At 21.2% G+C, this 57,671-nt stretch carries 64 protein-coding genes and 2 pseudogenes (2 of these 66 cut by a window edge); 7 read left to right on the top strand and 59 right to left on the bottom strand.

Going from position 1 to position 57,671, the window contains the following annotated elements; genetic code table 4:
- Nucleotides 1–1,561, top strand: partial view of a lipoprotein gene (locus AACK92_RS03155; protein ID WP_339020171.1) — the 3' portion only. The gene continues 308 nt to the left of window position 1, outside the view; 1,561 of the gene's 1,869 nt are visible here — the last part of the coding sequence; its start codon lies off the left edge, out of view; its stop codon occupies nt 1,559–1,561.
- A 242-nt stretch (nt 1,562–1,803) separates the two neighbouring features.
- On the opposite strand, the gene AACK92_RS03150 is transcribed toward AACK92_RS03155, so the two are convergent.
- From AACK92_RS03150 to AACK92_RS03055, 20 genes and pseudogenes are all read right to left on the bottom strand, one after another.
- Nucleotides 1,804–2,055, bottom strand: a complete 252-nt coding sequence (locus AACK92_RS03150; RefSeq protein ID WP_339020170.1) for a hypothetical protein — start codon at nt 2,053–2,055, stop codon at nt 1,804–1,806.
- A 6-nt stretch (nt 2,056–2,061) separates the two neighbouring features.
- Nucleotides 2,062–2,541, bottom strand: coding sequence for a hypothetical protein (locus AACK92_RS03145; RefSeq protein ID WP_339020169.1), 480 nt, complete (start codon nt 2,539–2,541; stop codon nt 2,062–2,064).
- Nucleotides 2,542–3,281: 740 nt separating this feature from the next.
- Nucleotides 3,282–4,136: a relaxase MobL gene (gene mobL, locus AACK92_RS03140; RefSeq protein WP_422397886.1), complete on the bottom strand. Its 855-nt coding sequence runs from the start codon at nt 4,134–4,136 to the stop codon at nt 3,282–3,284.
- Between the two features lie 45 nt (nt 4,137–4,181).
- Nucleotides 4,182–4,364, bottom strand: a complete 183-nt coding sequence (locus AACK92_RS03135; protein ID WP_339020167.1) for a hypothetical protein — start codon at nt 4,362–4,364, stop codon at nt 4,182–4,184.
- 129 nt (nt 4,365–4,493) lie between these two features.
- Nucleotides 4,494–5,360 carry a hypothetical protein gene (locus AACK92_RS03130; RefSeq protein WP_339020166.1) on the bottom strand — a complete coding sequence of 289 codons (867 nt, stop codon included), beginning with the start codon at nt 5,358–5,360 and terminating at the stop codon, nt 4,494–4,496.
- A gap of 56 nt (nt 5,361–5,416) precedes the next feature.
- On the bottom strand, nt 5,417–5,641 hold the full coding sequence (locus AACK92_RS03125; RefSeq protein WP_339021756.1) for a topoisomerase DNA-binding C4 zinc finger domain-containing protein: 225 nt from the start codon (nt 5,639–5,641) through the stop codon (nt 5,417–5,419).
- Nucleotides 5,615–6,826 (bottom strand): annotated as a pseudogene (locus AACK92_RS03120) (DNA topoisomerase); the annotation flags it as partial. The pseudogene AACK92_RS03120 and the gene AACK92_RS03125, both read right to left, overlap by 27 nt.
- 15 nt (nt 6,827–6,841) lie before the next feature.
- Entirely contained in the window at nt 6,842–7,114 is a 273-nt protein-coding gene (locus AACK92_RS03115; RefSeq protein ID WP_339021755.1) for a toprim domain-containing protein, read from the bottom strand.
- Nucleotides 7,115–7,459: 345 nt separating this feature from the next.
- Complete coding sequence (locus AACK92_RS03110; RefSeq protein ID WP_339020165.1) at nt 7,460–7,741, bottom strand: hypothetical protein; 282 nt, start codon at nt 7,739–7,741, stop codon at nt 7,460–7,462.
- Nucleotides 7,742–7,763: 22 nt separating this feature from the next.
- Nucleotides 7,764–7,895, bottom strand: a complete 132-nt coding sequence (locus AACK92_RS03105) for a hypothetical protein (protein WP_339020164.1) — start codon at nt 7,893–7,895, stop codon at nt 7,764–7,766.
- Between the two features lie 4 nt (nt 7,896–7,899).
- Nucleotides 7,900–8,928, bottom strand: coding sequence for a hypothetical protein (locus tag AACK92_RS03100; RefSeq protein WP_339020163.1), 1,029 nt, complete (start codon nt 8,926–8,928; stop codon nt 7,900–7,902).
- 336 nt (nt 8,929–9,264) lie between these two features.
- Nucleotides 9,265–9,627 (bottom strand): hypothetical protein, encoded by a 363-nt coding sequence (locus AACK92_RS03095; protein ID WP_339020162.1) that lies wholly within the window; start codon nt 9,625–9,627, stop codon nt 9,265–9,267.
- A gap of 140 nt (nt 9,628–9,767) precedes the next feature.
- Nucleotides 9,768–10,016, bottom strand: a complete 249-nt coding sequence (locus AACK92_RS03090) for a hypothetical protein (protein ID WP_339020161.1) — start codon at nt 10,014–10,016, stop codon at nt 9,768–9,770.
- Nucleotides 10,017–10,026: 10 nt separating this feature from the next.
- Nucleotides 10,027–10,779: a ParB/RepB/Spo0J family partition protein gene (locus AACK92_RS03085; protein WP_339020160.1), complete on the bottom strand. Its 753-nt coding sequence runs from the start codon at nt 10,777–10,779 to the stop codon at nt 10,027–10,029.
- A gap of 5 nt (nt 10,780–10,784) precedes the next feature.
- Complete coding sequence (locus AACK92_RS03080; protein ID WP_339020159.1) at nt 10,785–11,075, bottom strand: hypothetical protein; 291 nt, start codon at nt 11,073–11,075, stop codon at nt 10,785–10,787.
- 150 nt (nt 11,076–11,225) lie between these two features.
- Nucleotides 11,226–11,885: a hypothetical protein gene (locus tag AACK92_RS03075; RefSeq protein ID WP_339020158.1), complete on the bottom strand. Its 660-nt coding sequence runs from the start codon at nt 11,883–11,885 to the stop codon at nt 11,226–11,228.
- Nucleotides 11,869–12,291: a hypothetical protein gene (locus tag AACK92_RS03070; protein WP_339020157.1), complete on the bottom strand. Its 423-nt coding sequence runs from the start codon at nt 12,289–12,291 to the stop codon at nt 11,869–11,871. The genes AACK92_RS03075 and AACK92_RS03070 overlap by 17 nt, the downstream gene beginning before the upstream one ends.
- 163 nt (nt 12,292–12,454) lie before the next feature.
- Nucleotides 12,455–13,429 carry a ThiF family adenylyltransferase gene (locus tag AACK92_RS03065; RefSeq protein WP_339020156.1) on the bottom strand — a complete coding sequence of 325 codons (975 nt, stop codon included), beginning with the start codon at nt 13,427–13,429 and terminating at the stop codon, nt 12,455–12,457.
- A 224-nt stretch (nt 13,430–13,653) separates the two neighbouring features.
- The gene (locus AACK92_RS03060) at nt 13,654–14,037 is read right to left on the bottom strand and encodes an ATP-binding protein (protein ID WP_339020155.1); all 384 of its coding nucleotides are present in this window, start codon (nt 14,035–14,037) and stop codon (nt 13,654–13,656) included.
- Between the two features lie 115 nt (nt 14,038–14,152).
- Complete coding sequence (locus AACK92_RS03055; protein WP_339020154.1) at nt 14,153–14,389, bottom strand: hypothetical protein; 237 nt, start codon at nt 14,387–14,389, stop codon at nt 14,153–14,155.
- A 741-nt stretch (nt 14,390–15,130) separates the two neighbouring features.
- Here AACK92_RS03055 and AACK92_RS03050 point away from each other — a divergent pair.
- Entirely contained in the window at nt 15,131–15,430 is a 300-nt protein-coding gene (locus tag AACK92_RS03050; protein WP_339020153.1) for a hypothetical protein, read from the top strand.
- 363 nt (nt 15,431–15,793) lie between these two features.
- Here AACK92_RS03050 and AACK92_RS03045 read toward each other — a convergent pair whose 3' ends face one another.
- The 8 genes from AACK92_RS03045 to AACK92_RS03010 all read right to left on the bottom strand — a co-directional run bounded on the left by AACK92_RS03045 (nt 15,794) and on the right by AACK92_RS03010 (nt 24,262).
- On the bottom strand, nt 15,794–16,687 hold the full coding sequence (locus tag AACK92_RS03045; RefSeq protein WP_339020152.1) for a hypothetical protein: 894 nt from the start codon (nt 16,685–16,687) through the stop codon (nt 15,794–15,796).
- The gene (locus tag AACK92_RS03040) at nt 16,681–17,379 is read right to left on the bottom strand and encodes an ABC transporter ATP-binding protein (RefSeq protein ID WP_339020151.1); all 699 of its coding nucleotides are present in this window, start codon (nt 17,377–17,379) and stop codon (nt 16,681–16,683) included. The genes AACK92_RS03045 and AACK92_RS03040 overlap by 7 nt, the downstream gene beginning before the upstream one ends.
- 11 nt (nt 17,380–17,390) lie before the next feature.
- Nucleotides 17,391–19,955, bottom strand: coding sequence for an endo-beta-N-acetylglucosaminidase (locus AACK92_RS03035; RefSeq protein ID WP_339020150.1), 2,565 nt, complete (start codon nt 19,953–19,955; stop codon nt 17,391–17,393).
- Between the two features lie 111 nt (nt 19,956–20,066).
- Nucleotides 20,067–20,267 carry a DUF896 domain-containing protein gene (locus tag AACK92_RS03030; protein ID WP_339020149.1) on the bottom strand — a complete coding sequence of 67 codons (201 nt, stop codon included), beginning with the start codon at nt 20,265–20,267 and terminating at the stop codon, nt 20,067–20,069.
- A gap of 34 nt (nt 20,268–20,301) precedes the next feature.
- Complete coding sequence (locus AACK92_RS03025) at nt 20,302–21,264, bottom strand: ROK family protein (RefSeq protein ID WP_339020148.1); 963 nt, start codon at nt 21,262–21,264, stop codon at nt 20,302–20,304.
- Nucleotides 21,265–21,418: 154 nt separating this feature from the next.
- On the bottom strand, nt 21,419–22,693 hold the full coding sequence (yqeH, locus tag AACK92_RS03020; RefSeq protein WP_339020147.1) for a ribosome biogenesis GTPase YqeH: 1,275 nt from the start codon (nt 22,691–22,693) through the stop codon (nt 21,419–21,421).
- Nucleotides 22,680–23,264, bottom strand: coding sequence for a YqeG family HAD IIIA-type phosphatase (locus AACK92_RS03015; protein ID WP_339020146.1), 585 nt, complete (start codon nt 23,262–23,264; stop codon nt 22,680–22,682). The genes yqeH and AACK92_RS03015 overlap by 14 nt, the downstream gene beginning before the upstream one ends.
- Nucleotides 23,265–23,326: 62 nt before the next feature.
- Nucleotides 23,327–24,262: a hypothetical protein gene (locus tag AACK92_RS03010; protein WP_339020145.1), complete on the bottom strand. Its 936-nt coding sequence runs from the start codon at nt 24,260–24,262 to the stop codon at nt 23,327–23,329.
- 89 nt (nt 24,263–24,351) lie between these two features.
- Between AACK92_RS03010 and AACK92_RS03005 the strand changes: the two genes are divergently transcribed.
- A complete protein-coding gene (locus tag AACK92_RS03005; protein WP_339020144.1) occupies nt 24,352–25,176 on the top strand; it encodes a hypothetical protein in 825 nt (274 codons plus the stop codon).
- Here the strand turns inward: AACK92_RS03005 and AACK92_RS03000 are convergent.
- From AACK92_RS03000 to AACK92_RS02980, 5 genes are all read right to left on the bottom strand, one after another.
- Nucleotides 25,173–25,979, bottom strand: coding sequence for a hypothetical protein (locus AACK92_RS03000; RefSeq protein WP_339020143.1), 807 nt, complete (start codon nt 25,977–25,979; stop codon nt 25,173–25,175). The two genes, AACK92_RS03005 and AACK92_RS03000, sit on opposite strands and share 4 nt — an antisense overlap.
- A 3-nt stretch (nt 25,980–25,982) precedes the next feature.
- Nucleotides 25,983–26,969, bottom strand: coding sequence for a hypothetical protein (locus AACK92_RS02995; protein WP_339020142.1), 987 nt, complete (start codon nt 26,967–26,969; stop codon nt 25,983–25,985).
- Between the two features lie 178 nt (nt 26,970–27,147).
- Nucleotides 27,148–27,660 carry a hypothetical protein gene (locus tag AACK92_RS02990; protein ID WP_339020141.1) on the bottom strand — a complete coding sequence of 171 codons (513 nt, stop codon included), beginning with the start codon at nt 27,658–27,660 and terminating at the stop codon, nt 27,148–27,150.
- A 69-nt stretch (nt 27,661–27,729) separates the two neighbouring features.
- Nucleotides 27,730–28,152, bottom strand: coding sequence for a hypothetical protein (locus AACK92_RS02985; protein WP_339020140.1), 423 nt, complete (start codon nt 28,150–28,152; stop codon nt 27,730–27,732).
- A 4-nt stretch (nt 28,153–28,156) separates the two neighbouring features.
- A complete protein-coding gene (locus AACK92_RS02980) occupies nt 28,157–28,525 on the bottom strand; it encodes a hypothetical protein (RefSeq protein ID WP_339020139.1) in 369 nt (122 codons plus the stop codon).
- A 152-nt stretch (nt 28,526–28,677) separates the two neighbouring features.
- Between AACK92_RS02980 and AACK92_RS02975 the strand changes: the two genes are divergently transcribed.
- Together AACK92_RS02975 and AACK92_RS02970 are read left to right on the top strand one after the other, a co-directional pair.
- Nucleotides 28,678–29,007, top strand: coding sequence for a helix-turn-helix domain-containing protein (locus tag AACK92_RS02975; RefSeq protein ID WP_339020138.1), 330 nt, complete (start codon nt 28,678–28,680; stop codon nt 29,005–29,007).
- A gap of 98 nt (nt 29,008–29,105) precedes the next feature.
- Nucleotides 29,106–29,828 (top strand): DDE-type integrase/transposase/recombinase, encoded by a 723-nt coding sequence (locus AACK92_RS02970; RefSeq protein ID WP_339020137.1) that lies wholly within the window; start codon nt 29,106–29,108, stop codon nt 29,826–29,828.
- Between the two features lie 218 nt (nt 29,829–30,046).
- Here the strand turns inward: AACK92_RS02970 and AACK92_RS02965 are convergent, their stop codons facing one another.
- The 7 genes and pseudogenes from AACK92_RS02965 to rpsU all read right to left on the bottom strand — a co-directional run bounded on the left by AACK92_RS02965 (nt 30,047) and on the right by rpsU (nt 33,400).
- Entirely contained in the window at nt 30,047–30,898 is an 852-nt protein-coding gene (locus tag AACK92_RS02965) for a hypothetical protein (RefSeq protein ID WP_339020136.1), read from the bottom strand.
- Nucleotides 30,899–31,174: 276 nt separating this feature from the next.
- The gene (locus AACK92_RS02960; RefSeq protein ID WP_339020135.1) at nt 31,175–31,384 is read right to left on the bottom strand and encodes a Holliday junction DNA helicase RuvB C-terminal domain-containing protein; all 210 of its coding nucleotides are present in this window, start codon (nt 31,382–31,384) and stop codon (nt 31,175–31,177) included.
- 3 nt (nt 31,385–31,387) lie between these two features.
- A pseudogene (locus tag AACK92_RS05820) lies at nt 31,388–31,510 on the bottom strand (Holliday junction branch migration DNA helicase RuvB); the annotation flags it as partial.
- 12 nt (nt 31,511–31,522) lie between these two features.
- Nucleotides 31,523–32,092: an AAA family ATPase gene (locus tag AACK92_RS02955; RefSeq protein WP_339020134.1), complete on the bottom strand. Its 570-nt coding sequence runs from the start codon at nt 32,090–32,092 to the stop codon at nt 31,523–31,525.
- Nucleotides 32,082–32,222, bottom strand: coding sequence for a hypothetical protein (locus tag AACK92_RS02950; RefSeq protein WP_339020133.1), 141 nt, complete (start codon nt 32,220–32,222; stop codon nt 32,082–32,084). Before AACK92_RS02950 ends, AACK92_RS02955 begins: the two co-directional genes overlap by 11 nt.
- Before the next feature lie 481 nt (nt 32,223–32,703).
- Complete coding sequence (locus AACK92_RS02945; RefSeq protein ID WP_339020132.1) at nt 32,704–33,144, bottom strand: hypothetical protein; 441 nt, start codon at nt 33,142–33,144, stop codon at nt 32,704–32,706.
- A gap of 91 nt (nt 33,145–33,235) precedes the next feature.
- On the bottom strand, nt 33,236–33,400 hold the full coding sequence (rpsU, locus tag AACK92_RS02940) for a 30S ribosomal protein S21 (protein ID WP_100916524.1): 165 nt from the start codon (nt 33,398–33,400) through the stop codon (nt 33,236–33,238).
- A gap of 122 nt (nt 33,401–33,522) precedes the next feature.
- On the opposite strand from rpsU, the gene coaBC reads away from it, so the two are divergent.
- Nucleotides 33,523–34,710 (top strand): bifunctional phosphopantothenoylcysteine decarboxylase/phosphopantothenate--cysteine ligase CoaBC, encoded by a 1,188-nt coding sequence (coaBC, locus tag AACK92_RS02935; protein ID WP_339020131.1) that lies wholly within the window; start codon nt 33,523–33,525, stop codon nt 34,708–34,710.
- Here the strand turns inward: coaBC and AACK92_RS02930 are convergent.
- The 14 genes from AACK92_RS02930 to AACK92_RS02865 form a co-directional block, all read right to left on the bottom strand.
- Complete coding sequence (locus AACK92_RS02930; RefSeq protein ID WP_339020130.1) at nt 34,694–36,475, bottom strand: PTS transporter subunit EIIC; 1,782 nt, start codon at nt 36,473–36,475, stop codon at nt 34,694–34,696. The genes coaBC and AACK92_RS02930 overlap by 17 nt on opposite strands.
- Nucleotides 36,476–36,526: 51 nt before the next feature.
- The gene (locus AACK92_RS02925) at nt 36,527–37,057 is read right to left on the bottom strand and encodes a GNAT family N-acetyltransferase (protein ID WP_339020129.1); all 531 of its coding nucleotides are present in this window, start codon (nt 37,055–37,057) and stop codon (nt 36,527–36,529) included.
- Nucleotides 37,058–37,133: 76 nt separating this feature from the next.
- Entirely contained in the window at nt 37,134–38,777 is a 1,644-nt protein-coding gene (locus tag AACK92_RS02920) for a hypothetical protein (protein ID WP_339020128.1), read from the bottom strand.
- A 455-nt stretch (nt 38,778–39,232) separates the two neighbouring features.
- Nucleotides 39,233–40,825, bottom strand: a complete 1,593-nt coding sequence (locus AACK92_RS02915; protein ID WP_339021739.1) for a hypothetical protein — start codon at nt 40,823–40,825, stop codon at nt 39,233–39,235.
- A 36-nt stretch (nt 40,826–40,861) separates the two neighbouring features.
- The gene (locus AACK92_RS02910) at nt 40,862–41,041 is read right to left on the bottom strand and encodes a lipoprotein (protein ID WP_339021737.1); all 180 of its coding nucleotides are present in this window, start codon (nt 41,039–41,041) and stop codon (nt 40,862–40,864) included.
- 57 nt (nt 41,042–41,098) lie between these two features.
- The gene (locus tag AACK92_RS02905) at nt 41,099–41,434 is read right to left on the bottom strand and encodes an integrase core domain-containing protein (protein ID WP_339021753.1); all 336 of its coding nucleotides are present in this window, start codon (nt 41,432–41,434) and stop codon (nt 41,099–41,101) included.
- 29 nt (nt 41,435–41,463) lie between these two features.
- Nucleotides 41,464–41,886 (bottom strand): hypothetical protein, encoded by a 423-nt coding sequence (locus AACK92_RS02900; RefSeq protein ID WP_339021735.1) that lies wholly within the window; start codon nt 41,884–41,886, stop codon nt 41,464–41,466.
- A gap of 305 nt (nt 41,887–42,191) precedes the next feature.
- Nucleotides 42,192–43,124: a carbamate kinase gene (gene arcC, locus AACK92_RS02895; protein ID WP_339021733.1), complete on the bottom strand. Its 933-nt coding sequence runs from the start codon at nt 43,122–43,124 to the stop codon at nt 42,192–42,194.
- Between the two features lie 17 nt (nt 43,125–43,141).
- Complete coding sequence (locus tag AACK92_RS02890) at nt 43,142–44,614, bottom strand: YfcC family protein (protein ID WP_339021731.1); 1,473 nt, start codon at nt 44,612–44,614, stop codon at nt 43,142–43,144.
- Nucleotides 44,615–44,657: 43 nt separating this feature from the next.
- Nucleotides 44,658–45,653, bottom strand: coding sequence for an ornithine carbamoyltransferase (gene argF / locus AACK92_RS02885; protein WP_339021752.1), 996 nt, complete (start codon nt 45,651–45,653; stop codon nt 44,658–44,660).
- A 28-nt stretch (nt 45,654–45,681) separates the two neighbouring features.
- Nucleotides 45,682–46,860 (bottom strand): arginine deiminase, encoded by a 1,179-nt coding sequence (locus AACK92_RS02880; protein ID WP_339021729.1) that lies wholly within the window; start codon nt 46,858–46,860, stop codon nt 45,682–45,684.
- Between the two features lie 648 nt (nt 46,861–47,508).
- Nucleotides 47,509–49,368, bottom strand: coding sequence for a hypothetical protein (locus AACK92_RS02875; RefSeq protein ID WP_339021727.1), 1,860 nt, complete (start codon nt 49,366–49,368; stop codon nt 47,509–47,511).
- A gap of 803 nt (nt 49,369–50,171) precedes the next feature.
- The gene (locus AACK92_RS02870) at nt 50,172–50,339 is read right to left on the bottom strand and encodes a hypothetical protein (protein WP_339021725.1); all 168 of its coding nucleotides are present in this window, start codon (nt 50,337–50,339) and stop codon (nt 50,172–50,174) included.
- Nucleotides 50,340–51,007: 668 nt separating this feature from the next.
- On the bottom strand, nt 51,008–51,460 hold the full coding sequence (locus tag AACK92_RS02865; RefSeq protein ID WP_339021723.1) for a dual specificity protein phosphatase family protein: 453 nt from the start codon (nt 51,458–51,460) through the stop codon (nt 51,008–51,010).
- Between the two features lie 814 nt (nt 51,461–52,274).
- Here AACK92_RS02865 and AACK92_RS02860 point away from each other — a divergent pair.
- Nucleotides 52,275–53,282, top strand: a complete 1,008-nt coding sequence (locus AACK92_RS02860; protein WP_339021721.1) for an alpha/beta hydrolase — start codon at nt 52,275–52,277, stop codon at nt 53,280–53,282.
- 102 nt (nt 53,283–53,384) lie between these two features.
- On the opposite strand, the gene AACK92_RS02855 is transcribed toward AACK92_RS02860, so the two are convergent.
- The 5 genes from AACK92_RS02855 to AACK92_RS02835 form a co-directional block, all read right to left on the bottom strand.
- Nucleotides 53,385–54,443, bottom strand: coding sequence for a hypothetical protein (locus AACK92_RS02855; RefSeq protein WP_339021720.1), 1,059 nt, complete (start codon nt 54,441–54,443; stop codon nt 53,385–53,387).
- Nucleotides 54,444–54,721: 278 nt separating this feature from the next.
- Nucleotides 54,722–54,958, bottom strand: coding sequence for a S1 RNA-binding domain-containing protein (locus AACK92_RS02850; protein ID WP_339021719.1), 237 nt, complete (start codon nt 54,956–54,958; stop codon nt 54,722–54,724).
- A gap of 268 nt (nt 54,959–55,226) precedes the next feature.
- On the bottom strand, nt 55,227–56,756 hold the full coding sequence (locus tag AACK92_RS02845; RefSeq protein WP_339021718.1) for a hypothetical protein: 1,530 nt from the start codon (nt 56,754–56,756) through the stop codon (nt 55,227–55,229).
- A 159-nt stretch (nt 56,757–56,915) separates the two neighbouring features.
- Nucleotides 56,916–57,287 (bottom strand): hypothetical protein, encoded by a 372-nt coding sequence (locus tag AACK92_RS02840; protein ID WP_339021716.1) that lies wholly within the window; start codon nt 57,285–57,287, stop codon nt 56,916–56,918.
- Nucleotides 57,288–57,302: 15 nt separating this feature from the next.
- Nucleotides 57,303–57,671: the 3' portion of an ABC transporter permease gene (locus tag AACK92_RS02835; protein ID WP_339021714.1), read on the bottom strand. It continues 4,194 nt past the right edge of the window; the window shows 369 of its 4,563 coding nt (coding positions 4,195–4,563); its start codon lies beyond the right edge, outside the window; the stop codon is at nt 57,303–57,305.

The following is a 57,671-nucleotide window of genomic DNA, read 5'->3' as shown; positions in this document are numbered from 1 at the left end:
TCATGATGAAAATATAATCCTAAGTTCAAAAATATTGGCAGAAAAATTAAATGAGTTAAAAAAAATAAATAAATATAAAATTATTTTAGATGATATTGATTCACTTTTTGATGGAGTTGAAATTATTTATAATGATAATTTTGAAATAAAATCTGGAGAGTTGTCTGAAGGAGTTTATATAGGAAATTTTATAAATGAATATAAAATAAACATAAAATATAAAGGCAAATATTCTTTTGAAAAATTTGAACTTAAAGATATTTTAAAATATACTTCAACAGATAGTGAAGCTTTTAAAAAAGATGGAGAAGAAATACAAGAAAAAATTGCAAAAAATTTTTTCCTATCTAATGAAGTAAAAGATTTTTCAAATTTTAATTGAAGTGAAATAAAAGATAGTAAACAAGATTGAGAAAGTTTTGGAGATTATAGTGAAAATATAAAAAAATATGTAAATTCTAATAATAACTATTCTCAAAGTTTAATAAATTTTATTAAAAAAAATTATTTTAAAAAATTTCAAAATCTAAATATAAATTTTAATAAAAAAAGTATCTACAAGGAAGGAACTTTTAAAAATAATTTCTTAACAGCTTTTGAAAATAAAAATCCAAAGGATTTTAATAATTTTTCAAATTCAAAAGAAGAATCTAAAAAAATGTTTGAATTAATTTTTAGAAAAGATATTAATAGTCAAGAAAGCAAACAAATATTAAACAATATTTATTTAACTTCTTCTAATAAACAGGAATGATTAAAAGAATGAGATCAACTTAAAGATAATTATTTTAAAGAAATGAAATTTAATAACGAAGAAATAAATGCTATTAAAAAACTTGATAGTTATAAAAGTTCAATTGCTAATTTTAAATTAAAAATAACAGGACTATCAATTAAATTTGGAGATAATGAAAATGCATATATTCATGAACTACCCGACTTTAATCTTATAAGTTCTTATTCATATAATTCAAAACAAACAGATATTAATTGAGATCTATTAAATGAATTAATATTAAAAAATATAGTAAAAAATATTCAAGACTTTTATGGAATAGATACAAGCTTTAAATACCCTGATTTTTATTCAAATGATAATTATTTATTTAATTTAAAAAATAAGGAACTTGTCAATATTTTTAAAAATGAAACAACTTCTAATAATGATAAATACAGTATTTCAGTTTTAAATATGATATTGAGTGGAAATTCAACTGGAAGTTGATACTTAGAAAGATCAAAATCTCTAAAAGATTTAATGGACAAACTAAATTTCTCTCATTTTATTAATAAAGAATATTATGAAAAAAGAGAATATTATTTCAATTTAAATAGTCTAGTAACAATTTATAACACAAAAACTACAGGAACAAGTTCAGCTCTTTATGAAAAAAATAATGATATTATTAATTTCAATAGAAATTCTATATCTTTGAAAAAAAATGACTTACTTAAATATCTTACATTTGCTATGGGATATTTAAAATTTTCTATAGACATTGGAAATTTATTAATAAATAAAAATGGTGATATAAAAGAAATTATTAAATTTATAGAATAATATATTATAAAGTTTTATATTATAATTTAAAAGAATCTTTTTATTTTATTATTATAGAATTTTTTATTTCTATTAAATAAAGATTATATTAATAATAATTTATATAAAATTTCTAGTTAATTAAAAGGAGAATATTTAAAATATTCTCCTTTTAAAATTAATGTAAAACTTTTTTATTGGATTCTATTTCAAATAATATTTTTTGAATTGCTGAATCTATATCATCATTGTAAAAAATAACACTATACTTTTTTTGTAAAAGAATCTGTATATGTATACATATATTTTTTAAAAGACATTTTATTTACATCCCCATTTATTCTAGCATTTGAAAGTGCTGCTTTTAAAGCCATTTCTTGAGAAGAATAATAAATATAATTATTTGTTTTTGAATCTTTTACTTTATATACTAAATATCTTCCATCGCTTATAATAGAGTTATAAGTTTTTTTTATATTTCAATTTCAATTTTCAGCTTCTTTTTTATGAACCATTTTTGATTATAAAAGAATATTATTTTGCAATTCTCTTATTGCTTCTTGTTCAGAATTACCACTTTCAATTGCATTTCCAAACACATCATAGGCAATATATTTCTTTTTAAGACTTAAATTTGCATTCACAAATTGTTTTTCTCTTGCCTCTTCATATGTATTTGCCAACATTTTACCATTTAAACTATATACTTCTTTTACTAAACTCTTAGATCTAACCTTTCCTTTAATATGAGCAAATGAAATAATAAATATTATATGAATTAGACTTAAAAAAGCAAACAAATAAATAATTAAATTCTTTTCATTTTTAAAGTTAAAATATTTAAATTTCTCTATTGTGATAATAAAATTAAATTTTGTTTTAAATAAAACTACTAAAAATAATAAAAGCATAGTAAAAATAAATACTGTAAAAATAGAAATTATAAATAAAGCAATTAAAATGAATTTTCTATATCCATTTAATCATTTATTTTTTTGCATAAACTAAAATATAAGTAATTGCTGTAAAAATTAAAAATAAAGTTAAAAAAGTTAATCACAATATTAACGCATTTCTTTTTATTTTTTTTTGTTTTATTTTAAATTCATTATCAATTACTTGCTCCTTATTAATTTTTTTTAATTTAATTATTAAGCGAATATACTTATAAAAATAATAAATAGAAAATACAAAAAATAGTGCATATATACATGACATTATTTTAATAATCAATTCCATTATAATTCCTTCTTTCTTTAATTAATCTATTTTTTTCTTTTGCTTCATCTTTTATAATGCTCATAGCAGATTGTCTTGCTTTTCTTTTTTCTTTTTGAATCATTTGAAATAAGTTTTTTGGCATATACAAAAGAGAAGAAAAGTATTTTTTATTGCTGCTTATTCCATTAGGATTAAATAAATTGGCTCCTACATAACTTCTTTTAGATTTATATTTTTCTTTTTTTCAATTTCAAATAATTTTTTTTAATACTTTATTTCCAAAAGCAGGTAAAATTCCCTGGAAATAACCTTGAGCATTTAATGACTTTATATGTTCATTTCTATATTTAAGTTTTTTGTATTTAATTTTTTCAATTGGATCTTCTAAATTTCAATCTTTTTCATCTTTTAATAAGTCTTGGGTAGTTAAAATAAAACTTTTTTCTTCTAGTTTTAAATCAACATTTTCTAATTCATAACTAGAATAAATTTGACAAAACTCTTCTGCTTTTTTATTATTTTATTCAACAAAAATATCGTATTCTTTTTTTAAGTTAACATCACTTTTAATAAAATCTAAAGTAATTTCATCTAGCTTTTTTCGATCTAAATCACTTATAAATTTATATCCATAAGTAATTTTTTTTAAGGGAATATCTTTAAAACTTCCAAAATTTAACTTTAATTTTTGTTGCAATTGATTAGAAAATAATTCAATTTTATCAATTAGATTTACTTTACTTTTATTAATATCTACATAAATTTGTTTTGCATCTTTTCATGATGTATTTACATTACTAGAAAATTGATCTCATGATATTTCAAATTTTTCCCTTAAATTACGTTGACTTTCTAAAAATCTAGAATTATCTTTTTGTTGATTTCTAATATTTATATCTAATCCAGCTCTAAATTCAGTTTTTGAATAAAGCTTACCATTTTTTTTTCAAACTTTTCTTCTTTTTGGCTTTCCATATTTATTTAAAACTTTATTTTTATTACTATCTAAAACATATTCATAACTAGTAGGTTCTTTTTCAAAAAAACCCAAGTGAATATGATTATTATCTGTATTTGTATGCATTGAAAAAAATCAATTTACTTTTTCATAATCCATACCATTATCACTAAAAAAGCTTTTAAGTTCAATATTTAATGCTTTTTGAACTTTTTCAGGAGTATAAAGATTATTTTCTTTGATAAAATCATCAGAAAAAGAAACAATAGTGTCTCAAAAAATTTGATTATCATCTAAATTTTTCATATCTTTTCTTAATTCTTTAACTTCTTCTATACTCATTAGTCCATTTTTTGAATAAATTCCAGTACTTTTAAAGTTTTTATTTATTTCTTCAAGCATTTTATTATATTTAATTTTTTCCTCTCTTGATCCAGTTCTTAAAGTATTTAATAGTTTTACTTATTCATCATCTATATCTAGATTAAAAACAGCATCTGGTCTAGAAATATAGTTTAAATAGTCACCAGAATTATAATAATTATCTCTAGATTTTTTACTCTTATTTCTTACTTCCTTTGTTACTGGATCAATTGGTTGATTAAAATTTAAAGTTTTAAAAATAACTCCAGGAGCTTTTTTCATATTTTCTTCCTTTCTATTTTCCCCAAGGAAAATTTAATAGTGATAAATAAAAAACTAGCAGCTGCTAGTAACAAAATATTAATTTAAACAAAAAAATAGAGTCCTAGCGCTGCTAGTGCTCTATTTACCTTATAAATATAATAACATATCTGAATATTCATAATGAATACAAATTTTAAAATTTTTTTTCTTTTGTAAAATTCCTAAAATTGATTTAATTTCATAATTAATTTTTTTTATTTCTAGTTGAGATAAGTGAATTTCACTATCATATTCATTAATATCAAAAAATAATTCTAATTTTATTTCATTTTTTTGTCCATATTTATTTTTTATTTTATTATAGTAAGAATCAATTTTTTCTTGTTTTATGTGTTTTTTAAAAGATTCTAAATTTGGTTTTGTATAAATATTACTAATATAAGTAAAAATATTACTTTTATTTACATTTTTTAATAATTTTATTTCATTTTTTTGTGCAAAATCATTAATTTTTTCTATTGGCAATAGCAAATTAGTTTTATATTCTTTTAATTCTTCTTCTGTATTTTGATAATAAATACTACTTATTTCTAATCCTAATATTTTATTTCTATATTGAATAATAAAATCAGGACTATCAAGATAAAAAATGTCTTTAATATAATTTAATTCATTTTTATTTTTAATTCATTTAACTAAACTTCTTAACTCATTAAGTTTTAAAAAAAATCTTTCATATTTTTTAAAACTATTTATTCCCTTTCTAGATAAATATTTACAAATACAATAAAAATCAATAAAACTGAAATTATCTTCATTAAATTTAAGATTATCATAATCGGTTTTATAATTTTCTTTTATTAAAATCTCAAATATATTTGGATACATAAGTTCTATGTTATTTTCAATAACATATTTTATTGTTTTAAAAAGTGACTTTCCAAAAATCAAATCTAACTTTTTTAAAATTTGTTCAAAATTATATTTTTCTAAAATTTTTAATGCCGCTTCCATTTTTTTCCTTTAAATACTATTTAAATTAATAATATCAAAAAAACCTTTAAAGGTGTTTAAAATTCTGCATTTTTACAACTTGGATAGTTTGAACAACCTTTAAATTTTGTTCCTTTTTTGCTAACTCTTTCTAGAATATAGCCTATTTGGCATTTTGAGCACTTTAATCCATCAAAATTGTAATTAGTAGATAAATTATCTAATTTTAAATAAAAATCTTTTAAGTATTGTTTATGATCAACTATTTTGTTATTAGCTATTAAATCTAAATCTTTTTCCATATTTTTAGTAAAATCTAAATTTATAATACTTTTAAAGTTTTTTTCTAAAAAGTCATTAACTTTTAAACCTAATTCATTAACTATCATTGATTCAGCTTTTGATTTTTCTAATTCAACATAACCTCTTAAAACATTTACCTCTATTGCTGTTTTATAAGTACTAGGTCGACCAATTTCTAACTTCTGTAATTGCTCAATTAAACTAATTTCATTTAGTTTACTAGGAGCTTTATCACAATCTTCAATAATTTCTAAATTATTTACATTTAATTTACTATCTTTAAAGCAATTAAAATCAATATTTTTAGGCAATTCTAAACTTTTATCAATTTCATAATAACCTTTATTAATAAATTTCTTTAAATTTGTATAAAAAATACTTCCATTATTTTATAAGAAAACTTTTTTCTTAATACCTGTAGGTTTTAGATAAATTGAATTAATTGTATTTTGTCAAATTAATCAGTATAAGTTTTTTTCTTTATCACTTAATTGTTCACTAAAGTAATTGTTAATATTTTCAACAAGTCATTCAAAATGAGTTGGTGTAATTGCAGGATGTCCTTCTTGATCTGTTTCTTTAGTTTGAGTTTTAATCAGTTTGCCTAATTTATCTTGACCAAAATAATTAATAACAAATTTAACTAAATTTTGTTCAGTTTCATGATCTAAATTATTGGAATCAGTTCTAATATATGTAATTAATCCTTTCTCATATAGACTTTGAGCTAATTGGGTAGTTTCTTTAGTCTTTAACTTTAATTTTGATTTAGCTGCTTTTAATAAATCTGCTGTTGAAAATGGTTTAAAATTACTTTCTTAAAATTTAGTTTCTTTTATATCTTTTACAATAAAACTATCAGCTAAACTATTTTTTAATTCTAGAGCTTTTTGTTTATCATAAATTTTATTAATTACTAATTTATTATTTTCATTATAAATATAATTTTTAAAAATTATATCTTTAACAACTTCATCTTGTATATAAAAATATTGTTTTTTATCAAAAGCTTCAATTTCTTTTTGTCTATTACACAATATTTTTAACACTGCACTTTGTACTCTTCCTGCACTTGCAGCTCCAATAGTTTTTTGTAAAATTGGTGAAATTCTAAACCCAACCATTCTATAAAGCATTTGCCTTGTAATAGCAGAGTTTACATAATTTTGGTTTATTTCATTCAAGTTATTTAATTCTTTTTAAATACATTCTTTTGTAATAGCATTTAATCTCATTCTTTTAAAATTATTATTATATTTTTTTAATATTTCAAATAAATGAAAAGCAATTGCTTCACCTTCTCTATCAGGATCTGTTGCAATAATTATTTCTTTTACTTTTTTAGCTTGTTCAATTAATTCACTTATAACTTGCTTTTTGTCATTTGAAACTTTATAAATAGGATTCATTTGTTTTAAATCAATTCCCATATTAAAGTCATTTTTATTTGAAAGTTCTCTAACATGTCCAATTTAAGCTTTTACAATATAATTATTAGTTTTGTCAATTTCTTTTAAAAACTGACTTACTTTTTTAATTTTACCAGGTGATTCTAATATAACTAGTTTAGTCATTTAATCAACTTCTTTCTATATTTTTTCCTTATTAAAACTTTCTCTATTAGGATCTGAAAATATTACTCCATTTTTTTAAAACTCCATTTCTTTAATAAAATCAAATTTTTTCATTTATTTTAATTTTTCATATTCTATTCACTCATCATTTTTAAAAATATTAGTTATATCATATAAATAAAGTTCATCACCTTGTTTAAATTGTTTTCTTAAAAATTTAGTTATACTAGTAAGCAATTTAATTTACTTTAAATTTCCAACATTAAAATTTCTTTCTTGTAATACTAAACCTATTTCAAAAGCAGTCATATTAGTTATTTTTAATTTAACTTTTAATCTATCTTTGATACATTCATCACAATAAACATCTTGCTTCATAATACACATTACATATTTTTTATTACAAGGATTTACAACTATTAAATCAACTTCACCTTCTAAATATGGATTTTTTGTAATTTCAAAAGGTTTATAACCATCTCTAATAGCATTTAAAAAATATTGATTAATTTTTTTAGGTTTCATTTTTTTCTCTTTCTCTTTTCTACTAAATACAATTATTATGAGCAATTTCATAAATAGAATTACCAAATACATCAATAGTTTTATAAGAATTATATCCTTCTGATTCTTTAATTTTCTTTTTACATTTAAAAAAATATTTTGTTATTATTGACACAATTTTATTTCCTTTCTATAGATAAGTTATTTAATGTTTTATTAATTTTTGTTAAAAAATTAACTTTTATTTCTTTAAAGAAATTATTACTAAATCCTTTATTTTGTTTAGAATTAGCTTCTACAAAAAATCATTCATTTTTTATTTTTTTAATATAAACAGCTCCTATTAAATTAAAGTTTTTATCTAATATAGAAAAAAATATATTTTTTTGGTATTCCGAAAAATTACTTGTATAGTTAGTTTTTAAACAATTTTTAAGTTCTAATGAAACTAATTCAAATTTAAAGTATGTTGTTATTAATTCAAAATTAAATAAGTTTGTCTTAATACTCAATTCATTTAAATTAATTTTTTCCAAATTAAAATTATTTAAATGTACTGGAAAATCAGATATTTTAACATTTTTATTTTTACAAAAATTACATTCAGTAAAATTATGGGTTTTTAAATTTTTTACTTTTTTTAATCCAGATATTAAATTAAATAAATCATGTGAAGTATTTAATTTGTCTTTTAATCATCTAAAAATAAATTTATAAAATAAAACTTTATTTTCTTTACTTAAATTAATTAAATATTTTAAAAATCAGAATGCTACTTTTTTATTTTCTTTATCTATCTTATTTCGAAATAAAAACTTATTTTTTAAAAAATTTATATTTAAATTTTTTAAATTATTAATTTCTTTATTAATTTTATTAATATCTCCTGAATGAAAAATAAATATAATAATAGTTAAATATAGCTTATAACTAAATAAATTATTATTAATATAATACTTATTTGTTAATTGATCAAGTTTTTTAAATTCAGCTTTTTTTAATTTTTTATAAAAATTTTTACCAAAAAATAAAAGTTGCCATAATTTATTTAAACCAAAGTTATTTATAATATTAGTATCTCAAACTTTTAGAATATCAGATATTTTAAAATATTTAAGTAAATAAAATAAATTTTTATAGTTTTCAAAGTTAATTTCAAAATCTTTTTTTGTTTTAATAATTTTTTTATATAAATAAAAATTTAACATTTCATTATTAATAATTTCATTTTTTCCTAATTTATATTCAATTAATTTTAAAAAAGAACTTCTAAAATTTTAAATAATTTCTACTTATTTCCTTATTAAATAAAAATATATTTTTATTTAACTCAAAAATATTATTTGTTAATAATTCTAAAAAATAAATTAAGTTATATTTTTTAATATAATTTTCTTTATTAATCAATCATTTTTTTTATTATAATTATAACAAAGTGTTTTAGTAAAATTATATTTATAAAATGATAAATTTAATTTATTAATAATAAAATTATTATGATAATTACAAAGTCAATAATATTCAATAAAATTATTTCTGTAAGCTTAAATTTCAATTTCAAACTCATTATAAAAAATTCTTAAAAACTTATCATCTTCTACTAAATTAAAAATTGCATTGGATTTAAATGATAAAAAATAATGTTGCTCTATAGCAGAGCCATTAATGTATGATTTTAAATTTAATGAATTATTTTTTTCATCATCTTCATCTTCATTAAAAATTTTATTAAAAAATAAAATACTATTTAAACTAAATTCTTTAAAAGCTTTATTACATTTTGAGCAAAATTCATTAATATCTATAATTTTTTTATTACAAAAAACATGTATTCATTTTTTAAATTCAAACAAATAAGCTACTTCAAAAGTTGTTATATTAAATTTTGGTAATGCTTTTTTAATCATTTTAGACTCCTTTTCTTATATTTTTATAGCAATTATGACAAACCTTTATTAGTTCATTATTTAAATAATATGAAATCATTTCTTTAGTTTTAAATTTACATTTTTGACACATTTTATAATCCTCTTTTTTTGTTTCTTTATTATTTTGAAAATATTTGATTTAAAGCATTTAAAACATCATTGTAATTGTATTTATCCATTAATGTAGAAAGTATTCAATATCTGTTTCTACTTAAAGTAGTTTGATTAACTCATTTTTCTTTATCATCAATTATTTTCTTTTTTTCTCTAATTATTTTTAAAGCTTGATGAATTTCATTATAATCATGATATTTTGAAATATTTAAAAGTCATAAGTAATGTTCTTTTTCTAATAATTTATAAGCCACTATAAATCACCTACCCTTTAAATAAACTTATAATTGAATTTAATTGATCTAAATTTTTAAAACCTATAATTAATTTATTATTTTTTATACTAACTTTATATTTATTATCTAAAGCTAAACAAATTTCTTGTTCTTGTATATAAAAATCTTCTCCAGCTTTATTTTTAATTTTGTCTTCTAAATATTTTTTTGAAACTTTATTACTAATAACTTCGTTAATTAAATCAGTTTTTTCTTCATTAGATAAATTTTTTTGACTTGCAATAATAGAAGCTTTACTAATTTCTATAGAACCATTTTCAACTTTTACTTTTGCTTGTTCATCTAAATTATTAATGGCTAATATTTTACTTACTCAACTAACTGACTTTCCAAGTTGTTCACTAATAGCTTCTTGAGTCATTCCTGAATCATAAAGTTCTTTAATACTTAATGAAGTTTCATATGAGATCATTTCTTCTCTTTGAATATTTTCAATAATTGATGCTTGTCTAAAATCTTTTTCTGTTGCATTTCCTACCAAAACAATGCATTCAATAGTTTTTTTATATAACAACTTACAAGCTTCTAATCTTCTTTGTCCTGCAATAAGTTTTATCTCATTTTTATCATTTAAATTTACAATTATAGGTTGAAGCAAACCTACTTTTTTTATTGAATTTGCTAACTCCTCAATTTTTTCCTTATTAAAACTTTTTCTTGGTTGAAATGGATTAGGAAGAATTCTTTCAACTTCAATTTCTTCAATCTTATTTACTGCCATATATTTTATCCTTTCTTAGGAGATTCTATTACATAGTAAAATATGTTATCTTCTTGATCATATTTAAGCTCAGCATTTTTATACTCTCACTTATTAATAACTCCATTTGGATTAACAACTTTTTTGTGAATGTAGTTTTGATCAACAACATCATTTTCTTTAATAGATATATGTATTTGAAATTCTTCACCATCTATTCTTAAAATAGAACCTTTTGGAATATCTATAATTTCATCTACTTCTATTTCTTCAATTTTTTCTTTAGAAGTTTTTGTTTTTTTAACTACTTCTTCCACTTCACTTTCATTAGAATTATCTGCCTCAATTTTTTATTTAATTTTTTTACCAGTTTTAAATTTAAAAGCTGGTCATGTTACTTTTGTTTCTTGATTTTCATTAAATATTGACATATTTTTTTCCTTTCTATTTTCCCTGGGGAAAATCATCTATTTTTTATTAAAAAGTATTTTTTCATTAATTTTTTTGTATTGTTTTAAACCTTCTAATCCTTTTAAGAAATGCATTGGTTTTGTAAATTCTTCATTTATTTCATTTCATTCATGACTAAATTTTGTTGAAAAAATATAATTTATAAGATTATCAAGTTCACTTAATTCTTTTATTTTTTTAAGTGAGTTAAGATTTCCTAAACATAAAGCTCCAGATTCATAAAAGTGAGGTAAACGCATTGAAAAAAATTTAGTTTTTTCATTTAATTCTCCAGTAAAAGCAAATAATCGAATATTTCAATTGTTGGAAATATTTAATTTATCTAATCTAACTTCTGCAATTAATTGAGGCAAAAATATAGTTTTATGAATATATTTACCTTTGCTATAAGAAAAAATATCTCTGATAGAAGGTTGATGATAAAAATAGTAGAAATCAGAATAATCATTAGATTTCATAGTAATAAGTTTTTCAGAAAAATTAATATTTCCAATTTTATCAATATTATTTTTTGTATTAATAAATAATCAATTTAAAAATTCATTAAATTTAATTCATCCAGATTGATTAACTCCACTTTTATTTTCTAATTCAACTTTACAATAACCTTTATCATTTTTATCAAATTCTAATTTAAGTTTAGAAAAGGATTTCATAATCATCATTCCTTTCAAAAACAATTTCTGTACAAGTTATTTCTTTTTCAGGTATAGATGAAATTTTTATTTCTTTTTCAACTTCTTTTTTTAGTTGAATAAAATTATAGAAACTATTTGTATTTAATTTTAATAATTTAGGATTTTGATCAAGTATTTCTTTAATTTTAATAACTCAATTTAAATCTAATTCACCTCATCCAGAAATTTGAGCTCTTAATTTTTCATATATATATCATGATTTTGAAATTTTTCTAATTGAGTGAATAAGTTCTAACTCATTAAAACTATTTTTATTTATTTTAATAAATTCATTGTATTTACTTTTATCAATAATTTTTTTATTATTTAGAGGATTTTTATCTAAAAGTTTAATCTCTTTTATTTCTTTTAAATTTAGCTTCATCTATAAGCTCCTTTATCAATTTACGTTTTTCTTCTAATTATTTTAAAAATAAAATATCTTGATTTTGATTTTTATTATTTACTGGTATTATTTCAAAATATAATTCATTTTTTAAATCTAAAATTTTTATATTTTCTGAACTTTTAAAGTTTTGTAATAAATACTATTTTTGATATTTAGCAATTTTAGTTAAATACTTTGTTGTAACAAATAATTTATTTATATTTTTTTGAAAAATAAAATTAGGCTCTGATAAATTTTGATTTATATTAAGTAAAATTGTTTCATATAAATGAAATCTATCACGATTAAATCTAAGTACTTCGTTATAAACTACAATATTTTCAATTAATTTATCTCTTTGTCAAGCTAACAAATAAATTTTATTTATAATATGTTTTTTCAAAAAATAGATTCTTTCTACATTACAATCTTTAATAATTTTTAAATTATTAATAAATGTACTAATTTGATGTTTTTCCATTTTTAATACTTCCTTTAATTTTTTCAATTTTAGAATTAAATTGCTTGCTTGATCATTTGTTGCAAATTGTTGAACAACTCCGTCATTTATTAACTCTTCACAACTTTCTTCTGATATTTTTAGTTCTGTTTCTTTTTCAATTTTTAAATTATAAATATTACTTCTAAATTCATTAATTAAAATATCACCATAAATATCTTCATTTGCTGAATCAATATAAATTACATCCGAAGTTCGAGAATATCCTATTCAACTAAAATCTTTTTCTGATAATCAATCTTTAAACATATCTGTTGATTTTTCAATAAGTATTCTAGTTTTATGATTATCAACACAACTTATTATTATTACTTTATTAAAAGTATTATTAAAAGATTTAATTATTTTAAATAAAGAATTCTCTTTATTTAAAAATTTATTAATAGAATAACAATTTTTAAATCTACTTATACTATTTATTTTTTTAGCTAAACTTTCAGCTTTATAATTGTAAACATCATGAGTTTGAAAAGGTTGTCTTACAACATTTTTATACTCGACCTTATCTCCATCAATTAATACTAAATTATCATTATTTGATAAAAATTTTGCTAGTTTTCTAGCAAGAAGACCACCAGTGCCTCCTACTCCAATTAAAAATATTATTTTATCCATTTTTTCCCTGGGGAAAATTAAAAATCAATATATTCAAAATTTTTATTTTCAATTTCATTAGAGTATCTTTTATCAATGCCTTCAAATTCTATATTTAAATTAATTATTCCTTTTAATCTAGAAATTATTCTTGAACTAGATATATTATCAGATTTAGTGCTATAGTTTTTTTCTAACTTATCTATATCACAATTTGAAGTAATTATTGTAATTAAAGTATTATCTTATTTGCTCTTTTCAAACCTTTCATTTAATAAATTGTAAATATAAGGAAGTGTTGATTTATGAATAAATTCACTTCCTAAATCATCAAGAATTAAAATTTGTTTCTCAGATAAGCGACTAGGACTTGGTGCATAGATTCCTTCATAACCATTTTCTCAAGCTTGTTGATGTGATTTAATTCACTTTGAGATATTAACTATTTCAGAATTAGATTTTGAATTTTCAACAAATTTATTAATAAAAGTAGTTTTGCCAACTCCTGGTTTACCGTAGATATAAATTCCATTATTTTTAAAATTTTCTTTTTGTTTAACTTTTTCAAATAAAGAATTAAATTTTATATAATCTAAATCTTGATCAACATTGAATTTAGTTTTAATCATAAATTTTTTCTCCTATAAATTTTGTTACAAATTCTCTGTATTCTTGAGAGTTTTTATTATTTAACTATTCAAAGAAATTAGCTAAAATTTCTCCTGAAATCAGATTTATTTGCTTTTATCCTAAAGAGTAAATTATTTCTTGACAGTAATGAGTTTCTTTGGTTTTGTAATTAATAATATTGACTTCAATTCCAAAACGATTCTTATATTTACTAGATAAATAGTAATTTTTGTAAATTCAAATTAGTCCATTTGCAGTTCAAGGACTTTGAATTGCAAAAGCTGTTTTATTGCTATTTCAACCCTTAAATCAATGGTTTAACAGCCACACTTTTTTATTATTACTCCCCATAGATGTCCTTTCTATTTTCCCTGGGGAAAACTTATTTTTGTTTATTCAGTTTTTAATTTTTTATAATCAAGTGATTATAATCAAAGATTATTAATAATTTAAAATTAATTTCTAAGTTTAAAGTAATTAAACTTATTTTTAAATGGTTTTTATAAATAATTCTAGAATACAATCTAAGATTATAATCACCATATTTTTTTTATTTTTGTCATTTAGGTACTATAAAAAATAATTGCATTTGTTTTGTTAAACATTTAATAGCTTTAGCAACTTTTTTAAATTTTATCTTTGTCATGACATTTTTATTTTTATTTATATAGGTTTAGAGCACATATATGTGCAAAAATTTTATTAACTGCGAATTTGCAGATAGTTTAGATCACCTTTACTTTCTTAATCAAAATAAAAAACTGCTTTTTATAGCAGTTTTTTATATTTACTTGGGGTATTTAATACCCCCTTACTTTTTCCCTCGCCCAAACTAGCACATATGCATATAAAGTTTATGAATTTAATCCAGAATATAAAAAAGAATTAATAACTCCTGCTAAATATAAATTAAATTTAGCAGCTATAAATAAAGACAGATATAATTATTCTCTTAAATTATTTTTAAATGATGAAGACTTAACTTCTCATACAAGAGAACACATACAAAAAATATATAACTGAGGAATACAAGATAATCCAAATATAAATAATAAAAAATAAATTTGTTAATTATTTAAGGAGAAAATAAATATGAAAAAAATTTTACACATTATTTCAGGACTTTCACTTACAGCCCTTCCATCAAGAACCTTAATTAGTTGCAAAACAGAGCCAAAAAATGATTCAGATTACTATATTCCAAAACTTAATGAGCAGCCAAAATCAATTGAAGAAATCGAAAAACTAGCATGCATTGCATACGATAAAAATCAAGAATATCTAAATATTTATTATGAAAAATGAGATAAATACAAACAAAATATCTTAAATTGAAATAATTTAAGCGAAGAAGAAAAAAACGAACACAAAAACATTTTTTTTACTAATTAAATAGAATATCAAAAAGCCAGAATTTTTGTTTTTTGATGATTAAACACATATCAGTATAAATTTTATCAATTTAATCCAAAATATAAAAAAGAATTAATAACTCCTGCTAAATATAAATTAAATTTAACAGCTAAAAATAAAGAATTATATGATTACTCTCTTAAGTTATTTTTGAATGATGAATACTTAACTGACTATACAAAAAAACATATACAATATATATATAACTGAGGAATACAAGAAAATCCAAATGTAGATAATAAAAATAGGAATAGCTTTTAAAAATTATTCCTATTTTTATTTTTTATTGAAGTAATTACAAATAAAACTATTAAATTTAGTGTATTCAGTTTTTAACATAAATTATTTCACATTTCATTTAAAAGTAAAGTATGCTCCTGAAGCTAATAAAGTTGTATACAGTATCGATGTAATAATTGGCAATCATGTAATAAGATTAAAGCTTAAATATAATCTTGTTGTTACTGATGGATAAATAAGATCTTTTGCTCCATTAGCAATCATTAAATAACTAATTCATATTGAATGTTTATATGGTACAAAATAAGATACAACAGCTAACCCTTTTACAGTTCCCATTACTTCAGGAGATAAAAAGTTATCTGAAAAAACAATTGAGAATAATATAAAGAATGTTGTTATTGTTTGAGAAAGTGAAACACTTTTAAAAATACCACTAATTATTGTTCCTAAAAATATTGAAATTAATAAAGTGAAAATAAGTGAAAGCACTACACCTGTTCATCCCATTGAATCCATAAGTTCTAATTCTGTTACTAAAGGTTTTTGAGTTGAAGTACTTTTAATAACAAATGTTAATAGAATTAATATATAAGCAAAGTTTACAAGAAAAGAAACTATTCCTATTAAAAAGTTAAATAGCGTAATAGAAATTAAGAAGTTAGTTTTTGAAACTCCTGAAGAGTGAATTCTTTTTAAGAAAACTGAATTCTTTCATTCAGAAATTGTAATATTTACTAAAAATATTATAAAGAATGAAGAAATTTGAAAGAAACCAGCAATTTGAGCAATTTTAACTTCACTATGCCCTCCTTGAGTTCGATAAAAAATTTCAGCTGTTATAAATGTCATTGGAAGAACAAAAATATATAAGTAAGTTCTTAAGTTTTTTAAAACAGATATAGAAATTACTTTTAAATTATTTCAAACCATTAATGATTCACTTTTAAATCTTGATTCACTTTTATTTTGTTTTGGATTTTTTTTATTTAACATTTTTTCAATTCATCATTATAATAACTTATCATTAAATTTCTTATTGAACCAAATTCTTTAACAGCTTTTTTTACCTCTGCACTATAAAATAATTCTCAATCTTTTAAAATTACAAATCTATCACATAACTTTTCAATTTCTTCAGGAATGTGAGAAATAATAACTATCGTTTTGCCTTTTTCTTTCATCTTTTCAAAATAATCTATTAATTTAAATTGCATTTTTAAATCTAATCCAGTTATCATTTCATCAAGACAAATATATTTAGGATCATTTATAACAGATAAGAGAGTATTTAATCTCTGTTTTTGTCCACCACTTAAACTATTTAAATCTTTTTTTAAAAAATCTTCAATTTCAAAAATATTAATTAACTCTTGAACTTCTTTACTTTTTACAGCTTTAGAATTTTTTTTGAAATAATTAATTATTAAAGAGGAAGTTACACCTTTTGGTCAAAATCCTTCTTGAAATTGAATACCTATATTTTTATATCCATTTCTATTATTATCAACTAAAATTTCTCCTGAGCTAGGTTTTAACTGTCCAACTAAAATTTCCATTAAAGTAGTTTTACCACTACCATTTGATCCTAATAAACCAAAAACTTCTCCATCTTTAATTTCTAAGGAAATATTTTTTAAAACTTCTTTTTTACCAAAACTTTTTGAAACATTATTAATTTGTATCACTTTTTTTCACCCTAAATTTCAAATTTAATTCATTCTATTTTTTTAGTTAAGTTATTTGTAGCTTTTAAATAAAACTCATTTGTATTTTGATTAATATTTTTAATAAAATAATTATCTGAATTAGACATACCTATCATAGTTAATTTATTATTTGTATTTTTTTTATAAATTTCATAATAGCTATATATATTTTCATCAATTAAATTTTCAAAATTTAATCTTAAGTTTTTTAAATTTCATCTTGCAATTTCTAACTCGCTTTGAATTTTTGTTTGATCAGTTTTAGTTTCTTTTTTTACACTATTTTGAGATTCTTTTTTAACTACTGAAATTTGACCAACATTAATTTTAAATTTTTCTTGAGTAGCTTTAAAATTAATACCTATTTTAGAAACTGAATTAGCAACATCTTGTTTAATTGAAAATCAGCCATTCTCTAATTTAGTTGGTGTACTTGTTGTTGTAATTTTTGTATTATTTTGATCTTTTAAAGATAATTGAACTGTCTTTGCAACTTCTTGTGGAGCTTTAAAAATAATTTCAATTTCTTTATTATCATTTGTTAAATAGTTAGATCCCATTATTGTTCAATCATAGTTTTCATCTTTTTTTCAAGTTGCTTCTTGAATTTGTCCTTTATTATCATATCCTGATCCTAAAGCAATTGAATTACCTTTTAAATAAGGATCATAGTAATCATAATAACCACTAATTTTATCAAAAGCTGAAATTTGTTCTTCTCCTTGATTTATCATTCATTTATATGTTTGTTGAACATCTGCAATATTTGTATTGCTTCATGGATAATTTTTAACTACTTCATACTTAGATGAATTACTATAACTTGCAAATCTATTTCCTTGTCCTGTAGAAAAATTAGTTATAAAGTTTTTATTTTTATCAATTAAAGTAGTTTTTTCTGAAACTATATTTCCTACACCTGAGCTATATTTTTCTGGATTATTTTTTATCTCTTCATCAAATTTTGAACTTGGAAAATAAGAAAGACCTATATCATTGTTTGAAAGAGATTTTTTCTTTCCAGTATATAAAATATCATCATAATTATTTGCAGCAACAATACCATAAGTATCTAAATCCATACTTTTTTCTTTAGATATACTATCCATTTCTTGAGTTGCTATATCATAAGGGACATGTCCTGCAAATAAAGCCATAGAGTTTTGAGCTCCTCCATGTTCACTACCTTTATTTTTATATTTTATTTTTCCATTTTTATAATTATTTACTAGTTTTTCCATACTCTTTGGATTAGTTGAATCAAAAGGTTGATCATTTTCATCTAATAAAAGATGAGTTAAATCTCTAAAATCTCTTGTTCCAATTTTATTGCTGTCAATTCAAATTTTTCCCCCAACTCATCCTCCTGAATTAAACATGTTATAAATTTCAAATTTTTCAGTTTCATTTAAATTTTTTGCATCAACAAATGATTTAACTTCATTTGGAAAAACATAAAAATCATTTAAAAATTGATTAGTGTTGTTATAAATTTGTTCTACTTCTTTATCTGAAGCAATACCATTTTTATCTACTGATAGACTTCCATAGTTTTTATATCCTATAACAAATAAATTTTGAATTTTTGAATCTCGACTTTTTTTAATTTTTTCTTTCAACTGTTTCATAATTTCTATAGATATTGTATAATCCATAACAAATCCATTTGGATTTGAGCCATTAGGTTCATTGTTTCAGAATCACCCATCAAATCCTAAATTAATTGCCATATTAATTAAAACATCTACTACTAAATAATTTCCAGAATTATCTTTTTCTAAGAAACCACTTACATTCTCTTTTGTTAAACCATGATATCCGTCTAAAAAAATATTTCCTAAAATTTTAGTTCCATTAATATGAGCTTTTTCAACTTGATTTTTTGCTGGAGGTACAATTATTCCCTCATCAATTGCTCCTGCTCAACTCACTAATACATCATTGTATTGATAATTATTAAATGATCTCTCATAAGTTCTATTTTGTCCAATAATTGTATTTTCATTTGAAGTTGATTCAACTATAGTAGACATATTCATTTCTTTAACATTTTTGTCTTGTGTATCTACTCAATTATTTTTTAGCTTTTCACTATCTTGTAATTCAATTCTTGATTTATTATATTTTGCATCTAAATCTTGATCAAATTTTCAATCAACTAATTTATTAATTCTTTGATAATAATCTTTTTTTTGAATTAATTGCACATCAGAAAGTCTTCCTCCATTAGGTAAAAATTTACTATTTAAAGGTACTCCTGTTGTTGCTTGTTTTGCTATTTCATTTTCTGTTTTAAATCCTGTATTATTTTTTGACAAATCAAAAAACTCCGCTTTATTTAAAACATCTATTTTTCCTAAGTTTTTAAATTCTTCTGGAGCATCTATTGTTGATATTCCATCATAATTTTTAAAATATGGTTCTTCTTTAGTTCAGTTATAATCACTCAACTTTGATAAATCTGTTCCAAATGTTTTTCTCCCACATGCAACAGTACTAACAGTTGATGAAGACACAATACCAACTATTGCCAATACACTTAATAACTTTTTCATTTTCATTTCCCTTATAGGAATTATATGATTATTACGATTTGCTATAAAAAAAAAAAAAAAACATAAAATGCTTTTTATACAACTAAAATATTTTATTTAAATAACTTACTTTTATTTCTTAATATTTCTTTTTATTTCATTGCCATCTTCATCAACAACAATTAAATTTTCAAGTTGTTGTTCAAATCCTGATCTAAATAATTTAATATACTCTTGTCTTAACTTATCTCTTTCTTTTAATTCTTCTTGAGTTAAATTTCTTTTTTTTGCAATAGCAGCTAATTCATTGATTCTTTTTAATAAATGTTCCATAAATTAAAATCCTTTCATAAAAAATGATTGAAAATTAGAATATTTTTCAATCATTTAAAGCATAGTATGCACTACCTATTATTGTTGAATCATTTCCAAGTTCAGCAAATTCAATAGTTAATTCTTCTAAAAACATATCAATTATATATTTTTTAATTTTTGTTTTGATAATTTCAATTAATTTATCTCCCAATAAAGTCAATGCTCCACTTAAAACAATTGCTTCAGGATCTAAGGCATTTATCATTGAAGCCATATGCATAATAATTGGTTCAAGTGCCTCTTCTAATAAATCTTTTATTTCAACAGGATAATCTTCTTTTTTAAAAACTTCAACTATTTCATTAAATGTAATTTCTTCTTTATTTTTAAAGAATTTAGCTGCTGGATGATTTCTTTTATTTTTAAAATATGTTTTAAAATGATTTTCAATTCCTGAAGTTGATGACAATGGTTCAATACATCCTTTTAACCCACAAGGACAATGATATTTTGTTTGAAAAATACCTCCACCATGTCCAAATTCTCCTGCAAATCCTCTAGATCCTGGTGCTAATTTTCCTTCAGTTATAATAGTTCCACCAATTCCTTTGTCAATATAGTAAAAAATAATAGAATCAAATTGTTTTGCAACACCAATTCAAAATTCGCCCAATGCACTTGCGTTTGCATCATTAACTACAAAAATTTGTTTCTTAAACAATTTTTCAGCTTCTTCTTTTACATTATAGTTTTTTATTTGTAAATTTGCAGAATATTTTATTATACCAAGAATGTGATCAACATAACCACCCATTGCTATACCTACTTTTTCTACTTCATTTTCATAACTTATACCAATAGTTTCTAAACCTTCTATTATTTTATTATATAAATTTGGCAGTAAATTATCTAAATTATGGTCAACTAAAAATTTAGCTTGTAAATCTCCATATTGATTAACCAAACCCACTTTTGATGATGTAATGCCTATTTCAACGGCTAAAACTAATTTCATTAATAGTCCTCCCCAAGATTGATTAATATAAATATAAAATTTTTAAGTATTTAATAATAGCAAATTTTATAATATTTTATTCTTTTTATGCAAAAAGTATTTTACTAAAAAATGTAAAATACTTAGTAATAATTAAATTTTTTATATTTTTAATTTATATTAAAGCATCTAATTCTGATACTTTAATTCCATATTCTGTTTTTGGAACTGTTACTGATACTTTTAAACCTTTATAAGTTTTAAAAGTAATTCATCCTAAACCAGAAATGTGTAAATTAACTTTTCTTTCACTGTCATAATCAAATACTTTAGTTTCAAAAGTTATATCACTGTTCAATAATCTTGGAACAAGCAAATGACGATTCTTTTTAAAATAAATCTGAGCATTTATCGCTTTTGTTCTGTGTAAAGGCATTTGCTTATTTACATATAAGTGAAAATTGGTCTTAATTTCTTTTCCATTTTTTTCGCTAAAAACTTGTCCCTGTTCAAAAGTAAATCATGCAAGTCCTCCATAAAATATTGATTGACCAGCATTTAACTGATAAGTGACTTGTTTAATTTCTTTTTGAAAGAAAAAGAAATATCAATAATTTGGAGCTGTTGCAATAGCAATATGATTGTGTTTTACAAGTCCTGGTGTATCATAAACAAAATTATTCTCTGTAAAATTAATTTTAATTTTATCCAAAGTAGTATTTACATACTTTGAAGTAATTATTGAAGGAATTTGTTTATTTAATTTTAAACAAGCATTAATTAAACTTGATTTTCCAGCATTTGAAATACCAACAATATATTGATCATATTCTACTGATTTTAATTCATTTACAAGAGAATAAACATAATCTTGTTTAATTGAACTTGTCAAAATTATTTTTGAATTTCGAATTGGTGAATCTTCAAAAAATTTATTAATATAATTAAATATTTTCAACTTTTTAACAGATTTAGGAAATAAATCAATTTTATTTACAAGTATAACAACTTCTTTTTTAGAAATTAATTTTTCTAATCAAGTTAATCTACTTCCAGGTAAATCAAAAATATCTACAACATAGTAATATCTTATTTTTTTAGTTGTTGAATTTATTTCATCAATTATATTAATAAAATCTTGATCATTAATTTCTTGTTCTACAAGTTTGTTATAATATTTAATTTTAAAACATCTCAAGCATAAATCTTGTTTTTCAATATTTAAACTAAATCCTGGTTGTTTATCATTAGTATTTTGAAACTGTTTTCCACAACCAATACATTTTTTTGGTTCATTAGAATTAAAATTTGTTGTATTTCCAATACCTGGAGTTGATTCAATTAATCTAACTTTACTTTTTTGTTTAATTTTGGTATTTGAATTAGTTTCTACTTTTAATGATTTATCTTGAACATTTTCATCTAATTTAACTTTATTAGAGAATTTCATAATTGCCCCCTATTTCTCCTTCGTTATAAAAACCTTCGTGTAAAATATTTTTTTGTGATAATTTTTTTAATATATGTTTTTCTAAAAATTGAATAATTTTGCTTTCTTCTTTATTTCTACTTAAAGGTGAAACTAAAATACTTTTAATATGAGCTCTATTTGCAACAAGAACATCAGTTACTAATTGATCACCTATTAAAATTATTTCTTCTTCTTTATATTTAAATAATTTTTTTACAATTTTCATTTTTCCTGAAAAAGGCTTTTTACAATCTCAAAAATAATTTTTTATACCTGCTTTTTTTGCAAAATTTTCAACTCTTCTTCTGATATTATTTGAAAATAATACAAATTCCATATTATGAGAATAAACATTTTTTACAAAGTTTATAACATCAATTGATGGTATTCTTTCATTTCATCCTATTAACGTATTGTCCATATCACACATTATAAGCTTAATTCCACTATTTTTAAGTGAATCTAAATTAACTTTTTCATAACTTTCTAAATAAATTGATGGTTTAAAATAGTTTAATAATAAGAAATTAGTTCTCTTTTTTTTCGCCATTTTTACACCTCTAATCAACTATAATTATACCAATATTATTGGAATTTACTTTTTTTGGAAAACTAATATTTTTTTATATATACATTTTTTGAATAAGATACATGAGTAAATTCATAAACAAATGATAAAAATTCCAAAACCTTTAGAACATCATTGTAACAATGTTCTATAACTTTTTTTATATTTTTATTCATTTGTTTATACTCTTCAAAATCAATTTTGGCATCTTTTGATTTTGATAAAAATGAGTAAGCATTACAACACATTGAATAAATATCTTCTTTTTCATCTTTTAATAAATTTTGATTTATTTCCTCAAATCAATCAAAAAACTTTTTAGTTCCTGTTAAAGCAATCATTTCTTCATTTTGCTTTCCTTTAGGTAAATTTTCTCTTTTTCAAAATTCTTCTCCTGTTTTAGTAGTATTTGAAAAAGAAAAGGTTTTTTCTAAAATATCATAAATATCAAAATAATTTGCATTTAATTCTTTTGACTCTTTATTATAAAAAGCCATTTTCAAAGTTTTTCTTGCAAATAATTTTTTATTTTCATTAATTCATTGATTAATAATTTTAATATCATTGCTGGCCCCTGCACAAACAATTGTTCTAATTTCTTTGTTTCTACACATATTTAAAAACGAAACTATCATTTTTGAATATTGATCAAAAAAATCATATGTTTTATCATTAAAATTTCTTTTTATTGTTATTGATTTTATAGCTTTTTTATTATCTCTATTAGAAATTTCTTTTAAAGATTTTGCAAATGAATATTGAATAACATAAACTAAATCTTTATTAGTTTCATTATACAATTTATTATTATTAATTCCAATATCATGAGAATGATTAAAAAACTCTGTATCTAAAACTATTATTGGAAATTGAATGTTTTCAAGAATTTTTTTAGATGCTTCTCTATCAAATCTGAAATTTTGATTTTCATTTAATAAAAAACATCCCTCATCGATAATTTTTATTGAATTTTTTTTCATAATAATGTACCTACTTTTAAATAAATAATATCATATTTTTAAGTTCAAAAAGTAAGCAATATAATATAATATATATAAAGGTGATAACAGTGAAAAATTTAAAAGAATATATAGATAAGATTTCTGTAGATTGATTTAAAAAATTTATAATACAAAAAATAGATAATTTTAAATCTAGTTTTTTAGATGACAATGATCCAGGTTTTGGCAGTTTTTCTCCAGATATAAATGTTACTTCGTATATATTAAATAATATTAAATCTGATATTGAAGAAATTAAAGAATATAACGAAATAAAAAATTTCATTGAAAAATATAGTTTAAATATTAAAAATAGTGACGATATGAAAAATATTGGAGGAGCTGCTCAATTGGAATTATTTGAAATTATTCAAAAAAATCCAAACAATATTCAAGAAAAAATAACTGAATTAGTTATTAAAATGCAAATAAATAATATAATAAAAAATTTAAGTAAATCTCTAAATATAGTTGATAATTTAATGAGCAAACTTGGTGAAGATACCTTATTAGATGAAATTGAATATGAAGATTTAAAATATATTTTAGAAGTAAATCTGAAAAAAACATTAAAAAAATTTAAAATTTGAAATATAGAAAATCAAAAGCAAAGTGATTTTTACAAAGAGGAAATGAAAATAGTTGAAAATGATCCTGATTTTGATAAAAAAAGAGAAGCTAGCAAGATTATAGAACACTATTTTGAAAATATAATTAGTCAAGAAATTAATGAAAATGAAATTAGTGAAATTAATGTTGAAAAAATTAACGAAAACTCTAAAATAATAGTTTTTAATAAAGGAATAATGATTAGTGAAGAGTTAAGAGGAAAAATTGAACTTATAAATCAAATTTATCAAAATAGCAATTTATTTAAAAAAAGCAATGTTTAGTCATTGCTTTTTTTAACAAATTTATAATTAACACCATCAATTTTTAATTCATTTTTTTGATTATCAAAAATTATTTTATCTGTTAAATTCAAAAATAATTCTGTACTTGCTCTATAAATTAAATTAGAAATAAATTGAGTTTGTTCTGCTTCAGATAATGAACCTTGAATCTCAAAATATTTTTCATTAGTTTCTTCATTTTCTTTCATAGCATCACTAACTTTTAAATTAAATTCTATTCCATTAATAATTTTATTTATAAATAAAAATGTTTCTTCTTTATCTAAAGGTGTTGAATTACTTAAAGAAGCCAAGATTTTTCCCTGCTCTTTTCAACCTTTTTTTATTGTTAAAGCAAGTTCTGATTCAATAATTGTACTATAGTTATTTTCATCAATTCTTTCTACATCAACTAAGTTTAAAAATATATTTTCAACTATAATTGTCATTCCTGTAAAATCATACTTATCAGTTGAAATTATTAATGGTTTATAAATTTCTGACAATACACTAATAAATTTTTTTTCCTCTTCAGTTCTAACTATTATTATATTATTTTCAATTTTATTTGAAGATAAACTAGAATCAAAACCAAAATGCTCTCATGAATTATTTATAAATTCTAGATATTTTAAATTATAAGGTTTTATAACATCTTTATTATTAAAAAAAATATTTATTTCATTTGTTCCGCCTTTATAACTTTTTGATGCAATTGTTACAATTGGTTCACAAGAAACACTTAATGCAGATGCAAGTGTAATAATAATTATTGAAGAAAAAATTGAAAAAATTTTTTTCATTACTTAATTTCCTTTCTCTTCTACTTTAAAATTTATATTAATAACTATTTCTTTAATTTCATCATTGCCTATTTTGAATGATTTTAAATTATCTGATTTATATATTTTTTTTGAATCATTTTTATTTTTTTTAATTTCTACTTGCTCTGTGAAGTTTAAATTATTTTGATAATAGTTAAATAATTTTTCTACACTTTGCTTTGTTAAAAATTCATTTTTCTTATTAATATCTTCAAAATTAATTATTAATTGTTTGCCTTGATTTTCATTTTCCTTTTTAGGTATAGTTACAATATCTTCAATTTTTGAATTTTTTGAATTCAAAATTAAATCAATAGTATCAATTGTTAATTTTATATTTTCATCAAAAAAATAAAAAGAACTATCCATTTTTTTATTATCACTAGATATATAAATAGAATCTTGCTTTGATCAAAGAATTAATTCCTCACTTTTTTCATCATTATTTTTACTAAAAAAATAAATATTATTTTCATAATTTACATTCAAATTTAAATTACTAAAATTATAAAATATACTTTCATTAAAATCTGGAGGAATTAAAAATCATTGAGCTAAATCATCAATTGCATATTGAATAATAATTTTATCTTTATCAGTTGTATTGTAATCATTTCTTGTAAGTTCTTTACCATTAAATGAATTATTCTGATTGCATATAAAACTTTTACAATCTAATCTTATTTCATTATTTTTAAATTCAAGTTTTTGAACTTTTTTATTTGCATAATTAAGAGCTAAATTTCTTAAAACTTCAGAATTTGGTTTTGGAACTTCTTTTAAATCAGGTAACATTGAAAAATTTATACTTTGATTTTCACTTTTTGTAGAAAATACAATTCCAAAAGCTTTATTATAATCTGTATTATAAAAACTACTTCCTGTTTTTGGATTCCCACATGAAGTTACAGTTAAAATTGAATAACTTATCAAAGTTATTGAAGATAAAAAATTTAGTATTTTTTTCAATGTTTTCACCACCTAAATTATAACAAATAAAAAAAGAGATTAGAATTTAATCTCTATAATGGTTGTGGGAAATATTAATATATTTATAAAATAAGATTTTTAAAAAATCTATATTATTATCTTCTACTTAAGTTTTGTTATCTTAATTAGACTATTTTTATAAAATAGCAGTCTTATATTACATTTGAGGTTTTTCAGTTTTTGGATTTCCTTCTTCTCAAAAATTAATTGTTAATATATTTTCAACAAATCTAATTGAAATTTCAATGTTATTAATTGGTACACTTAAAAAGCCATTTGTGTACTTAACTGCAATATGAACTAATGTTAGTGCAATCATTTCAGGTTCAGATTTAATAAACTCTATTGGACTCATATTTTTAAATTCTTCAAGAGCATAATTTTCATACATTTCATTTTTTAATGAAATAATACCCTTTTGTCATTCTTGCATTAATCAATCAATTATTTTATTATCAATTGCTAATTTATCATTTATATTTGAATAAATAACATCTGATCATCATTGTGGAAATTTTTTAATAGCTTCTTCAACAGTTTTGTAAATGATAAGTTCTTTAAATACTTGATCTTTATTTGCTGTTCCTTGAATCATGCAAAATGTTGTACCATCAAGAAAAGAAACTTTACCTAAACTTGATTTTTTTAAATTATAAATTTTTTTTTCCATTTTGAAACTACCTCCACAATTGAATCACTATTATTATAGCACTTAGATTTTCTATTACTATATATCTAATTACTTAACTTTTATAGAATCAATTTTATTTACTTTAGCAATTTTATTTTTATAAGCTAAATTATTTATAAAAATTAAAAGTAAATGATGACAAATAATTCAAATAATAAATATAAAAGTCAACAGCAACATATAACCTGCAACTGATTTTCCAACAAATAAATTACTAAAATTTAAAAATTGATATGGTCATGCAGGTGCAAAAAAGTAATCTTTTTCATACATAGTTCCTCTTACATAAATATAAATCATATATAAAAATGAATATAAAATAGTTATTCAAAAATCTCATCTTTTTCATAAATCTAAATAATTATATTTTTCTTTTCCAATAGTAAATCAATATAGAGCAATTAAAGTTAAAGGAGCAATAAAATTAGTAATTATCGTACAGGTAATTTGTCCTTTTGTATATCTGCTCAATTCATTAGGATCAATTGAGAAAAAAATAAATAATTCCAACTCAAAAAATAATAAATACAATTAAATTTAAATTCATAATAGTAATTCTAAATCTTGTGCTTGTAACACCATAATTTCTTTTATTAAAATTTAATACATAAAAGATTAATCAAACTATTGTCATTGTATTTACTTGAACTGAAAAAAAACTCATTAATATATCAAAATTTGTAAAATATTTTAGTGAATATGTTGTAGATGATCAATTATCTATATATCAAAATTCTTTAAAAGCACACAAATAAAGACCTCAAATTAAGAAACCTAAAAAAACTACTGCTAAAACAAGATGACTATATCAAAGTCAATTTTTATATAATACTTTTTCTTTCATTTTTTTTCCTTTTTAAAGACCCTTATAAAACAAATATATAATTCAAATTGATATCAATCATTCTATAAAAAAAAAAAAAAAACGGAAAAATAAATTTGAAGGTTCTCCCATTTTAGGAGACACTTTTATATAATAATAGAAAGGAAAAATATATGGCTAAAAAAGGACAAAAGTTTAGAAAATGAACTCAAGAAGAAAAAGAAAAAATTATTGAATTAAGTTTGAATTGCTATTCTCTAAAAGAAATAGCATTAAAATTTAACTCAACTACTGGATCAATTGGAACAATAATTAACAAATATAAAAATGCAAAGATAAGTGAAGCAAAACCTCGTTTGCCTTATAAAATAGATTACAGCATATCTCAAAAGGCAAATGATTTGTTTGTAGGAGTTCTATTCGACTATAATAAAGAATTAATTAAGGAGAATAATATTTTAAAAAAGCAATGAGCCTCCAAGGGTAAAACCAAAAATAAATAATTCAGGAATTATTAATAAATACGAAATATAATCGAACAATAATTTGCAAAATTTTAAATATCAATAGAACATCAACATATAAAGAAAATAAAACTTTAATGAATTTCCTCAATGATACAAGAATTATGAATTTAGTGATTTCAGAAATTGAAAAAAATAATTTTCTTAGTGCTTATAGTGCTAAAAGATGATCTTTATATTTTAAATTGAATTATATTGACCCTTTTAGGATAAATCACAAAAAATTAGAACTTATATTTAAAAAATTTAATCATATTGCATATTATATTAAGAAACAAACTAAACATGAAATTAAAAAATATAAAGAAACTATTAGAAAAAATTATCTTAAAGAAGCAAAAGAAATGGGATTTAAAAAAATTTGAACTAGTGACATAACTCAATTTTTAGTTAAAACAAAAAAAGGTTATATTTGCACAGTTCAAGATAATTTAACTGGAGAAATAATAGTAAAATCTAAAAGAATAGATAATCAAAAAACAAATTTTATGCTTGAAGCTGTAAAAATGGCATATAAAAATAAAAAATATTTAGGTCCAATATTATTACATTCAGATAATGGAAATCAATATACTTCTGAAAACTACATAAATTTATGTAATGATTTGCAAATCATTAGAAGTTATTCAAAACCAGGAACACCTCATCATAATGGCAAGCATGAAAGTTTTCATAGTCGTTTAAAAGATGAAACTATAAGAACATGTCATATTGAAAACATTAATCAATGCTTAAAAATAGCATGAGCATGATTAGATTTTTATAATAATGATAGAATTAGAATAAATAAAAAATGATAAAAAAAAAAAAAAACGTTCCCTCTATAGGGGGAACCTTCAAATAAAAAATAGGCATAAATATGCCTACTCACTTTAGAGTTTAAAATTAATAATTATTAAGTTAAAAATACCAACTTATGTAGACATTAAAAATTTTAAAATTATTATTTTAGTTTTTAAAGTATTTTTTTAAAGATTTATTCAAATATTTTAATATCCATTTTTATTATCTTTGTCTTTTACATTTGCAAAACTTTAAATTCTTTAAAGTTAATTAATATTTGTTTATTTAATTTTAATATATTAATTTCATCTGACATCATACCTTTTATTCCAACAACAATATTAGCGTGTTTTATTTTTTCCATTTCAGATAAAAATATTTCCATCATTTCTTGATTATCAATAATTGATTGACAAATTAGAATTGCTTTAACTTTATTTAATATTTTATATCTTTTTAAAATAAATATTATTTTTTTAACTTCTTCTTTATTTTCAAAAATACCATCAATTAATAAAATGTCTTTTTTTGTTACTTTTGAAATATAATCTGTTTTATACATTTTTAAAAAAGAAGTAATTTCTCCACCAATTAAATTACCTTTAATTATTTTTTTACCAAAAAATTTAGGATTATTTAATTCTATTTCTTCAATATCTTTTTTAATTGATATTTTTTTAATTAAAGAGACATAAGTTTTATCTTTAGATTCTAAATTAAAATTACTTATAAAATTTGGCCCATATAAAACTTCATTTGAAGTAAATTTTAAAATAGCATTTAAAAACGGTGTTATAAAAGAGTTACCACAAAAAATTATTTTTGATTTATTTATTTTTTTTCAATTAACTTTTTTAATAAAATTAAGTTCATCTTTTTTACAAAAAGTTGGCAAGGCTATAAAAGGATTTCTATTGATTATTCTTTCAAAATCCTTTTCAATTAGCTCTTGTGTATTATTTTCTATTTTATTTTCTGGAACAATTACATTAAAACCCTTATTTTTAAAGAATTCTATTGAGTTTTCAAAATAACTTATATCATTTTTTTCAACACAATCAATTATATTAAATGCAGCTATTTTCATAGTTATCTCCTTACTCATATTATTTTATCACTTTTAATATGTACTTTTAATTAAAAATACCAGGTTATAAAGAATAATAATCATTTTATTTTATTTCAATTAAATATAGATAAATAAATTAATAATTTATAACAAATATTGTAAATTTTCTTTTAATAACAAAATTCTATTTTAATGTTAAAGGTTTCATTGTTTTTTTAATTTTAAATAACAGATTTATCTACAAGAAAATTAAGTGAACTTTCAAACATGATTTTTTAAGTTTACAATAAAAATTTATAAATTTTGTTTTAGCCATTCTCTTCCCTTATTAGTTTTTTCAATTAAAAAATTTCTAATTAATAAAGGTTCAATATTTTTTATTATTATTTGTTGTTGAAGTCCTAATATTTGTTGAATAGTTTCAATTCCCAAATAATTATAATTGTTTAATAATTTTAAGTAACTAACTTCTTGATAATTTAATCCTGAATCATAAATTTCCAATTTTTTAAAAATATCTTTTATTAAATTTATATCTATATTTTTATTATCTAGAATTATTAGATAATCATATATTCTTTTCAGTAAATTAATAGCTACTCTAGGTGTATTTTGACAAAATTTAGATATGTACTTAAATATTTAATCATTTAAGTTTATATTTAATTTTTTGCTATTTATTTTAAGTATCTGAAAAATTTCAAAATCACTGTAATGCTGAAAATGAAAGCATATAGGAAATCTATTTACAAATGTATTAGTTAATTTATTTAATTCCGTTGTAGCTCCTATTAAAGTGAAATTTGGAATTTTTATATTTACAATTTTTGAATTATATTCCTTTCCAATAATAATATTTAGTTTATTGTCTTCTAAAACTGGATACAAAACTTCAAAAACCTCTTTTGAAACTGAATGAATTTCATCTATAAATAAAATTTCATTTTCTTTTAAAGAAGTTAAAGGAGAAATAATATCACTTGGTTTTTGCAAACTTGGACCATTAAGAACATATATTTTCTTTTGCATTATTTTTGATACTAAGTATCCCAAACTAGTTTTGCCTAATCCAGAAGAACCATGAATTAAAATATGATCTAAACTTTTATTTCTTTTATTTGCATATTGAACAAAAACATTTAAATTTGAAATTACATTTTTTTGTCCTATAAATTCTTCTAAACAAGATGATCTAAAAATATTAGTTTCCATAAGTATTTAAATTTGAAATAGCTTTTCTTAAAATAATTTCTTCAGTTAAATTAAAATCAATTTGTTGAATTGATCTATAAATATCTGAAATTTTATAACCTAATTTGTTTAAAGAATTTATGATTTTCATTTGTTTTAAACTATATTTTTCATCAAATATTTTACTTCTAATTTCTTGTACAATTTTTTTACAAATTGTTTCTGATAATTTAGTTTTTGAAATAATTTGATCAATATTTTGCTCTTTGCATAATTTTATAAACTCTTCACTTTTTATTTTTAGAAATATTTTTTTAATAGTTGTTATTCCTACATTTTTTATATTTAAAAGAATTTCACAAAGATCTCTTGATTATTTTTTATTAAAAAATAAAAATTCATTAATAAATTCATTTTTATAATTTATTACATATAAATTTATTTATTGATTTTTTTCTAAAAAATCATTAAAAAGTTTTAAACCTTTATAACCTATATTTGCAGATTCAACAATTATTAAATCTGTTGAAATATCTTTTATTATACATTTTAAATAATACATATTAATCCCCTTTTAAAAAATCGACTTAAAATATAAAAAAATGAAATTTTTAAAAAATTTCATTTTTTTATTATTTACTAATCTTTTTAGTTTTTGTTTTTTTGTTTATATTTGACATTTGTATTTTTTCAATGTTAGCTTTAAAAAATGCTTCTCTTTCATTTCTTAATTCATTAGCTCTTTTTTTATTTAACGGTTTTTTTTCAATTGAAAGTCTTTTTCTAATTTCTTCAGCATCATTACTTTTACCTAAATTTAGTGCTAAATTAATTCTTTCTTTTTCTGCAATTGATTTTCTAACTCCTTCAGGTAAATCACTTAAGTAATCTTGACCTTTTGAGTTTTTATAAGAAGCTACTTTATTAGCTTGTTTTACTAATTCAACTTTTGAAGTCATATCAGGAATTATAATTTTTTGTTTATCAATTTTATTAAGATTTGGATTTTTTTTGCTTAAAGCATCAAGTCTTAAAACTTTAACTTCAACTGATGATGAATTTCTTATTGCCATAGTTATCTCCTTGTTTATTAATTAAGTACATTGTTATTATATCTTATTTGTTAATAAGAAACTCAAATAACAAAAAAATAAAAAATGGATACTATCCAAATTTTTTATTTTGCTTTTGTTTGTAAATACGTTTTTCTTTTTTACTTAAATGATATTCACGTTTTCTTGCCTCTGATTTATTTGAAGCAGCTACTTTTTGAAAACGTTTTAGTGTTTTTTCAATTGGTTCACCTTCGCGTACAACAACACTTGCCATTTTTTCAACTCCTAGTCAAAAATTATTATAAATTGTTAATTTAATTATGTCTATATTTTTTAAGAAAAAAATAAAAATAATCAAAAAAAATAAGATAATAATAAAAGAAATGGGCATTAAATATGAAAAAACAAGTAAATTTAATAATTACAGGTGGAATTGCTGCAAGCAAATCCTTAGAACTTTACAATTTATTAAGAGAAAAATTTGAAGTTAAAATAATTGCTACAAAAAATGCTAAAAGATTTATTAATTTAAATGATATTGATCATCTAGAAGATATTTTTGACAAGGATTTTTATGACAACCATCATTATGGTGAGCACATAAAAATAGCTTTTAAAAGTTCACTAAACATAGTATATCCTGCAAGCTATAATTATATAGGAAAAATATCTAGTGGTATAGCTGATGATATTGCAAGCTTAATATTTGCTGTTTCAAATTATAATACTATTTTATTTCCAAGTATGAATTCAAATATGTATTTAAATTCTATAAATCAAAGAAATAAAGAAATATTGCTTTCTACCAATAAAGTTGAGTGAATTGAACCAAAATTTGGAAAATTAGCAAGTGGTCATGAAGGTATAGGAAGAGCTTTAGAACCAATAGAAGTTGTAGAAGTTATAGATAACTATTTAAATAACTTTAATAAATTGAAAGAAAAATCTATTTTACTAAATTTCGGAAAAACAAGAAGTTATATAGATAAAGTTAGATACATTACAAACGCAAGTAGTGGAAAAATGGGTAATGAATTAAAAAATATCTTAAAAAACAACTCTAAGTACCTTAAAACAGTATTTGGTGATACTTTAGTTGCCAACAATATTGATAAAGATAATATTTATGTAAAAACAAACAATGAAATGCTAAAAGAAATGTTAAAAGATTATGAAAAATATGATGTAGTTATTTGTAGTGCTGCATTATATGACTTTGAAGTTAAAAATTATATTGATAAAAAAATTGAAAAAAGATCAATAAAAGATGAAGATATGACTATCTCTTTGTCACCTTCTGTTGATGTTTTAAAAGAACTTGGAAAACAAAAAACTCATCAATTTTTAGTGGGTTTTTCTCTTGCAAATGATTTCAACTTAGAAAAAGCATGAAATAAGCTAAATGAGAAAAATTTAGATATGTTAATTGTTAATTTAGCAAATGCAATGGAATCTGAATTCAATGAAATTAAAATATTATTAGCTAAATCAAAAAAAGTTATTGAATTTGAAAAATTAAAAAAAGATAAAGTTGCTTTTAATATTTTAAACATAATAAATAGTTATATTAATGTCTTTTTTTAATTTTTCTATTTTGATATATTTTATCTAATAAAATAATAACCTCTTCATTTTCTGGTTTTATTGAAAGTATTACATTATTTTCTTTTTTTTCAATTTTATTAAAATAATTAAATAATTTTTTTAAATCAGGTTCACTTTTAAATACAATTTCTATTTCACTATCTTTTAAATGATAATATTTAACATTTTTAAATCCGCCTAAATCTTCAATAAACAATTGCAAATCATTTCTTAATTTTTTTGCATTCATATTAATTAAATTTTCTTTCTTATTAAAAAATTTAAATCAGAAAAATGCTATTGCAAATATTACAATTGCTGAGAAAATACCAATTAATGGAATAATTCATATTCTTGTGTTCACTCCATTAACAGTTGGAACAATTCCACTTAATGTAAAATCAAATAAACCTGTTGAAAAAGAAGTTCCCACTTTAACTTTAAATAAAGAAGTAATTGCAGCTAATAAACCATTAAACGGACAATAAATTGAAAAGTAAAATAAAGGCATTGTAAAACAAAATAAGTACTCTACAGGCTCTGTTACACCCACAAGCATTGCAATTAATGCAGCAGTTAAATAAATACCAACTTTTGCTCTTTTTTCTCCTTTTGGAGTCATTATAAACATTAAACAACTTAATGCTGGAAGAACAAAAATTGAATTAACATATCCCCCAGATATGAATCTACTTATTCTTAATTCTGAATTTCAACAATCATCAACTGTTATATATTTATTTGTTGAAACAATATTTCAAATAATTTGATCTCCACTTGGATTTGTTGCAAAAATATTATTTGTGTTTTTAAATCATTCATTCATTGAATTAAATAATAACTCATAAATTATATGTTCATTTAAATATTTAGAAAAAATATCAATTATTTCTTGTTGACTGTGACCTTTTTGCGGAATTGAAGCTAATAGATCAATTGTTTGAATATTTTCTGGAGATGTTACTCGATATAAATATTGAATTAATAAGTCTTGTTGATATTCATTTAAACTTCCCCCAATTTGTGTATATCACATTGGTGATTGTCATAATAAACTTGATCCAAAAGGAATTAGCATTCTTTGAATTGTTCTGAAAATAAATGAATCTAATCCAATTGAAGTTTTAGCAACTCCACTTCCAATTGTAGTTAAACCAAAACCAATTACAGGTCAAATGATTATAAAAAGTGAAGCAAATATTAAAGAAACTATAACAGATAAAATAATAACTAGTTTCTCTTTAGCAAAAAAATCTAATCCTTTAGGAAGTTGTGTATCTTTAAACTTATTGTAAATATAAGTTACATAAATTCCTATTAAAATTCCTCCAATTACTCCAGAATTAAATGTTTCTATTCCACCAAAAAATAACTTTGATAAATAAGCATTTACTGAAAGATTATGTCAAAATCAGATATTAAAAAAAGTACTCTCATTATTTTTATTTATTGAAGCTGCTATAAAAACATTTACTACAAGATAAGATAAAACTCCAGAAAAAACTGCAACTCCTTTATTTGAAGTAAAACCAATTATTATTGCAAGTGTAAATCAAATACCAATATTAGAAAATAAGATACTTCCTATTTCTTTTAAAAACCTTACATTTGTAGCATTTCCTATTGATAAAATAATTCCAAAAATAGGCATTAAAATAATTACAAAACCAAAACTTGATCCAACTTTTTTAAGAAAGCTTTTCATTCTATTTTTTGTATATCATGATATATCAAAACCATTGAAAAGTTGTTGGTCTACTTGCATTATTTTTACACCTCATAATGTTATTTTAGCATAAAAAAATGGCTTTATATTCTAACTAATATTGCCATTTTTTTTATTAATTCAAAATCTTTTATACTCTATTTGATTAATTTCTCTTAAATCTTCTAAAATTCCATTATTTTTACGAATAACTTTTTCAGAAATTATATTATCTTTTTTGCAAGTTACTAATATTTCAAATATATTATTTTTTTGACATTCTTTGATTGCTTGCTTAAGTATTTCTGTTGCATATCCTTTTTGTCTTTGACTAGTAACTACAGAATAACCTATATGTCCTCCAAAATTTAATAAATAACTATTTAAAGATAATCTTATATTTACAAATCCTACTAAATCATCAGATTCATTAATAACTAAATATTGAATAAAAGGAACCAAATTCGAATCTAAATCTTTTTTATTAATAAAGTCTAATCATTTTTGTATTGAATCATAACTAACAATATTTGAACTACCTTCAATACCACTTTTTATATTATCAACTTTAAAAAATTCCTTAATTGCATTTACTAATTTTTGCTCATAATCAATTTTAGGTTTAACTAATTTTATTTTCATATTCACTTTCCTTTAATAAATTACTTTTCTATATTAAAAAAAATAAAAAAATAAATTAAATTTTATTTTTTATAAATTATTTTTTTGTAACTAATCTATATTTTTTTAAATTAACTTTTGAAGAACTGTGATTATTATTTCTTTTTTTAATTTCTAGTTCTTTTAATTCTTCTTTAGAAATTATATTAAGAGCTTTTTTTCTTTCAAGAGAACTTATTCTCTTTTCATCTTCTTCAAATTTATTTTGATTCTTCACTTCTATTGAAATATTATTTTTATTTTTAAATGAAATTTTTGGTTCCTTATTTTCTTTTAAATTTTGTAATTCTTCAAATAAAACTTTACGCATATTTACTTCTTCAACTGATTTTAAATCATTATTTTTATTTAATTTAATGTTACTATTAGATTTTTCTTTTATAGTTTTTACAGCATTAAAAGCTTTTTTCTTTGAATTTAATACTTGATTAATAGACTCAGCTCTTCATTTTTTTTCAAGAATTTTATGAGTAGTATTAAATTTTATTTTTTCTTTTTTCAATGTTTCTTCAAAATTGTCTTTTAGTTTTTTCTTTTTAGATTCTAATTCTCTAAGTTCAATAATTTTTTTTTCTTCTTTTAATTTTATTAATTCTTTTTCAAGTTGCTCTTTTTCTTTTAAAATTTTTTCAATTTCTTTTTCTTTTGCTCTATTTTTCTTTTTAATTTTTTTTATTATTTTTTCAGCACTATTTTCTTTTAACATTTTTATATCTTGTTTTGATTCTTGTTTAGTTGAAACTATTTTATTATATTTATAATTTTTTATTTTATTTTTTATTAAATCAATATTAGGAAGTTCAATTTCTAACTCATTTTTATTTTCTAATTTCTCTTGTATTTCATTTTCATCTTCATAATCATCATCTTCAAATCCAGGCACATCAAAAAAAGTTTCTAAATCTATTTCTAATGATTGTGAAATATCTTTATCATCAAAAAGAAGATCCTCATCTAAACTTTTTTCATAATAATACTCTTTATTTTTAACATTTAAAATTTTATTATCAATAATTTTATTTGGTATTTTATCAACTGTTTTATAAGTTTCAATTGCTTCAGATATTTCTCTTAATCTCTCATTTGCAAATTTAATTATATTCAATTTTATTTCTTGAGTAATTTCATCATCATCAAGTTTTGCTTTTTGATATTGTTTTTGAGCAATTTTTATTTTCTCTTGTTCTTCTAAAACTGCTAACTCTATTCTTCTTTTTTTATTTTCTAATTCTTCTAATTTAGAACTTCTATTTTTTTCTTTTTTATTTTTAATAAACATAGATTCTTTATAATTTTTTAAATATTCATGATGATGATTATTATCTTGATTATTTAAAAAATTAATTATTTCATTATTGTTATCTTTTTTTGTAAAAATTTGTTGTATTCTTAAAAGATTTGTCTGACGATTTTTAATATTTAATTCTTGTTTAAAATTTAAACCATAATTTGCATCTTTGTTTTTTATATATTCTTGTTCAAGCAAAAAGTTTTCAATTTCTAAAAGGTTTGCTATATATCTTCCTATATTTTCTTTTATTTCATCACTTGTTGAAGAAAATTCAGCAGTAATTAAATTAATTGTTGAAGGATTTAAATTTAAATTTATTAAATCATCTATTATTTTTCTAATTGATGATGATAAATTATAATTATTAATTTCAAAACCATGTCTTATCATTAAAAAACCTCCTAAAAATACAAAATATTAAATATATTATATCAAAAAAAGACTGCTTTTATAAGCAACCTTATCTAATCCTAAATTTAAATTGAATAAATTCCTAGTTAAGTCTTGACTCATACTTCCACATTTTAAAAAATTAATAAATAGAGTTTTTTTATCGTAAGTGTTTATAATATTAAAAGATTAATTTATTATTTCAACTTGAAATCTATTACTGTAAATAATAACTAATTTATGTTTTACACTAATTAAATATACTAAATACTTAACTGTTTCTTTTACTATTTCTTTTTACTCATTTGACATATTTTTTAAAGTATTCTCTTCAAAAGCAACAACATTTTTTCTTTTAAAATAAAATATTTTACAATTTATTAGCATATTATCTTAGTAATTAAAAAAATATAAGTTATAAAACTTATATTTCTAAATACTAATAATTAATTCTTTTAAAATAATTTTTTTTCTTCTTTATTATTTTCTAAATAAATATTGATTTTTACTATTCCAAATAAATCAAATCTCATATAATTAAGATTTTTAAAAAAACCTTTATTATCATTTTTATCAGATGAAATAAAAATAGTAGGTTTGATACTAGTATCTTTGCTAGAAAATCAATTTATTAATCTATTACTATGTATTAATTTTTTATCTTTTACATCAAATGAATATAAGATATTTGAACTTTTAAAAATTTTTTTTGATATATCCAGTAAATTTAATTTTTTATCTGATTGCTCAAAATAATAATTAGTAAACAAACTAAACTCAGGTTCTAAATTATTTATAATATCTCAATTTTCTCTGCTAAAATTGTAACCTGCTCATAATTTTTCATTGATATTATTAACAGGATAATAAAATTTTAATTTAAATTTTTTATCAATATCTTCATATGTGGAAGGATTAAAAAGTGTTTTGTAAATACCAAACAATTTCAATGATAAATCTATAAAAGCTTTATTAGTAACAAGATTATCTTTTCCATTCATTGAATAAGAAATCGCCAACTTAAAATCAGGCAACTTATGCTGATAAGAACTTCCCCCTGCTACTCCAATTCCAATAACAGGAGCAACAAAATCAGCATAACCCATAGCCACACCTAAGTCATAATACTTAGTTTTTTGATATTCTCCTACTTCAGTTTGACTTAAAAACCCATTTAAAAAATTATCCTGAGCAACTCTATATTTTTTCTTATTTTTTTCTAAAGTCAATAAATTAAATACATCATTTTTTAAATTTCTTGATATTACTTTTTCATCTCCTAAAAAAATTTTTGATATAATTTCCTTACTATCAATTTCTTTCAATTTTAAAACATTTTGTTCACCCAAGTTATTCATAATCAAATACTCTTTATTCTTTTCTAAAAAATTATCTGACTTATAAATACTTGTCTTAGAATAAGCAATCTCCAAGTTAGAAAACTGTGGCTTAAAATATTTATCATTAATAGTTTTTAATAAAGCTTTTTGAAATCCTTTATTTCCATCATAATATTTTTTCAATTGAGCATTTGAATTTACAAAAGCTTCATAATCTTCTTTACTTCACTTAAAATTAACATACTCTTTTGCTTCTAATGAAATAAACATATCCTTTGCAATATTTTTATACATTACATCTCCAAAATCTTTAAATGCCTTACTTTCAGTTGAAGTATACTTCAATGCTCCAAATTGTTTAAACTTCTCAACATCATTAAGCCCTTTATAGTTAGTCACAATATTATAATCCACTACCACATTACCTATATAAGTTCCCTCAACCACTTCTCCTGAATTTATTTCAAAATTATCATTAAAAAGCAACTCAACATGTTCAAAAAGTGAATCCACCTCATCTAAAATAACTTTATACTTGTTTAGTTTTTTTAACTTATTTAGTTTTTCTGTTAATAATTTTACTTTAAACAACTTCTCAACATCATTTGTGAATTGTTTCTTTTCTTCAATTGTCAATTTATCTTTATTCTCTGGTATTGAATAATATTGAATATTTGATTTAACTAAAAATTCATAATCATTATTCATATCTTCTAAAGTAATTAAATTACTTGCAACCTCTTTTTAATAATGCTCTGATCATATTTTTGCCACATCCTGTTCAAAATTTTGAATAACCTCAGTTAATTCATCTTTTGGTTTTGAACCTTCCTTATCTTCTTTTTTTGTACCACACACAACAACACTAACAGCTGATGAAGCAACAACCCCTACTGTTGCCAATACACCTAATAACTTTTTCATATTTTCCTCCTTTTTTAAAGGAAGGTTCCCCCTATAGATGGAACGTTTTTTTTTTTTTTATCATTTTTTATTTATTCTAATTCTATCATTATTATAAAAATCTAATCATGCTCATGCTATTTTTAAGCATTGATTGATGTTTTCAATATGACATGTTCTTATAGTTTCATCTTTTAAACGACTATGAAAACTTTCATGCTTGCCATTATGATGAGGTGTTCCTGGTTTTGAATAACTTCTAATGATTTGCAAATCATTACATAAATTTATGTAGTTTTCAGAAGTATATTGATTTCCATTATCTGAATGTAATAATATTGGACCTAAATATTTTTTATTTTTATATGCCATTTTTACAGCTTCAAGCACAAAATTTGTTTTTTGATTATCTATTCTTTTAGATTTTCCTATTATTTCTCCAGTTAAATTATCTTGAACTGTGCAAATAAGCCTTTTTTTATTTTAACTGAAAATTGATTTATGTCACTAGTTCAAATGTTTTCAAATCCCATTTCTTTTGCTTCTTTAAGGTAATTTTTTCTAATAGTTTCTTTATATTTTTTAATTTCATGTTTAGTTTGTTTCTTAATATAATATGCAATATGATTAAATTTTTTAAATATACGTTCTAATTTTTTGTGATTTATCCTAAAAGGGTCAATATAATTCAATTTAAAATATAAAGATCATCTTTTAGCACTATAAGCACTAAGAAAATTATTTTTTTCAATTTCTGAAATCACTAAATTCATAATTCTTGTATCATTGAGTAAATTCATTAAAGTTTTATTTTCTTTATATGTTGATGTTCTATTGATAGAAGGTTCCCCTATTTTAGGAGACACTTTTATACAATAATAGAAAGGAAAAAATATATAGCTAAAAAAGAACAAAATTTAAAAAATGAATTAAGTAAGAATTATTAATATTATAAATTATTAATTCTTAATTCTTAATTTTTTTTACTATTTCAAATAAATCAAATCTTAAATAATTAAGATTTCTAAAAAATTGGATTATTACTTTTGCCAAAATAATAAATGTATTATACAAAAAAAGACTGCTTTTATAAGCAACCTTATTTAATTCTAATTTTAAATTGAATAAGCTCTTAGTTAAGATAAAAAGAAATTTTATATTATTTAAAAGTTTATTTTTTAATAATAGTTCCAGATTTACCTTCAATTACATTTTTTGTCTCTAAAAGTGAGCCTATTATTGCTTGATTACCACTATTTTTTACAAATTCCATTGCAGCTTCAACTTTAGGTAACATACTTCCTGGAGCAAAATGATGTTCACTAATATATTTTTCAAGTTCATTTAAAGTAACTGAATCAAGTTCACTTTGATTTTCCTTACCATAGTTTATAAGAACTTTATTAACTGCTGTAAGAATAATTAATTTATCTGCTTCAATTATTTCTGCTATTTTAGCAGCTGCAAAATCTTTGTCAATTACAGACGCAACTCCTTGCAATTGATTGTTTTGCTCAATTACAGGAATTCCACCCCCCCCTGCTGAAATAACACAAACATTTTTTTCTAAAAGAAATTTAATTATATCTTTTTCAACTATATCAATTGGTTTTGGTGAAGCTACAACTCTTCTATATCCTCTACCTGCATCTTCAACCATATTTCAATTATTTTTTTCTTTAAGTTTTAAAGCAACATCTTTTTCATAAAAATCACCAATTGGTTTTGTTGGATTTTGAAAAGCACTATCTTGTTTGCTAACTTTGGTTTGAGTAACCAAAGTTATAACATTGTTTGTACTCATTTTTCTTTTTTCAAATTCATTTTTAATAGCATTTTGTAAATGATAACCAATATATCCTTGACTCATACTTCCACATTCTGGAAAATCAACAAGTGGAGATTTTTTATCATAAGTGTTTGCAATATTAAAAGCTTGATTTATCATTCCAACTTGAGGTCCATTACCGTGAACAATAATTAATTTATGTCCTACACTAATTAAATCTACTAAATTCTTAGCTGTTTCTTTAACTATTTCTTTTTGCTCATTTGGCGTATTTCCTAAAGCATTTCCCCCAAGAGCAACAACAATTTTTAACATAATTTTTTTCTCCATTTCTAAAATATATTTGATGACATAAATGATCCAATAATTAACAATAAACAACAAATTAATGTAATTGCTAAAATAAATTTTCATACTTCTTTTAAGAAGCTTGCATAATCTATTTTGGCAATTCCTAAAGCTCCCATTACAACTCCACTAGTTGGAGTAAATAAATTTATTACTCCACTTGCAAAACTAAATGCAAGAACACTACCTGAACCAGCTCCAATTGTTATTGCTAATGGTCCTCAAATTGGAAATATAGCCGCTGCAAATCCACTTGTTGAAGGAATTAAAAAAGATAAAGGTAAGAATAAAATAAATGATATTAAAATGAATAAAGTTTTATTCATATTTTTCATTACACTTGAAAGTCCATTTACAAATAGAATTTCAATACCTGATTTTTTCATTACAACTCCAACACCAGCTGCAGTTGCAATTACAAGACACACTCCTAACATATCTTTTGTACCAACTATAATTTGTTCAACATAGTTTTTTTCACCTTTTCAATTAATTGCCCCTATTATTAAAGAACTTACAAAGAAAAACAAAGCGACTTCAGGTAAATATCCCATTCCAAATCCAGGAATAAGAGCAGTAAGATATGGAATATTTTTATTCATTCATTTACCAGCTGACTCAAATTTATTTCCTCCTAAAATTGAGTCTCAAGCTACTAAATATAAAACCATAATTATAAAAGTAATTAAAAATACAATTAAAGTTGCAATTCTTCTTTTGTTAAATTTAATTTCCTCAACACTTTCTCCTAAAAAAAATACTTTATCTTCTTGCAATGTTGAAAATGTCACTGATTTATTTGGATTTTTTTTAGTTCTAATTGCATATCACATTACATATAAAATGGCAAATAAAGTAATAAAGATTCAACTTATTCATCTTCAAGCCATACCTTCTCCACTTGAAATTTTACCCCCAGTTGCATCAGTGGCAGCTGCAATAACAAATGGATTAACTGTAGAAGATATCACACCTGCACCTGCACCAAACAATACTATTAACAAACCTGTAAATTTATCATATCCCGATGACAATATTAAAGGAATTATAATTAGATAAAATCCCAGGGACTCTTCTGCCATTCCATATGTTGAACCACAAAAGCTAAAGAATAACATTAGAATTGGAATTAATCAAATAGCTTTATTACCTAATTTTTTAGATACTGACTGTGTAAAAGCTTCTAAAGCTTTTGTTTCTAAAACTACATTTATAAATCCTCCTAAAACTAATATAAAAATTATTATTTCAGCTTTAGAGAGAAATCCTTGAATAATTGAATAAAATATATCCAATATACCTAAAGCTTGTACATTATAACTTTCTTTATTAACTTCATAACTTACACCACTTCATTTTAAAATTCAAGATAAAATAACAAAGAATGTAATTATAAAGAAAAGAATAGTAAAAGCTGTTGGTAGTTGAAATTTCTTTTTTTCTTTTATTTTTTTCATAATACTCCTTTCACAAATTTAATATTATTAAATTAGTATTTTTTTAAAGTCCAATCATTGCAACCATTATCGCTTTAATAGAATGAAGTCTATTTTCTGCTTCTTCAAAAGCTCATGATTTTTTTGATTCAAAAACTTCATTTGTAACTTCCATTTCAGTTAAACCATATTTTTCATGAATTTTTTTACCAATATCTGTATTTAAATCATGATATGAAGGTAGACAGTGCATAAATATAGCATCTTTATTTGCTAATTTAAACAATTCCATATTAACTTGATATGGTTTTAATAATTTTATTCTTTCTTCTCAAACAGATTCTGGTTCTCCCATTGAAACTCATATATCTGTATAAATAACATCTGCTCCTACAACAGCTTTTTTAATATCTTCTTCAAATTCAATTACAGCTCCTGTTTCTTTTGCAATTTCTTTACAAGTTTTAATTAAATCTTGATCTGGTCATAATTGTTTTGGTGCAGCTGCTGTAAATGAAACTCCTAGTTTAGCACAACAAGCCATTAATGAGTTACCCATATTGTTTCTGGCATCACCACAAAAAACAAGTTTTTTATCTTTTAAAGTTCCAAATTTTTCAATAATTGTCATAAAATCAGCAATCATTTGTGATGGATGAAATTTATCTGACAAACCATTAAATACAGGAACTCCAGCATATTTTGCAAGTTCAACTACATCATCATGACTGTTACATCTAAATTCAATAGCATCATACATTCTTCCTAAAACACGAGCAGTATCTGAAATTGATTCTTTAATTCCCATTTGTGATCCATCAGAACCAATATATGTGACACCTGCTCCTTGATCCATTGCTGCTACTTCAAAAGCACATCTTGTTCTAGTACTTGTTTTTTGAAATAAAAGACATATGTTTTTACCTTTTAATCTTTGAATTTCATTACCAGCATATTTGGCTCTTTTTAAATCTCTTGCTAAATCAAGTAAGTATTCTATTTCTCTTCTAGAAAAATCTAATACAGTTAGCAAACTTCTTCCTCTTAAATTTATCATTATTAAAATTCCTCATTTCTTTTTATTATTTTTAATTTCTTACAATAGGCATAGACATACATCTTGGTCCACCTCTACCTCTTGATAATTCACTACTTGGTATTTTTAAAACTTTCACTTTTGCTTTTTCTAAAAGTTCAATTGTTGCTCAATTTCTTTCATAAGCAATAACAACTCCAGGAGCAATTGCTAAAACATTTGTTCCATCATTTCATTGTTCTCTTCCTGCTGCAATTGAATCATCTCCACCACATTTTATTAATTGAATTTTTTTACCTGTTATATCTTCTAAAAATTTCACTAAGCTCTCTTTGATTTCTCTTTCACCATTTTGTGATATTTCAATTATTTTAAAATTATTAATATCATCAAAAATTAAAGGGTGAACAATAAATTTATCATAGTCAATATTTGTAAAGACTGTATCAAGGTGCATATAGCTTCTTGTTTTTGGCAAATCTATAGCAATTATTTTTTTAAATGATGTATTTTCAAAAAGTTTATTAGAAAGTAATCTAACAGCATCAATACTAGTTCTTTGAGAAATACCTATAATTAAAGTTTCTTTATTTAAAACTAAAACATCTCCACCCTCAATTGGAAATTGATTATTTCTATCATAGAATATTTCAATTTTGTTTTTAAAATCTTTATGATTTTTAAAAACAAAATCTGCAAATATTGTTTCTCTATTTCTTGTAACACTTCACATTTTATTTAAAAATATTCCATTTCCTACAGAAGCAAATGGATCTCTTTGAAATAATAAATTTGGAAGTGGATCTGATATAAATGGATAATCACTTCTATCTTTTGAATCTAAATCAATTTTTTTAGTACCTCCTATCATTTCATTTACCATATCTAAATTAGACATACTTAATAAAAATTCTTTATATCTAGTCCTTCATTCTTTTTCAATTTTTGCTTCATCAATAAATTGATTTACAAATTTTTCCTTTAAATCAGGATTTTGATCTAAAGCTTCTTGTACAAGTTTTTCAATATAAAAAACTTGTACTTTATTATTTTTAAGAACTTCAGCAAATTTATCATGTTCCTTTTGAGCAACCTTTAAAAAAGGTATATCATCAAATAACAATCTTTCAAGTAAATCAGGGGTTAAATTTTCTATTTCTTTACCAGGTCTATGGATTAAAACAGATTCTAAAGGTTCTATTTCTGAGTACACATTAATTTTATTTTTCATATATTTTCCTCCTTAAATTTTTACTTTTGATATTGATTTATAAGTTAAGTTGTAAAAAGTTTAATTAAATTCAAATGTTAAATATAATTTTTAGATTAAAAATTTGAATATTAACTATAAATTAAAATTTATTAGCTATGATTTAAAAATTAAAATCTTAATTTATATAAAAAAGGAATTTTTTCCATTTTTATAACTATTTTACAAAAATATTTTACAAAAAAAAAAAAAAAAAGCAATAAAAAAACTAATAAATTATAAGAAGGTTCCCCCATTTTAGGAGACACTTTTATATAATAATAGAAAGGAAAAAATATATGACTAAAAAAGACAAAAGTTTAGAAAATGAACTCAAAAAAATGAATTAAGTTTGAATTGTTATTCTCTAAAGGAATTTGCAATAAAATTTAACTCAACTACTGGAACAATAATTAACAAATATAAAAAAATATTATCTAACTGATTTTATTAAATAAGATAAATAATATAACTCAAGAAAATTTCAAAATAGTTTTTAAATATAGAATAAAAAATAAGTAAGCATTTTATAAAACAAAATTATATAAATAAAAATAGCTGAAAATACAGCTATTCACTTTAACTTTCTTTATTAAAAATTAATGTTATTTAAACTTTTTTAAATAACATTTAAATAAATTTAAAAAATATTTTTGTTTTTTGCTCTTCTTTTAACTTAAATAATTTCTCATAATTAAAATTAACTGCTAAATATCCCAATTTAAATGTAATAGAATCTGACTCTCTACTTTTGCTTCCACTAATTGCAGGTATTAACTTTAGCCCATCACTTTCTAATTTATAATCTAGTATATTATTTTTTATTCCATTATTACTTGAATTTTTATAATTAAAAAAATTATTAATAGAATTATCAAATATATAAAAATTATCATTAATCTTATCTATTGTATTTCATAACTTAGATTGCTCAAATATTTTTTTAGCTTTTGTATTTTCTATTTGATCATTTACAAAACGATGAAACATATGTGAAACAGCTCCACTATCAGAACTTTTAAATTTATTCTTTTTTATACTTTCTATTATTTCTTTATTTCCAATATTCATTAAATAATTATCATCAGAATTAAAATCTGGATATTTATATTTTTTATCTATGCCATAAACTTTGTGAAAATTACTAATTAATTCTTTTAAAGTATAGTCATTAATTAAATCATATTTTTTTTGTAAATTTGATGTAACAATATATGTAAATAAAAAATTAAAACTTGGTAATTCATGTTTATATTCATTTTCTCCACTACCTATTATAATAGAAAGATTTTTAACATTAACTTCAAAAATAGCATCTGCTTCAATATAGGCACTAGATTGATTAATTTTTTCTAATTGATATTTTGTAAATTTTCTAGTTTTTAGATAATTATCTTTAAATAATAAAAATTCTTTATTTCATTGATCTATATTTTTATCATTAAAATACAAATTTTTTAATGTTCTTTTACTTTCTTCATTTTCTGAACTTATTCTAAAAATAGTGTTAAAAATTTTTTCTGAACTTGAAATATTATTAAAAGTAGTAAACTTAGTTGCATCTTTTAGTTCAAATATTTTAGCTAAAGTAACTTTTCTTTTTGTTGAAACTTCTAAACTTTTATTTTTAGAAAAATCCATATTTAGATTTAAAAAATCTTTAAAATAATTATTTTTAATAAAATTAACTATTTTAAGCTTATTTTTACTTTGATTATAAAATTTATCTCCATACTCATGTCTAGTAATTAAATCTGAGTATCCCATATATATTTGTTCTTGCTCTTTTTTAACTTGTTTTCATTCTATATTTGAAAATTCTTTCATTTCATCTGATAATAAAATATCTTTTTCAATATTTTTAATTAAATTATCTAAAGATACTTTAAAAGTTTTACTTTCTGTTGAAGTATATTTGAATGTATCTTTAATTTCATATTTTTCTATATCATTAATGCCTTTATAATTTACAGTTATTTTATAATCATTAATAAAATTTCCAATGTAAGCATGTGTATTTATTACTCCAGATCTTATTTTAAAATTATTATCAAATATAGTTTGAAATCCATCATAAACTGATTCAACTTCATCTAAAATAATTTTATATTCATTAACTTTTTTTAACTCATTTAATTTCTGTTTTAATAAATCAAATTTTAAAATTTTACTTTCATCATTATTGATTTCATTTTTATTTTTTTGAGTTATATTAGCTTCTTTATTAGAAAATTTTAAAATATTATCTTTTTTAATAAATAAATAATTTTTCTCATTTTCTTCCAAACCAATAAGATTTTGTAGAACTTCATTTTTAATATGTTCACTATAAATTTTCTCTACATCTTTTTGAAATTCCTTAACTATTTGAGTAATATCTTTTGTTGGTTCTATTGGTTTTGAATTAGGTTTTGTAACACATGCAACTAGACTTGTAGTTGTTGAAGCAACAAAACCTAGTGTTGCCAATACACTTAATAAGTTTTTCATATTTTCTTCATCTTTCTAAAAAATTTTATAAAATAAATAAACAATTCAAATTACTATATAATTGTATATAAAAAAAAAAAAAAATCAAGTTTAAGTATATAAAAGTTGTGGGAAATATTAAGGGGGTGATGGCCATATTAATTAATTTGAATTAATCAAATTTAAACCATATTCAAGTAAATATTTAAAAACTGCAAATTTCGAGTTTTTTATTTTACAAAAATATTAACATAAATAATTTAAAAAAACTAAATAAATTTCTTTTTTTACCGAAAAATGAAGTTTTTGGTAACAGGATAAGGAATACTATCACTTTTTTTGGAAAACCCTTTATTAAAGGGTTTTTTACCAAAAAAAATGCTAGCATTCGCAATTTTTGTGCTAGCATAAATACTAGCTCAAAAAGAACTTGGAGGCCAAGTTTGCAGTTTAATAGATTTTAAAAATTTAATGTATTAATTTTCTAATTAGTTCATTATATGAAGATTTTTTAGAATCCAAAATAGGAATTTTAGCTAATTTTAAATTTCGTTTTACAAAATTAATTCCACAGTTGCTAATAATAATCCAAGTACTAAGTCAATAAAAAACTTATCAATTTTAATAGAACTTCTAAGCGTTAATGGTAAGAGTGCTAGAAAAAATAAACAAAAACCAATTACTAATCCAAATGTATAACCAATTCTTTGTATAATTCCTCTTCTTGAATTAATTAAAATTAAGTTAAGAATTAAAATAATATAAAATATTAAAAAAACTTTTACAACTTTTCAACCAAATTTATTAATAGTATCTAAGCTAGATTAACTTATTTGTTGTAATCATGTACCTAGTTCTCTTAAAGATTTATATCCTTTTAACATTAATGATTTTAATGAAATCATAAAAATACCTAATACCATAATTGATATTAAATTTATTAATAATAAATATACACTCACATTTGATCATGTTTTTGAAACTCTAATCATAATTTCTCATTAATTATTTAAATAACTATATATAACCTTTAAAAGTATAACACTTTAAAACAACACGAGAATAAAAAAAGTCCAGAGATATAACTCTGGACTAAAACTATTTAAGGGTAAAATAATTTTAAATTTAACAACTTGAATTGTTCTAGGTACTTATTTGCTTTTTTCAAAGCTCTTTTACAAGTAGCATTAACTTGTAAGTTTCCTGATCCCACCCTTACACCCTTTACTTTTTAAAAGTAACTGGAAACTTGGAGATTTTATATTTAATATAAGTTAATAAAATCAATACCTTTAATTAACTATTTTTTTTATTCCCTATTTTCTAAAATTACATTTTTATTATCTTCGTAAGTTAATTTACAACTTCTTACAAATATTATTATCAATTATTAATAAAAATAATCAATGATAATATGCTAACATAAAATTGTTTTTATTTTTTTATATTTCTTTTAAGTTTTGAAAAAATTAGTTTTTTTTTTTTTTTGGTATATTTAATACTATTTAAATTTATTAAATTCTTTAAACTTTAGAAACTCTCTTATATTTTTTAAATTAAACTAATATTTTATTTATTCTCGAATTAATTCAAATTATTATAGTGCTTAATTAATATATTATTTTTGACTTCCTTGTTTTAAAACTTTAATTTTAAAATACTAGTTTTCAAAATTATATGGAAAATTTAATTTTAAAAAGATTTTTCATCCTGGATTTGGTGAATGATTAGGATATATTTTTCAATATTCCTTTTGTGCTTGTTCATAATTATCTGCTTTTATTATATTATTTCTAACTAAATACATAAATACTATACTTGCACTTCTATTAACTCCTCAAATACAATGAACATAAATTTTTTTATCTTTAATATTAGTTTCAATTTGTTGAATTGCATCAAGTATTAAATTTTTATCCATATCTTCTAAATATGGATAATCTTCAAAATTATATAGTATTCTCTTTTTTTCATTTTGTATAAGCTTATTTAAACCTTTTTTTGGACTTTGATCTTGAAAAATCTCTTGAGCACAACTTAAAATTAAATCAGAATCTTTTGGAACTGAATGCATATCTCCCAAATATAAATTATCTACTATTTTTCTACTCATATCATATCTCCTTTTTAGATTAATTTTTCTAAAAACCATTAAAAATTCTTCTTCATTATCTATAAATAAACAATCATACTCTATAATACTTTGATTTAAATTTTTATATTTTAAAATATTTACAAATATAAAATTGATTTCATCAATTACTTCGTGTAAAAAACAATTGATCAGTATTATAAATTTGTTTTTAATTAAATTAATCCTAATTTACTTGATTTTTATAAACATAAATTAATTAATTCTTCAGTTTTATAATTTTCTTTACTTTTTATATCACAATAACATGTCATGTTATTTTAATAAGATTATATTTAGTTTCTTTAAAAAATAACATTATTTTCCTCTTTTATTATAATAAAAAACTAGCTAAAAGCTAGTTTAAATATTATATATTTTAATCTTAAATTAATAAATTAATACTATTTTAAGATTAATCTAAGTAAAAAAATATAATCTTTATGTATTAAGCTTATTTATAATTAAAAATCAATATCATATTATTTTATAAAACAAAAAAAACAAAATAATATAATATTTTAATCTAATACTTCAAAAAAATATCGGTTATTTTTTCAAATCCCAAGTTCCAAGATCAATCAGTTTTTAAATTCAAAGTTATTTTATTCCCACCTTTAAATTAAAAGGCTCTTTTATTTTAACAATAAGAAAGAAAAAAAATGTAATTTTGAGCAAAATACAAATTATTTTAATAAATAAAAATATATTTTATTTATTTTATAAATAATTTTAGTGAAAAAAAATAGAAATTTAATTTATAATTGTTTAGAGTAATTTAAAAGGAATGATAACAATGAATTACAAAAAAAGTCTAAAAAAGTTAAAAAAATATTACTATAATTGATTTAATTTAACTCTAATGATACTTTTATTCCCTTTAGTTTTAATTTTATCAATGTTTTGTGCAATTATCTTTGTACCTTACTTATTTAAATACCCTAGAAAAGGCTTATATAAAGGTGTTGTAGAATTTAATACTTATGAACATCTACTTTATGATTTGAAAATTAAAAAAATAAGTAATTTTAATATAAAAAAAGAACAGATAAGAGATTTTAAGATAGGATCACTTAAACAAGAAATAAGTGCTTTAATGGTTAGAAATAAAAACAGTAAAAAATGAGTTATTGGTCTTCATGGATTTAAACGAAATAAATACATGGGTTTAAGAGGAATTTATCACTTTTATGATCAAGGTTATAATTTAGTTACTTTTGATGCTTTTGCACACGGTTTAACCTATGGAAAATACTCTGATTTTGGTTTAAACAACTCAAAAGTATTAAATGAAGTTATTAGTTGAGTCAAAAAAAGTTTTGATGTTGAAGAAATTGGTGTATTTGGCACAAGTATGGGAGCAACTAGTGCTCTTTGTTTTGCAAAAAAATATTATGAATTAAATAAGATTGATTGATTGATTGCAGACTGTCCCTTTGCTCAAGCAGTTCCCCAAATTAGATTCTTTTTAAAAAAATACATGAAACTTCCTTGATGACTAATGTCTTTAGGAATTAACTATAATTTTAGAAGATATGCAAAAAAAAGTATTAAAGAAGTTAACTTATTGTTAGGTTTTGAAAATATTGGAGATTTAAAAGTCCTATTTATTCATGGTAAAAAAGATGATTTTATAATGTATCAAAATTCAGTTGCTATGTATCATTTAAAGTTAATGACAGAAGACATTAAATTAAGTAAATTAAAATTATATGATAATGCAAAGCATTCAAGTAGTATGCACAAAAATATTGAAAATTATATAGAAACTACTATTAGCTTTGCTCAAAATTTACAAATATAATAAAATAAACATAATTAAAACACAGGTTATATATAACCTGTGTTTTAATTTTTTTAAATTATTTTATTATTATAAAACTTATTTATTTTTTATATGCATATATTATTTTTCAATCTCTTGAATAAAGTTATTAATTTCTCTTGTTGTTAAGAACGCATTTGGATCTTCATCTACATCTCTATAGATTATTTCAGTTTTCTTAGCTCTTAGTTCTTTAATTTCTGTTCTTAATTTTTCAACTTCTTGATTATTTTCAAAATCAATAGTTTTTTGATCTTCTAAGTCTTCTTCTAATTTTCTAATTTTTGCTTTTAAAGCTCTTTTTTCTTCTGAATTCAATTCATAACTTTCATCTTCTTGATTTCTTAAAGTCTCTTCTAATTTCTTAATTTTAGCTTTTAAAGCTTCTTGTTCTTCAGAAGTAGCTTCTAACTCTCTTATTTTTTGTTTTAACATTATTTTTTCTTCTGAACTTAATTCATCTCTTATATTTTCTTGAGTTTTAAGAGTTTCTTCCAATTTTTTAATTTTTGCTTTATATGCTTCTAAATCCTCTAAATCCTCTTCCAATTTTTTAATTTTTGCTTTTAAAGCTTTTTTTTCTTCTTCTGCAGTTTCATCACTTAAATGTTCTTGATTTTTTAAAGCTTCTTCTAATTTCTTAATTTTAACTTCTAAAGCTTCCTGATCTTTTAAACTATTTTCTTCTTGTTGTTGCTTGTTTTTTTCATTTAAAGAAGTTTCTAATTCTTGAAGTTTGGCTTTTCAAAAATCATTATTATTATTATTATTATCTACTTTTTTATTTTTTTGATTATTGAAATCTTTTATATTATCCATTTGATTAATTATTGGATTATTTTTAATGCCATTTTCATAAGTCATTTCATCTGGTTTTAGATACATATTTTTATTTGGAATTGGTAAATTAAAGTTTCTTACTTTTTCTGCATAATTCTCATAAGGCAATAAATTACTTATATTATTAACTAGTGAACAGTTATTTAATCTCATAGGAGGAAGATAATTATTTATAGAACCTTGATAGTTCAAAAATGACGCTACTTGTTGAGATTCAACAAGTGTCATAAACTTATATATAACATTCATAAATCTATCTACAACATAAAAAACTCGCCCATTTGAAAAAACATAATACATATTTTTGCCCCCTCTTACACTTTAAAAGAATAATCATTTATAAATGTACTAATAAATTATATACATTTATAAAAATCTTTCAATATAATAATACACAAAATTTTAAAAAAATTCAATGGTTTTAAGCTAAATACAAAAACTTCTCTTTTAAAAGAGAAGTTTTTTTTATAAATTATTCTTAAAAAAATATTTTAATAAACATTTAGCAATTTAACATAAAGACATTTGTAATAATAATACTAAAACTTCTACCTCTAATTAAAATGACAGCTATATTATTATTTTGATACTCTTTTTAATGATAATTTAGCTTGTTCTTTGCTTTCATCAGTTGAAATTACATAACCTTCCATTTGTTGACCTACAGTTACATAATCAGCTACATTAGTAACATAAGCGTCAGCAATTTCAGATATATGAATTAAACCTTTGTAGATTTTTCCATCAATTTCAGCATCACAGAATGCCCCAAAATCAACTATTTTAGTAATAGTAACGTTTACAATTGTTCCCATATTAAATTCTCCTTACTCAATTAATTATAAACTATTTTTATAATTTATAAGTTTTTTTAAATAAAAAAATGAAATATTTTTATAATCTGTACATCTTCATAAAAATATAATTTTTATAAGTATCAAAAAATAATCATTTATTAACTTTTATGATAAAAGAACAATTTTAAAATGGTCTTTCTCTTCATTAATTATGTATTTATTCAATTTAATTATCTATAAGTTATAAAAAGCCCCATCATTAAGGACTTTTTATAACTTGCCTATATTATTTGTTTTGATCTGAAAAAATAATATCAAAAGTTAAATCTTTTTTTGTTAAATATTCAAAACTATTATTTTGAGTATTAACTTTTACTAGAAATTGAGCATCTACTACTTTTAACTTAAAGCTATTATAAATTTCAAAAGTTCTAGAATTTATTCCTCTAATAATAGAAGTTCAATCTTTTGTTTCTGGAGAATAAAACTGAAATACAAATTTAGCTGTTTTAAATGTTACTTCTGAATTATCTAAATATTTTTTATCAACTCCAATTTCATTAATTAATGTTCCAGGAAATTTATTTATTATTTTTTGCATAGAAACTTCAGGTAAAAATGAATTAATTGCTCCATTTAACTTATCTGTAATTGTTGATTTTATTAACGGAATTGCTGCTTTAACTATTGGTTTTGCAATTGGAGAAAGATCCATTCTTTCAACAATTGCTTCTAAATAAATATCAGAATCTTCAAAAAATTTAATATTTAAATTTGGACTTAAGAATAATTCATCCAATTCTATAAAACTTTTTCCTTTAAAATCAAATAATCTATTAATAATTTTTAAAACCATTTCTCCAGGTACTACTTTAATATCTTGTAATACTTCATATAAATTATCATCAAAAACCTTTTTTGTTCCTTCAATTGGAATAGTCAAATCTAAATTTAAATGTATATATAAATTTAAGTTTTCAGTTTTTCTGCGATTTTTATTATAATCTAACATTAAATTAAATAATAATGAATCAATACCACTTTTAGCATTACTTGCGCTTAAATGATCTGGATTATTTTTTTCATTTATTTTTAATAAATTCGGATCCATATCTGCTATTAACTCTTTTAATAACATATAAACTAAATTATGACTTCCACCAAATTCAGGATCATAAGTTTTAGGATTTAGGAATTTGGCAAATATATGAACAATATTAGGTGATACATTTGCTAATAAATCTCCTAAAAAAAGCTTTTTATTTTGACCTTTTGAACCAATTTTAGCACTCATTTTCATTTTTAAACCACCACCTAAATCTTGATCCATTCCTATACTGTCTGGGTCAAAATTAAAAATATCAAATATATTTGTATCTAATAATTGTGATATTTTTATAAAAGTTTCTGGTTTTGTATCTGTTGCAGGTATTTTAATATTGTCTTGCACACCCATTACTTTTAAAGCTTCTCCAAGTACTTCAAAAAGATCTTTAAAATTTTTTCTAAAATTTTTATCAAATTCATTGTAAATATATTGACCATTTAAATCATCTGGATTTGCATCAGCTAATTCTTGAACATTCAAATTAACAATTTTTTTAATTGAATTTAAAAGAGTTGACATTCAATCAGATGAACTTTGACTTGATGAAGAACTATAAGAATTTGTAATATTTAATAATGATATAAAAGTATAAATTGTTCCTAAAGTTATTTTTAAAGGTATTCCCATTCCTGATAAATCAGCAAGTGGAATATCAATTTTTTTAGATTTATAATCTCCTACATTTGCATAACTGTTTGTTTGTAACATATTAACTAAATTTTCTATAACCTCATATTCAGGAATAGTTCAATCAAATACTTTTGTATAAATTTCTTTATCTAAGTAATTTAATCTTAAAAAAGCTTGACCATCAATTAACGAAGCATTCTCACCAAAATTAATTCCATCATTTCCTATTCCCTTTAATTAAGGAAGAGAAAATGAATTATTAGAATCAATTGTAATTGTAAAACCTTTCTCACTTATATTAGCTTGTTTTTTTAAATTATTGACTAATTCTTTTATTATTGTTTCATTTGAATCAAAGTTACTTTTTTGCACTTTATTTGTAGTGCTTTTAACTGACACATTTACAATAACTTTTTTAGAAACTATATTTTCTAATTTTTTTATAATTTGATCAGGTCCATTAACTATAAACTCACCTTTATTTTCATCTTGAGATTTATTTTGATCAAATATACTCTCATAATCGTTTTTATTTGTACAACTTATAACTGAAAGTTCTGAAACAGAAGTTAAAGTCATACATGACAATACTGTAAGTAATTTTTTCATTTTTTATTATCCTTTCTAACTGCTAATTGCCAACGAATCAACTGCTATTATTTTTGAAAATTGTTTATATGAAATTAATATAGTTATTAAATACATCACTATTAGAATTGAGAAAACAGCAAAAGGATCTCATCCTAAAAATTGATAATGAATTGCAAATGAATAATTAGAAGAAATATATTTCATTACTCTCCCTATTGCAAATCACGCTGTAATAAATCCAAATATAAACATTACAAAAATTGGCAGTATATAGATACTTATAATCTGACACATAATATATTTATCAGAGTATCCCAAAATTTTCATTGTAGCAATAAATTGAGTATTTTCTCCAATAATTAACACAGTAGTTATAATAATTATAGAAATTGAAATAATTAA

Source organism: Spiroplasma endosymbiont of Atherix ibis, assembly GCF_964020005.1.
Taxonomy (GTDB): Bacteria; Bacillota_I; Bacilli_A; order Mycoplasmatales; family Mycoplasmataceae; genus Spiroplasma_A.
This window is presented reverse-complemented; position numbering and strand designations above follow the sequence as displayed.